Source organism: Janthinobacterium sp. BHSEK (assembly GCF_056174685.1).
The window spans coordinates 1-57,671 of record NZ_JBWBYV010000091.1 but is presented as its reverse complement, the minus strand read 5'-3'; the positions used below and the strand labels follow the sequence as shown (position 1 = coordinate 57,671).

Here is a 57,671-nt window from a genome sequence, read left to right as displayed (position 1 = left end):
CGATGGCACGGGGCCCAGGCTGGCCTTCTCGATGCGCAGCGGCGCCTCGCGTCCGGCCGCCGGGTCGGCGAACGGATTGAGGTGCAGCTTGCGGAAGAACACGCCGATCACGCTGTCGGCCTGCACTGCGTCCTCGCGGGCGATCGTCACCTGGCGCAGCACGGGATCGTCGCTGCGCAGGCTTTTCACGTTGGTGAACGGGCCGTAGGCATAGGCGATGGTCAGCTGCTGCGGCGTGCCGTCGGCGGCCGCGCCCAGGGCCGTCAGGGTGGCAGCATCGAGGCGCACGGCCAGGCCGTCGTTCTGCACCTGGGCGGCGATGGCGGGGCGCACGTCGGCCAGGTGCGCTTCGGCGCCGCGGAACAGCAAGCCGGCCGCCAGCAGCGAGACGACGATGCCGCCCGTGCCCAGCATCAGCAGGAACTTGCGGCCCTTGCGGTCCACCAGCAGCACGGCCACCACCGTCATCACGGCGTTCAGCACCTTCAGCAACACGTCCGCCATGTTGGCCGAGGCGCCCGACAGGCCCGCCTGGTTCAAGATATTGACGACATAGGCGAGGATGGAATTGATGCCCGTCGCCTGCGTGCAGGCGAGGATCAGGCAAGCCAGCAGGAAGGGCAGCACGTAGCGGCGGCTCAAGAGCGGGTCTTTTGCCCTGGCGTTGCCGCTGGCCTTGGCCGCGTTCTCGGGCGTATCGAGCATGTCGCGCAGTTCCAGGTCGGCGGCGGCGGCCAGGCGCGTGCGCAGCAGCGACTGGCGCGCCTGTTCGACGCGGCCGCGGCGCGCCAGCCAGCGCGGCGATTCGGCCAGCAGCAGGGCGCCGACGGTAAACACGAGGCCCGGCGTCAGGCAGACCCAGAAGATGCTGCGCCAGGCGTGGTCCTTGGCCGCGAAGATGGCGGCGATGCGGCCCGCTTCCGGCAACGCTTGCGCCGCTTGCGTGGCCGTTTCCACCGTCTGCGCCTGCAGCAGGCCGATCAGGGCGGCCGCCACCAGGCCGATGGTCAGCAGCAGCTGGAACAGGGCGGCGCCGCGTCCACGCTGCTGCGCGGGCAGGCATTCGGCCAGGTACAGGGGCACGACGACGCCGATCAAGCCGCCGCTGATGCCTTGCAGCAGGCGGCCCAGCAGCAGCGGCGTGTAGCCGTCGGCCAGGGCGATCAGCGGGATGCTGGCGCTGAACAGGGCGCCGGCCAGGAACATCACCCAGCGCCGGCCCAGGATATCGGCCAGGGCGCCGGCGAACAGCGACGAGAGGACCGAGCCCAGGAGCACGGCGGCGACGATAAAGCTTAGCTGCTGGGCCGTCAGTTTCCACGCCACCGAGGCCGTCGATTCCAGGTAGGGCAGGGCGCCGGCGATGATGCCGATGTCTATGCCGTACAGCAATCCCCCCATGCCGGCAATAAATAGCAGGTAGCGCATGGCCCACACGGGGGCCTTGTGTGACGTGTCGTGCATGGTAACTCCGGGACGGGGTTGAGGTGGGTTGTGGTGGTCTAAGTAGGTCGCAATAAATTATTGTGATTTCTGACTTCCATAACCGGCGCTCTGCGGTGTTGCCCGCTGCTAGCAGTGCTCGCACTGCGTCGCAGCTGGCGCCTTGCAGAGCATCCGGTTCTGTTCGTCATAACTTCACAATAATTTCCCACGACCTACTTAGCGGGTGGAAAGATCGATGGCCGCGCCTTCGACGAAGACGGACACTGGCTGTAGTGCCGAATCGAGGACGACGATATCGGCCCAGGCGCCCGGCGCCAAACGGCCCCGTTCGGATTCGCCCAGATAATCGGCGGGGTACAGCGACAAACGGTTCGAGGCGTCGGCCAGGTCCAGGCCCAGATCGACGAAATTGCGCAGGGCCTGGTCCATGGTCAGCACGCTGCCGGCCAGCGAGCCCGTGGCCAGGCGCACGCAGCCCATGCATTTATAGACGCGCTGCGTGCCCAGGCCGTACTCGCCATCGGGCATGCCGGTGGCCGAGGTGGCGTCCGTCACGCCGTACAGGCGCGGGATGGCGCGCAGGGCCGCGCGCAGGGCGCCCTTGGCCACGTGCTGCAGGTCGGGGATGATTTCCGCGTATTCCGCGTGCGCCAGCGCCGCGCCCACCATGCCGGGGTCGTAATGCGTCATGCCCGTCATGCCGTTGTACAGGTGGGTGAAGCCGGAGACGCCGGCTTGCAGCGCGGCCACGCCTTCGTCATACGTGCCGGCGCTGTGGCCGATCTGCACGCGGATGCCCATGGCCGCCAGTTGCGGGATCAGTTCCAGGTGGCCGGGGATTTCCGGCGCCATGGTCAAGACCTTGATGGGGGCGATGGCGTGAAAGCGCTGCACCAGCGCCAGGCTCGCCTGCACCACGTCGGGCGGCTGCGCGCCCAGGCGGTGCAGGTTCAAAAACGGTCCTTCCAGGTGCACGCCCAGCATGCGCGCGCCGTTGGCGGGGCGTTCGGCGATGACGCCGGCCAGGCCTTGCAGGGCGCGCACGATCGATGGCTCTTTCGCCGTCAGGGTGGTGCCCAGCAGGGCGGTGGTGCCGTGGCGCGCATGCACCTGCGCCACGGTGGCGCCCGCGTTTGCGCCTTCCATGATGTCGACGCCGGCCGCGCCGTGCACGTGCAGGTCGATAAAGCCGGGCAGGATGGTCAGCGCGCTGTCGGCGGCAGGGTCTTCCTGTATCTGGACGATACGCTGGTCAAAAGTGATGGTGCCCGTGATCCAGCCAGATGGGGTAAGGATTCTGCCGCTCAGCATGTGTTATTCCGCTATAAAAAGTTCGATGCCCAGCTTGTGCAGCCCTTCGCGGTATTCCTGGCTGATGCTGGCATCGGTGATGACGGTATCGACGCGGTCCAGCTGCACGATGCGGTGCAGGCTGACGCGGCCGAACTTGGAGGCGTCCGTGAGGACGATGATTTTCTTGGCCCGTTCCACCATCTTGTGGTTCAGGCTCGCTTCCGCTTCGTGGTGGGTGGTCACGCCGAACTGCAGGTCGAAGCCGTCCACGCCCAGGAACAGCTTGTCGAAGCTGTAGGCCTGCAGACAGGTCTCGGCCTGGCTGCCCTGGATCGACAGCGACTGCTTGCGCAGCAGGCCGCCCGTGAGGATCAGGTCCACGCCGGGCGCGTCGGCCAGTTCCCAGGCGATGTTCAGGCCATTCGTCGCCACCGTCACGCCCGTCGCATCGCGCAGATGGCGCGCCAGCGAGATGGTGGTGGTGCCCGAGTCGATGATGATGTTGTCGCCCGGTTCCACCAGCCGCGCCGCATACGCGCCGATGCGTTCCTTCTGCTCGTGGTTGATGGCGTCCTTCTGGCGTATCGTGTGCTCGGGCGGCGGCGTGCGCGTCAGCGTCGCGCCGCCGTGGCTGCGCGTGGCCATGCCTTGCGCTTCCAGCGCATTCAAGTCGCTGCGGATGGTGACCGCGGACACGCCGAGCTTTTCCACCAGATCGGTCACTTGCACCGAGCCCTGCTGGGCAAGCATTTGGAGGATGGATTCACGGCGTTGGCTGGTATTTCGCATGGTGGCGGGCTCAGTAAAAAATGAAAATACCGAGCTTAACAGATTGCCTCTTCGGCAATGACGGCCACTGCCGCATTGCGGTTGCAGGCGCGCGCATATTGCGCCAGCAAGCTGCCGATCTTGTGCTCGATCAGGGCCGGCGCCTGCGCTTGCAGGCTGCCCTGCACCACCGCCAGATACTGTTCCGGCAAATGCTGGCTCAGCAGCGGCAGCGGAATCGCCACGGCATCGAGGTTGGCCAGCAGCTTGCCGACAGCGGCCGCCACTTCCGGCTCGCCCCAGTAATAGCGGCAACGGTCGCTCAAGCCGTAGCGGCGCATCAGCCGCTGTTCTTCCGGCGTGCCCAGGTAATGCTTGATCCAGTTCTTCGGCTTGGCCAGCATCACATCGTCGAGCACCTGCATCAGCTGCGAGGTGGCGTGCGCCGGCAACAGTTCTTCCTCGATCTGGCACAGCGCGAACAGCGCTTCGCGCAGGGCGAAGGTGGCGGCCGGGCCCACTTTCAGGATGGCGAAATGGTCGCGCACCATGGCGTGCAGGGCGGATTCGCGCTGGTAGTCGGTCGAGTGGGCTTCGAACACGAGGCCGGGCTGCTCGGCGACAAAGGCCGACAGCTCGGCGGCGGCATCCGCATCGTAGTGCTGGATGCTGCTCTGGTCGAAATCGACGCCCGGCTGCACCACCATGGCGATCACGCGGCGCCACGCGCCATGCAGCTCGTTCTCCATGAAGGCGCGGCGGTGCACGTCGAGGGTGCGGCGCGCCGCTTGCGGGCTGGTGACGGCGCCGGCCTGCGCCAAGGACGCTTCGCCGCCGGGAATCGGCACTTCCGTGCCGATCACGTAGACGGGCGGCGCGAAGCCGGCCGCGGCGGCCGCCGCTTCGGCGACGATGCACAGGCGCGCCGAACGGGCGGCCACGGTTTCATCGTCGAGCAGCAAGGGGTCGTCGGCACAGCGCATGCTGCAATCGAGGTGGATTTTATGGAAGCCGGCCGACGCATACGCGGCGATCAGCGTTTCGGCGTGGTCCATGGCGGTGGCCGCATCGAGGTGCTGCCAGGCGTTCGGACCCAGGTGGTCGCCGCCCAGCACCAGGCGGCTGGCGGGGAAGCCCTGTTCCCGGGCCATTGCCAGCATGGTGTCGCGGAAAACGTTTGGTGTCATGCCCGTGTAGCCGCCGAACTGGTCGACCTGGTTCGATGTCGCTTCGACCAGCAGCACGGTGTCGTACTCGCTGGCCACGCGCATGGCGGCGCGCAGCACGCTCGGGTGGCTGCAGCAGACGGCGTACAGGCCCACGCGCTCGCCGCGGCGGTGCGCCTTGATCACTTGCTGGATGGGCGACAGGGTAAAACTCGGGTTTTCCGCTTGCTTCATCATGTTGACGCCTTTATATGTTGTCGTATCAAAAGGGCCGCGCCGCGCGCGCCGCCGGCGTCGCCAAAGCGGGGCGGCAGGATGGGCGGCACGTGCACGCCGGGGAACAGGTGGCGCTTCACGGCGGCCGGCAGCTTGTCGTACAGGTGCGGCAATTTGGACAGGCCGCCGCCGAGCACGATGACGTGCGGGTCGTAGGCCAGCACCAGGCCGGCCAGGGCGTGGCCCAGCAAGTCGAGGTGCACGGCCACCGTGCGTTCGGCCACGGCGTCGCCCATGTTGGCGCGGGCCACGATGGCCAGCGGTTCGGCGCCGTCGCCGCCAAAGTGCGCATGGAGTTTGCTCATGGCGGGGCCGGAAACGTAGCGCTCCAGGCAGCCCGCCTTGCCGCACGGGCAGGAATAGTCGATCAGGCCATGCTGCGCCAGCAGGGTGGCGGGCAGGCTCCAGTGGCCCCATTCGCCGGCCACGCCGTTAAAGCCGCGCAGCAGCTGGCCGCCCACGCAATAGCCGCCGCCGGCGCCCGTGCCGAGGATGGCGCCGAACATGCTGGCGGCATGGTCGGCCGCGCCGCCCTGCGCCTCGGACAGGGCGAAACACTGGCAGTCGTTGCCGATGGCGACAGGGCGCTGCAAGGCTTGCTGCAGGGTTTGCGCCACCAGGCGGCCGTTCAGGGCCGGCACGTTGGAGCTGAGCTGGCGCCCGCTGGCGCTGTCGATCACGCCGGGCAAGCCGATGCCGACGGGCGCCGTCGTGCCCAGGGCCGCGTCGCCGCGCGCCACCAGGCCGACGATCGCTTGCACGAAGGCGGCAAAATCGTCGCCCGGCGTGGCCACGCGCTCGCGGAATACCTCGCTCAGCGCGCCGTCGCGGTCGGCAAACGCGACCAGCTCCATCTTGCTGCCGCCGATGTCGATGCCGTGAAAGCCCTGGATGGAATTAGAATTGGTCATGGCCATAGATGGTGACGCCCTGCACGACACGGTTGACGATGCCGCCGGCGAATGGATTGTCGGGGCGCAGTTGCAGCAGCGCGGACTGGTGCAGCGCATATTGCTGCGCCATCAGCAGCCACAGCGGCGCCAGCCAGGCGTCGGGCCAGGCCGCTAAGTCGGCAGATAAGTCGGCCGCCAAGTTGGCAGATAAGTCGCCGCCGATGCCCACCGTCAGGCAGCGCTGCGCCACGCTGTCGCGCTGCAGTTCTTTCAGTAGATCGTCTTCATACTGGCGCGCCAGGGGCTTGCTGCTGCGCAGCAGGATCACCAGCGACTCCGTGGTGACGGCCGATTTCGGGCCGTGGCGGAAACCCAGCGGGGTATTTGCCATCGCCATCACGCGGCCGCCCGTCAACTCCAGGATTTTCAATGCCGCTTCCTTGGCCAGCGCTTCCAGCGGGCCGCTGCCCAGGTAGACCACGCGCTGCACCGGTGCCGAGCCCAGCTCCGCCACGGGCGCCGACCAGTCGCGCAGGGCGTCTTCGCCCAGCTGCGCCAGGGTCTCGAGGCGCGCCACGTCGACGTCCTTGCCCAGCACCGACAGGGCCGCCAGCAGCATGCTGCTAAAGCTGCTGGTCATGGCGAAGCCGCGGTCGCAGCTGCCTTCCGGCATCAGCAGGTTATAGGTATGGTCGTCGTTGGCGCCCTGGCGCGCCAGCTTGCCGTCCGCGTTGCAGGTGATGTTCAGGAAGCGCGCGCCGGGCACGACCTGGCGCAGCAGTTCCACGGCCGCCAGGCTTTCCGGGCTGTCGCCGCTGCGGGCAAACGACACGAGCAAGGTGGGTGCATCCGCTTCCAGGTACAGCTCATGGTGCGTCAGCAGGGTGGTGGTGGCGATGGCGCGGATCTGCGCGGGCCAGGCGGCGTTCAGGGTGTCGACGACGATTTCGCCCACATAGGCCGAGCTGCCGGCGCCCGTCAGGATCACGCGCTGCAGGGGATTGGACAGCGCATCGCCCAGGAAGGCGGCCAGGCCGGCTTGCTCCTTGCGCAAAATGCCGGCCAGCGCGCGCCAGATGGCGGGCTGGTGGGCGATTTCCTCGGCCGTGTGCAGGCCGCCGATGTCGCGCCAGGTTTGAATGTCACGCTGAAGAAGGGTAGTCATGAGAGGTCAGTAAAGTGTTTGTTGGAGAAAGCATAAATACTAAATTTCGAAAAGTCAAATACGAAAGTAAAACGAAAGTAAATTGTTGTGCGGCTTGCGAAATAATGGCGTCGTATGGGTGTTTTCCTGGACCGCATTCGTGTTGCGGTGCCGCATGAAACCCAGTCCTGCCGCCGCCTGTCGCTGAAATGCGACGATAACGAAAGTATGTTTTGTGACATTTTGGTGAAACGTAAGAAAAACGCGCCAATCCTGGGCATTTTATTAATAAATTGCCGCTTTAACTTTCTTTTTGTTGACGATATTTATTTTTCTTCTTAAAGTAATTTCATTGAATCAATTCTGAAAGCCAGCAGATGAAACCTCTCCCGCTTCCCCGTCGCGCCCTTGCCGCCTGCGTCCTCGCCGCCCTCGCCACCCTGGCTGCCCCCGGCCTGCAGGCCGCGCCTATCGGCAATCTGACAAGCTTGAGTGCGGTGCGTGCTGCCGACGTGGCCAAGGGCGAGGCGCTGGGCTGGGATGTGCGCAGCGACACGGGCATGCAGCTGCGTATCAGCCTGCCGCAGGCGGACGTGCTGCGCATCCAGGCGGGCGGCAAGGGCGGCTTGACGGGACCCGGCGACAAGGCCGCGCCCATCGTCGTGGGCCAGCCTGTCGCGCAGGTGGCGTATGAGATCGATGAACAGCCGGAGCATATCGTGATCCGCACCGAAGCCCTGAGTCTGCGCATCGACCGCAAACCCTTGCGTTTTACCTTGTACCGCAAGGGCGACGCCGTGCCGCTGTGGCGCGAAGTGCAGCCGCTGTCGCTCGACGACAAGCAGGGCGTGCAGGTGCTGTCGAGCTTGCCGGGCGAGCGTTACTTCGGCGGCGGGCAGCAGAATGGCCGCTTCGAATTCAAGGGTAAGCAGGTGCCCGTGTCGTATTCGGGCGGCTGGGAAGAGGGCGACCGGCCGAATCCCGCGCCATTCCTCATGAGTTCACGGGGCTGGGGCATGCTGCGCAATACCTGGTCCGACGGCAATTACGATTTGCGCGACAAGGAACAGATCTCGCTGCAGCACGCGGAAGGGCGCTTCGATGCGTATTTCTTCGTCGGCAAGGACTTGCGCGACGTCGTCGCCCGCTACACGGACTTGACGGGCCGCGCGCGCATGCTGCCCCGCTGGGCGCTCGAATACGGCGATGCCGATTGCTACAACGATGGCGACAACGTGAAAAAGCCCGGCTCCGTGCCGAAAGGCTGGAGCGACGGCCCCACGGGCAAGACGCCGGACGTGGTGGAAAACGTGGCGCGCCAGTACCGAGACCACGACATGCCGGGCGGCTGGATTTTGCCCAACGACGGCTATGGCTGCGGCTACACGAACTTGCCGGAAACGGTGAAGGGCCTGGCCGGCTATGGCTTCCGCACGGGCCTGTGGACGGAAAACGGCGTCGACAAGATCGCCTGGGAAGTGGGGCAGGCGGGCAGCCGCGTGCAAAAGCTGGACGTGGCGTGGACGGGCAAGGGATATCAATTTGCCATGGATGCGAACAAGTCCGCCTATGACGGCATCCTGAACAACTCCGACAGCCGCCCGTTTTTATGGACGGTGATGGGCTGGGCCGGCATCCAGCGCTACGCCGTGGCGTGGACGGGCGACCAGAGCGCCAGCTGGGACTACATCCGCTGGCACATTCCGACCCTGATCGGCTCAGGTCTTTCCGGCCAGGCGTATGCCTCGGGCGACGTCGACGCCATCTTCGGCGGCAGCCCGGAAACCTATCTGCGCGATTTGCAGTGGAAAAGCTTTACGCCCGTCCTGATGGGCATGTCCGGCTGGGCCGCGGCCGAGCGCAAGCATCCGTGGTGGTTCGAGCAGCCGTACCGCGACATCAACCGCCGCTATCTGAAGCTCAAGATGCGTTTGACGCCGTACATGTACACGCTGGTGCGCGAAGCGGAGCAATCGGGCGCGCCGCTGGTGCGGGGCCTGATGTGGGATTATCCGCAAGACCCGGCCGCCTACACGGAAGCGTATAAGTATCAATTCCTGCTGGGCCGCGACGTGCTGGTGGCGCCCGTCTACCGCAGCCAGGCCGTCAGCGGCGGCTGGCGCAAGGGCATCCATCTGCCGCAGGGTACGTGGTATGACTACTGGGATGGCCGCCAGGCCACGGCGGACGCGAAAGGGCGCGACCTCGATCTCCAGGTCACCCTGGACAAGCTGCCCGTGTTCGTGCGCGCCGGCGCCATCCTGCCCATGTATCCGGAAATGCTGTACGACGGCCAGAAGCCGAAGGACCAGCTGACGCTCGATATCTACCCGCACGGCGATTCCCAGTACACCTTGTATGAAGACGATGGCAACACGCGCCAGTACCAGGGCGGCGCCTTCAGCCAGCAAATCATCCGCATGCGCCAGACGGGCGCCGACGTGCAGGTCGACATCGGTGCCGTTGAGGGCAAGTACCAGGGCCAGGAAGCGCGCCGCGGCTATGCGCTGCGCATGCTGGCGGGCCAGCGACCGGCAGCCGTCAGGGCGGGCGAACGCCTGCTCGCGGCGTCCGCCGATCGTGCCGCCTACGACAAGGCGGTCGAAGGCTGGTATTTCGACGCGGCAGACAGGCAAGGCACCTTGCACGTGAAAGTGGCGGCGCAGGATATCCGCCAGTCCCTGGCCTTGCAGGTGGCCGGTGCGCAGGCCGTGGCGAGAAGCGATGCCGATTTCCCCGCCGCTCCCGTGCCGGGCCGCGCCTTGCCGGCCGACGCCATGCAGGTGGTGGCGCGTCCGGCGGAAGAAAGCGGCTATCCGCTGGAAAACGCCTTCGACGGCAAGCCCGAGACGTGGTTCCGCACCGTGCGCAGCCCGTCCGTGAAAAGCGGTCCCCATGAATGGGTGATCGGCTTTACGGAACGGCGCCTGGTCGATGGTATCGAACTGGCGCCGCGCAACGACCAGCACTGGAAGCATGGCCAGGTGCGGGATTACGAAATCTACGTCGGCGACAACAACGGCGACTGGGGCGCGGCGCTGCAGCGGGGCACCCTCAAGCTGGAACAGGGCGTGCAGACGATCAATTTCCCCGCCACGGCAGGGCGTTTGCTGCGCTTCCGCGTCATGAGCACGCAAAATCCGGAAGGCGACGGCGCGGCGTCCACCGACCCGATGGTGACGGCGGCGCAGGCCGGGCCGGTGGCACGCGCGTTCGACGCGGCGCTGGCGACCGACGTGGCGCCCGTGACCTTGTCCGAATTCCGCGTGCTCGAACACCGCGTGGCCGAAGGAGAAGAGGTGCAGCGCTATCTGTCGGACCTGGCGCTGCCGAAGACTGTCGCGAAAGACCGGCCGGCCGGCAAGGCCGCCGAGATGCGCATGAACGGGCTGTGGTTCCGCAAGGGCCTCGGCGTGGGACCTGCCAGCCGCATCGACTTGCAGCTGACGGGCAACTGGAATCTGCTGCGCGCCGACCTGGGCGTGGACGATAGCTGCCGCAGCGCGGGCGGCTTGCAATTCCAGGTCTGGAGCGGTGAGCGGCTGCTGTACGACAGCGGCCTGGTCACGGCTCCCGGGGTGGTCAAGCCCGAAATCGACGTGCGCGGCCTGAGCCAGCTCAGTTTGCGCACCCTGGGCGCGCGCGGCGCCCACCCGGCCCAGGTCTGCGGCAACTGGGCCAACGCCGTACTGACCGGCACGCAAGGCGCGACGGTCAAGCCGCGCTAACTACTTCAATCATTTCACTAACAACGAGCCCCTCTTCGGACCGGGGAGGGGCTCTTGCAACCTGACGAAAACAAATCACTTATAAAAGGGAGATGGGAATGCACTTGAAAAAACTGATGGCCGCGATGGTGGCGGTAGGATTGGGCTCAACCGCGCTGGCATCAACGGCGCTGGCAGCGGAGGAGGAAAAACTGGCGCGCGTCGAAGTGACGGGTTCCAGCCTGAAGCGCATCAACGCGGAAACGGCGTCGCCCGTGCAGGTGATCAACGCCAAGCAGATCGAAAACATGGGCGCGCTCACCTTGCTGCAGGTGCTCGACAACCTGCCTGCCGCCCGTCCTGCGCAGCAGGATTTCCGTTCGATGTTCACCGGCTCCGATGGCGGCTCGCAGGCGAACTTGCGCGGCATGGGCGCGCAGGGCACGCTGGTGCTGTTGAATGGCCGCCGCCTGTCGTTCTACGGCGCCCCGGCCGGCTTCCAGACCATGTTCGTCAATATCGACGCCATTCCCGCCGCCGCCATCGAGCGCATGGAGATTTTGACGGATGGCGCGTCGGCCGTGTATGGCTCCGATGCCGTCGCCGGCGTCATCAACGTGATCACCAAGAAGTCGTATCAGGGCCTGGAGGCGCGCGCCAACGGCGAGTTTTCGCCCAGCGTGAAAGCGTACGGCGAACGCCAGGCCAGCGTGCTGTATGGCGTGGGCGACCTGGCCAGCGACGGCTACAACATCTACGGTTCCGTCAACGTCTACCAGCGCGACCGCATCGCGCTGGCCGACACCTGGCAGAAGCGTCCCTCGTATTTCTATGTGAACAATCCCAATTTCATCCCGAACATGCGCGTGGGCGTGGGCAGCGAACCGGGCGTGATGAATCCGGGGACCTTCTTTGTCTTCGACAAGGCCAACAACAATGCCCGCACGCAGCGCGCCGCGCCCGGCTGCAGCACCAGCATCACCGAAGCGTCGGGCACGCGCTGCGTGTGGAATGCGCTGCCCAACCAGCTTGACACGGGCCCCACCTCGGAGCGCGCCACGGCCTACCTGAGCGGCCGGCTGAAACTGGGCAACGACATGGAAGCGTTCGCGGAAGGCGCGTTCACCCACATCAAGATGCGCGGCGAGAATGGCCCGTCCAGCTTCAACAGCGGCAGCACGAACAACTGGTTCGCGCGCAACACGGGCAATACCCTGAACACCTTCGCCACGCCTTTCCTGAGTCCGAACAACGTCTACCTGAAGGGCAAGCTCGATGCCGATATGCTGGCCAAGATGGGCGGCGCGGCCGGCTTGAACTACCTGCTGCAGGATGCGCAGGGCCACTTCGGCCAGAAAAACGTCGATGAAAACTACCGCGCGCTCGTCGGCCTGCGCGGCGGCATCGGCGGCGGCTGGGATTTTGAAACGGCGCTCAGCGTGGCTGGCAGCCATTCCACCCTGTTCCAGACGGCGAACCTGAATATCAATGGCTTCAAGCAGGCGTTCGGCCCGTTCACGAAAGATCCCGTCAGCGGCCGCACGTATATCTCGGACAATCCCGCCTACAAGTTCGGCGAAATCAGCGAAGCCAACGCGGCGCTGCTGCGCGCCGCCTATCCGACCTTCGCCATCGAATCCTGGACCAAATTGATGACGTGGGACGCGAAGCTGGAAGGTACTTTGTTCAAGCTGGGCGAGCGCGAAGTGCGCGCCGCCGTGGGCACCAACGTCATGCGCGAGAGCTTTCTCACGCCCGGCAACGCGGATGCGGCCAATGGCCTGATCACGCAGCAGGGCGGTTCCTGGTTCGATGGCAAACGCACCATCGCGGCCGTGTTTGGCGAAGTGGTGGTGCCGCTCAGCGACACCCTGGAAGTCAATGCGGCCGCGCGCCTGGACAAATACCCGCATTTCTCGGCCAACCTGGCGCCCAAGCTGGGCGTGATCTGGCGCGCGCGGCCGGACCTGATGCTGCGCGGGACGTATTCGGAAGGTTTCCGCGCGCCCAACCTGGCGGAAGCGGGCTCGGGCGGTGTCTTTGCGCAGGTGGGCGGCATCCGCGATACGGTGCGCTGCGACGAGACGAATGCCATGGCGCGCGCCCTGATGAAGTCCAAGGTGGCGACGGATGCGGACCTGGGCAAGAGCCTGCTCAATTCGAACTGCTCGACGACGGTGGGCGGCCTGACGCCGCCGAACCAGAACCTGCGTCCGGAAAAGGCCAAGATTTCCACCGTGGGCCTGGTGCTGCAACCGGCCAAGGACGTGAGCATCTCCATCGATTACTGGTTCATCAACCGCCGCGACGAAATCGTACGCCAGGATTTCAACGAGCTGTTTACGGAACTGGTGGACAAATACGGCCCGACCCTGGCCGGCGCGCCTAACGCCATCCGCAACGACCTGACGGACACGGACCGGGGCAATATGGCGGCGGTGGCGGCCATGTGCGCCAATCCCGCCAACGCGGGCGTGTGCGCGGGCGGCGTGCCGAAGTATTCCGTGGGCAACCTGGGCGGCTTGATCAACTCGTATTCGAACCGCGGCCGCACCCTGATGGATGGCGTGGACATCGACGCGCGCACGCGCTTTGCGCTGGGCGACTGGGGCAAGCTGAGTACCGGCATCGCCGCCACCATCCGCAAACGCGACACCCACGACAGCGAAGACGGCAGCGACATCAAGGGCAATACCGTCGGCTACTACGATTCGCCGCGCTACCGCGCCACCGTCAACGCCGACTGGAGCTACCGCGACTTCGTCAGCAGCGTCTTCATCAACTATTCGGGCAAGACGCGCTGGGCGTATGGTCCATGGGACAAGGACAACACGCCGGAAAACTGCACCGCCGCCTCGGTGGCGCTGCCGGCCGGCCAGTGCAAGGGCGCGCCGTCGTACACGACGGTCAACCTGGCCTTCAGCTGGAAGCCGATCAAGCACCTGGACATCGGCCTGAACGTGAAGAACGCGTTCAACAAGCAGCCGTACTACGACCCGAACGGCTGGGAAGGCTACAACCATAGCCAGGACCTGTTCGGCCGCCAGTTTGCCCTGTCGGCCAGCTACAAGTTCTTTTAACAGCTGATGCCGCCCCGGTCTGCCAGCGGACCGGGGTATGGTCATAAAAAGAAAAAACAATATTCCGAAATGCACAATACGAAAGATAAACGTAAGCGAAAGATGATTGTCCTGTCTTCTTTCGCCTTGTTCTCCCGGATTATCGGACGGATTCTCCGCTGTCTGTCACCTGCCCGCATGCGCGTGTATCTGTCACACCACGATAACGAAAGTTATCTGCCGCGCCGCTGATTGAATCGAAAGAAAAAACGCCTTTATTTGCTCGGTTTAGCAATAAATTTGCGTTGCAACTTTCTTTTTGTTGACGATACTTATTTTTCTTTTTAAAGTAATCCCAAGAAAACGAAAATCAGCCGAAACGGACTGGTTTCCCGGAAGGGACGGCTGCCTGGCTCTCCCTTCCGACGCTCACCATAAGAATTGCATCCCCCGGCTTCGCCCTGGAGCGGGGAGGGCGCGTATAACCCTCGATATAGACGGAGAGACACATGCATACCACCCGACTCAAATTGCGCGACATCAGCCGCGCCGCCGCGATCGTGATCGCCCTGGCGGCCGGCGTGCCAGGCCAGGCCTGGGCACAGTCGAACGCCACCAGCACCATTTTCGGCGAAGTGAGCGCGCCCGCCGGCGCCACCGTGGTGCTGGAAAACCTGGCGACGGGCGTGCAGCGCACGCTGACGCCGGATACGTCGGGCCGCTATGTGGCCAACTCCATGCCGCCGGGCCGCTATGCGGTGCGCGTGCTGCGCGCCGGGTCGGTGGAAGCGTCGCAGGAAGTCGAAGCCCTGATCGGCGCGGGCGCCGAAGCGAACTTCGGTCCGGCCAGCACGGCCGGCCCCGTGGGCCAGGAGCAGACCGTCGTGGTGAAGGCGTCGCGCAATCCGATCGACGTGTCGAACACCAACAATGGCGTGATCTTCACCGCCAAGGAACTCAAAGCGCTGCCGGTCGGCAATGACGTGGCCTCCATCGTGCAGCTGACGCCGGGCGTGTCGCGCGGCACCAACAGCGTGTACGGCAATGCGCCGTCGATCGGCGGCTCGGGCCAGTCGGAAAACGCGTTCTATGTCAACGGTTTCCCCATCACCAACATCCTGACCCAGGTGGGCGCGTCGGAACTGCCGTTTGGCGCGATCTCGAACCTGCAGGTGCTGTCGGGCGGCTACGGTTCCGAGTTTGGCCGTTCCACGGGCGGCGTGATCAACATCACCACCAAGAGCGGCGGCAACAAGGTCGAATTCGGCGGCAAGGTCTCCATCATTCCCCGTTCGCTGAAAGGCGAGCCGGAAAACACGTATTACCCGAACACGGGCGCCAATCCCAAGACGGACGGCAATCTGCTGTACTGGAACCGCGACAACGGCAGCACCAGCAAGGTGGTGGGCCTGTACGGCAGCGGTCCGCTGATCAAGAACAAGCTGTTCGCCTTCGTGGCGCTGGAGCAGACGCGCACCGACAGCCAGGCCGTCGCCGCCACCGCCGACTCGGGCACGGCCCTGGCGCGCGGCTGGAGCACCAGCCAGAGCAAGGTGGACCGCATGACGGCCAAGCTCGATTTCAACCTGACGGACGACCATCACTTCGAATATACCAAGCTGTATGACCGCACGAAGACGGACAGCCAGGCGTATGGCTACAGCTACGCCACGCATGCGAGCAACGGCGTACAGGCAGGCAAGGGCGAGACGACGGTCAACTGCTGCGGCTCGTCGGCCGCGCCGGGCGCCAACATCGACATCTTCAAGTACACGGGCTACCTGACGGACAACCTGACCGTGACGGCCATGATGGGCGAATCGCGCACCTCGCACACGCGCACGCCGAACGGCTACAATCCGCTGCTGGCGCAAACGTCGTCGAACGCATCGACCCAGGTGCCGGGCCTGAGCTATGCCAATCCGCAGACGGTGACGGGCACCCTGGTCGACCCGTCGTCGGAAGACCGCCAGAAAGCCAAGCGACTCGATCTCGAATACAAGCTGGGCAAGCATTCGCTGCGCGGCGGCATCGACCGCATCGACGTGGAATCGAAGGTGGGCCTGAGCCTGGCCGGCGGCTACCGCTGGAGCTATCAGCGCGCGACCGATCCGAACCGCCCGATCAACGGCGCGTTTGAGACGCCGGCCCAGGGCGGCGGCTACGGCGCGCAGGGCTACTACGTCAGCAAGGACTTGAACGCCAACCTGGCGCGCCCCACCAGCGTGCAATCGGCGCAATACATCCAGGATCACTACCAGGTCACGGAGCGGGTGTTGCTGGACCTGGGCCTGCGCCGCGAACAGTTCACCAACTACAGCACCGACGGCGTAGCCTTCATCTCGCAGCGCAACATGATCGCCCCGCGCGTGGGCGCCACCTGGGATTACCTGGGCGACGGCACCCTGAAATTCTTCGCCAACGGCGGCCGCTACCACCTGCCGGTGCCGTCGAATTTGTCGAGCAACATGGCCAGCCCCTTCCTGGCCACCAGCGAGATGTACACCTACACTGGCGTCGATCCCGTCACGGGCGCGCCGACGGGCCTGCATGCGATCAGCAAGCCGTATTCGGCCAACAATGCGTATGGCCAGAGCCGCGATGCGCGCGAAGTGACGGCCATCGGCTTGAAGCCGCTGTCGCAGGATGAATTCTCGCTCGGTTTCGAACGCGCCCTGAGCAAGAGGCTGGTGGTGGGCGCCAGCGTCCTGTACCGCAAGCTGAACGACACCAACGATGACGTCTGCGACGCGCGCCCGCTGCAAGCCTGGGCCACGCGCAACAGCGTCGACACGAGCAACTGGGGCGGCTTCCAGTGCGCCATCATCAACCCGGGCCGCGACAACAGCCTGATGGTGGACTTCGACGACGGCAAGGGCTTGCGCCGCGTGGACATTTCGGCGGCCGAGTGGGGCAATCCGCTGCCATCGCGCACCTACCGTGCCCTGAACCTGTTCGTCGAGCACCCGTACACGAACGGCTGGTACGGCAAGCTGACCTACACCCTGTCTGCGCTGAAGGGCAATATGGAAGGCCAGACGGACAGCATCGGCGGCGGCGACGTGGGTCTGACGGTCAGCGACGACCACAAGGAACTGATGTACAACGCCTATGGCTACCTGCCGGGCGACCACCGCCATGCGTTCAAGGCCTACGGTTTCATGCAGGTGATCCCGGACGTGACGGTCGGCGCCAACCTGTCGCTGACCTCGGGCGCGCCGCGCAACTGCATCGGCGCGCTGCCCGACAACCTGAAGTTCGAGAACGACTACGGCGATTCCTACTTCTATTGCAATGGCAAGCCGGCGCCGCGCGGCAGCCAGGGCCGCCTGCCGTGGCAAGCCCAGCTGGACATGAATCTGGCCTATACTCCCAGCGCCGTCAAGGGCCTGAGCCTGAAAGTGGACGTGTTCAATGTGTTCAACAGCCAGACCGTGACCCGCTATAACGAAACGCGCGAAGACCATGGCGCCATCGCCCGCAGCTATCTGCAGGTGGCGGGCCGCACGGCGCCGCGTTCCGTGCGCTTCACGGCGGAATACACCTATTAAATTGCAACCGGCCCGCCGTGCGGCGGGCCAGCGACGATCATTACCAATGGAAGCGAGAAGAGACCAATGACGACACAATTCAATCGACGCAATTTCCTGTCCGCCAGCGCCGCGCTGGCCGGTGGCGCCATGGCCGGCAGCGCCTTGCTGCCTGGCGAGGCCAATGCCGCACCTGCCGCCGGCCGCGACAAGGTCCGCCTGGGCCTGATCGGCACGGGCATGCGCGGCCAGGTGCTGCTGGCCGAACTGGTGCGCCGCGACGACGTGGAGGTGGTGGCCCTGTGCGATATCGAACCGATCATGCTGAAGCACGCGCTGGGTCAGGTGGCCAAAGCCGGCAAGCCGCGTCCGCGCACGTATGGCGAAGACCGCGACCAGAAAGCCTACAAGCGCATGCTGGACGCGGGCGGCCTCGATGGCGTGATCATCGCCACGCCGTGGGAATTCCACGCGCCGATGGCGATCGCCGCCATGCAGGCGAAGATCGCCGTCGGCTGCGAAGTGGTGGCCGGCATCACCCTGCAAGACCACTGGGACGTCTTGAATACCCAGCTGAAAACGGGCACGCCGTACATGTTGCTGGAAAACGTGTGCTACCGCCGCGACGTGATGGCGGCGCTGCAGATGGTGCGCTCGGGCCTGTTCGGCGAACTGCTGCACCTGCAGGGCGGCTACCAGCATGATTTGCGCGCCGTCAAATTCAACAGCGGCAATCCGGCCAAGCCGTACGGCGGCGGCGTGGAATTCGGAGAGAAGGGCTGGTCGGAAGCCCATTGGCGCACGCAGCACTCGGTCGAGCGCAACGGCGAACTGTATCCGAGCCATGGCATCGGCCCCTGCGCCATGTACACCAACATCAACCGCGGCAACCGTTTTACGCGCATCAACGCCTTCGCCACCAAGGCGCGCGGCTTGCACGACTACATCGTCAAGCAGCCGGGCGGCGCGCAGCATGCGAACGCCAAGGTGAAATTCAAGCTGGGCGACGTGGTCACCACCACCCTGGCGTGCGAGAACGGCGAAACCATCATCCTGCAGCACGATACGAGCCTGCCGCGCCCGTATTCGCTGGGCTTCCGCGTGCAAGGCACGGACGGCCTGTGGATGGACCTGAACAATGCCATCCATATCGAGGGCGTCAGCAAGCCGCACCAGTGGGACGACTTCAAGGCTTACCAGGACAAGTATGAACACCCCGTCTGGCGCAAGTACGCGGCGCAAGCCGAGGGCGCGGGCCACGGCGGCATGGACTTCTTCGTCATCCACGCCTTTGTCGAAGCATTGAAGGCCAACGCACCGATGCCGATCGATATCTACGATGCCGTCACCTGGAGCGCCATCACGCCGCTGTCCGAGCAGTCGATCGCCGCCAACTTCCAGACCCTGGACTTCCCGGACTTCACGGGCGGGCAGTGGAAGTCGCGCAAGCCGATCTTCGCCCTCGACGGCAAGTACTAAGCACCATCCGCCCGCTACCGCGCCTGCCGCCGTAGCGGGTTTTTTCTTTCCCCATCCGTTTTTCAACCGCGGCGCAGGCGCGCAGGCCCTTGCTCGTCCGCCGCAAGCCGTACCACACCAGGAGACGTTGATGAAACACAGAAGTTCATTGCTCTTTGCATTCCTTCCCGCCATGCCGATGCTGCTGGCGGCCTGCGGCGGCGCCACCGCCACCGGCACGGGCGGCACCGCCTTGCTGGCCGCCAGCGTGGCCGCGCCGGCCACGTCCGCCACCGTGGAACTGGCCGGCAACGCCTTCATCACCAGCGGCGACAAAGGCGCCGTCATCAACGAGCGTGGCCTGTCCGGCTGGAGCAATCCCGATGCCGTCGCCAGCACCTACTTCCGCGTGGCCGGGGCGGGCCCGGTGCAGGTGGCGCTCGACGCCAGCCTGGCCGATGGCGGCAACAGCACCATCCGCGTGAAGATCAACGGCGCGCCGTTCGACGTCAAGCTGGCCGGCAAAGAACGCAAGACCTATGCCGTGGGCACGGTGAACGTGGCGGCGGCCGGCTATGTGAAGGTGGACTTGCAGGGACTGTCGCGCGTGAAGGACACGTTTGGCGACGTTGCGGCGTTGAAGGTGACGTCGAACGCCGCGCTCAATTACGCGAACGACCCGGCCAATTACTACTGGTCGCGGCGCGGCCCGTCCGTGCACATGGGCTACACGGTGCCCGCCAATACCGAGTATTTCTATAACGAGATGACCATTCCCCAGGGTCAGGACGCCATCGGCTCCTACTTCATGGCCAACGGCTTTGGCCAGGGCTACATGGGCATCCAGGTGAAATCGCCGAGCGAGCGCTGGATACTGTTCTCCGTGTGGGATGCCGACAATGGCGCGAAAACCACCCTGGTCAGCAAGGGCGCCGGCGTGGTCGATAATGCGTTCGGCGGCGAGGGCACGGGCGGCCAGACCTATCTGTCGTACAACTGGGCGGCCGGCACGACGTACCGCTTCATCACGCGCGCGCGGCTCGACGGCAATGGCGGCAGCGATTACTCGGCCTGGTTCTTTGCTCCGGAAACGGGCAAGTGGCGCTACATCGCCACCTGGAAGCGGCCGGCGATTTCCACGTATTTGACGGGCGTACATTCCTTCCTCGAGAATTTCATCGATACCCTGGGCTACACGGAACGCCGCGTCCAGTTCGGCAACCAGTGGGCGAGGAACGTTGCCGGCACCTGGTCGGAAGTGACGGCGGGGAGGTTCACCGGCGACGCCACGGCCACCAATGCGCAGCGCATGGATTACGCGGGCGGGCTGGAAAACGGCAAATTCTACCTGCATAACGGCGGCTTTTTTGCCGATGTCGTGAAGACCAGCCAGAACTTCACGCGTCCGGCGACAGGCCAGGCGCCCGCCGTCGACGTAAGCACCTTGCCGATGCAATAGGCCTTGCTGCTTAGCCCGGCCGCTTGCCCGCCATCGCTTCGATGCCGCGATAGTAGGCGAGCGGCCGGCCTATCGTCACGCCCATCAACGCCGCCGCCTGGATGATGTCGTCTGTATCGCGCCGGTACACCACCAGCGCATCCATTTCGTCGCTGCCGCTGCCGTCGATCTGGATCAGCTCATAGCCGCCTTCGTCCACGGCGCGCTGCGCCAGTTCCGTATCGAGCCACTCGAAATAGGGCAGCGCGCTGCCGCGCCCTGCCTGGAGCAGTGCGCAAGGGAAGTCGGGGAAGTCGTCGAACATGTCCTGTATCTGTTCGTGCAGCTCATCGAGCTTGTCGCTCGACGCCATATAGCCGCCCAGGTGCGAGAGGATCGCGACCGCGTAGGCTTGCGCATCGCTGTCGATCCACTCGTCGCGTGGCGCGGAGGGCGCGGCGGTGATGGCGACGACGGCCTCGTCGAGTTCCTCTCCTTCCAGGTCACCGCAGCTCAGTTTGGTCAGCAATTCGGATAGCAGCATGTTCGCCTTTCAATGGGGGATGCATGGCCAGGGTGGCCGGCTTGTTGATGATGTTGCCGATACTATCATTGCCGCCTAGCCGGGCGCGTTCTGCAGAATTTGCAATGCGGGCTACGCCACCGGATACGATCGACAAGGAAATTTGGAAAGAAGCGCGATAAACAAGCCTTTGCAGGGCGCTTGCGCCGCGGTACGGCATGGAGATAGAATGCGAATCATTATTATTTGCGAATCAGGGAGGTGCGACGTGTCGGCTGCCCAACCCGGCGCTCACCAGGAGGTGGGCAGCCTGTATCACGAACACCACCGGTGGCTGCAAGGCTGGCTGCGGCACAAGCTGGGCAACGCCTTTGACGCGGCCGACGTGGCGCACGACACCTTCATGCGCCTGCTCAATCGCGACGAAGCCATCGCCGCGCGCGAGCCTCGCGCCTTTTTGACGACGGTTGCCAAGGGCGTGCTGGGCAATCTGTACCGCCGCCGCGACCTGGAGGCGGCCTACCTGGAAACGCTGGCCAGCCTGCCGGCGCAGCACGCGCCCGATCCCGAGGCGCAGGCGATCCTGCTCGAAGCCCTGTTCGACATCGACCGCCGCCTGGACGGCCTGGCGCCTGCCGTGCGCCGCGCGTTCCTGCTGTCGCAGCTCGATGGCATGCCGCAGGCGGCCATTGCGCTGGAACTGAATGTCTCGCTGGCCACCGTGCAGCGCTACCTGGTCAAAGCCATGCACCAGTGTTTCTTTGCCCATCCGGCATCGTGATGGGCGCCTTGACGCCGGAAGCGGCCAGCCTGCAAGCGGTGGAATGGCTGGTGCGCCTGCAGGCCGGCGACGCCACGCCGGAAGAGGAGCAGGCCTGGCGCGCCTGGCGCGAATGCGACCCGGAACACGAGCAAGCCTGGCAGCATGTGGAAGGCTGCATGGCGCGCATGCGCGCCTTGCCCGCGCCGCTGGCGCACGGCACGCTGGCGCGCAAGCCGGTCCATGCGCAGGCGAATGCGGCGCGGCGCCAGTCGTTGAAATTCCTCGCGCTGCTGGCCGTGGGCGGCGGCGCCTGGCTGGCGGGCGGCGATGAGCAGGCGCGCTTCTGGCTCGCCGACTACCGCACGGACACGGGAGAATTACGCCACGTCGTGCTGGACGACGGCACGCGCATCGCGCTCAATACGGCATCCAGCATCGACGTGCGCTATGACGCGGGCCAGCGCCTGGTGACGGTAGTCAAAGGCGAGATCATGGTCAGCACGGCGCGCGATCCGGCCGGCCGGCCATTTTTCGTGCAAACGGCGCAAGGCCGCTTGCAACCGGTGGGCACGCGCTTTGCCGTGCGCGTGGAAGGAGACCGCACGCAGCTGGGGGTGTTCGCCGGTGCCGTCGACATTCAACTGGAACAGGCGCCCGATGCGGCGCGCAGGCTGCAGGCGGGCCAGCAAACCAGCTTTACGGCGGCGCAGATCGGCGCCGTGCAAGCTTTGCCGGCCGGCGCGGATGCCTGGACGGCCGGCATGCTGGTGGCGCACGACATGCCGCTGGCGGAGTTTGTCGGCGAACTGGCCCGCTACCGCCCTGGGCGCCTGGCCTGCGATCCGGCCATCGCCCATTTGCGCGTGTCGGGCATCTACCCGCTGGCCGACACCACGCAAGTGCTCGACATGCTGACGCGCACCTTGCCCGTCGACGTGCGCCAGACCACGCGTTTCTGGGTGAGCGTGGTGCCGCATCGGCAGCATGCATAAATATTTTCTGAAAAGTGAGGGGTTTGCGATTTTCGCGTGACATAGCCAGTGAACCCTTCATTCACTTTCAGGAAAACAGTCCGCATGCCCAGCACAACCTTTATTCACGTTTCTTCCGCTTCCCGTACCTGCCGCCGCAGCGTGGCGGCGCTGGCTGTCAGCCAGGCCCTGTGGCTGCTCGCCGCCAGCGGCGCTTCCATCTTGGCTCCTTCGGCCCAGGCCGCGAATGCGGCGCGCATCGAGCTGGCGATACCTGCCGGCTCCCTGGAACAGGTGCTGGTGCGTTTCGGTCAGGAGACGGGCACCATGATTTCCTACCAGGCCGCCACCTTGGCGGGCAAGCGCAGCGCCGGCCTGGCGGGCAGCTACAGCGTGGCCGAAGCGCTGGGCGCCATCGTCGCCGGCTCGGGCTTGCGCGCCGTGCCGCAGGCCAACGGCGGTTATGTGCTCGACGCGGCAGCGGCCGAGGGCGGCCAGACCATGCCCGAGATGAAGGTCAGCGCCCGCGCCGATGTGAACGGCGCGACGGAAGGCAGCGGCGCCTACACGACGCAGAGCATGCGCTCGGCCACGCGCCTGGGCTTGTCCGTGCGCGAAACGCCGCAAGCCGTCAGCGTGGTGACGCGCCAGCAGATGGATGACCAGAACCTGCAGACCGTGGAAGAGGTGCTGCAAAACGCGGCTGGCATCGCCATCAACCGCTACGACAGCGACCGCACTTCGTTCTTCGCGCGTGGCTTTTCCATCGCCAGCTACCAGTACGATGGCATTCCGACCACGGTCGACAATGCGTTCAATGTGGGCGACAGCACGCTGGACATGACGGCCTACGACCGGGTCGAGATCGTACGCGGCGCCACGGGCCTGCTGACGGGCGCGGGCGAACCGTCGGCTACCATCAACCTGGTGCGCAAGCGCGCGTCGTCGACGCAGCTGGCCGGCGCGGCGGCCCTGAGCCTGGGTTCCTGGCGGAATGCGCGCGCCAGTGCGGACCTGTCCACACCCCTGAGTGCCGATGGCAAGGTGCGCGGCCGCGTCGTGGCCAGCTACCAGGACAGCGAATCGTATGTGAATCTGTATCATGGCAAGAAGGCCATGGCCTACGCCACCGTGGAGGCGGATCTGGCGCCCGGCAGCGTGCTGATCGCCGGCTATGAATACCAGGACAACCGCCCGCGCGGCGGCATGTATGGCGGCCTGCCGCTGTGGTACGCGGATGGCGAACGGGCCACCTTGTCCCGCTCCGCCACCACGGCCACCACCTGGAGCCGATGGTTCAGCACCAGCCAGACTGCCTTCCTGCGCCTGGAGCAGGAACTGGGCAAGGGCTGGAACCTGACGGCCATGCTGAATCACGGCTGGGGCAATTACTCGGCGGCCGAGCTCTTCGCCAATACCTGGCCGGACAAGGCCACGGGCCAGGGCGTGACGGGCTACGCCGGCTTTTACTCGGGCACGCGTCGCCAGGACAGCGTCGACGCCTATGTACAGGGGCCGCTGCAGCTGCTGGGCCGCAAGCACGACCTGGCGTTCGGCGTCTCGGGCAGCAACCAGTTCGCCAGCAATCCCGGCATTGCCGGCGGCAGCGTCGACTACGGCAATTTCCATCCGTGGCAGGGCGTGACGCCGGAGCCGGACTGGAACGACCCGAATTTCTCGCGCTGGAAGCTGCTCGACACGGTGCAGCAGCGCGGCATCTACGGCACGGCGCGCTTTTCGCTGGCCGATCCCTTGAAGCTGATCGTCGGCGCACGCTACAGCCGCTACAAGGCTGACCACGTCGACGACTGGGGCGGCGGCTATGCGTATGCCAAGCATGCCGTCACGCCGTATGCTGGCCTGGTATGGGATATCGATGCGCAGCATGCGCTGTACACCAGCTACAGCAAGATCTTCAAGCCGCAGGGCTACCAGGACCGGTTTGGCCGCTACCTCGACCCCGTGCAGGGCAAGAATGTGGAAGCGGGCGTGAAGGGCGAGTATTTCGGCGGCAAGCTCAATGCGGCGCTGGCCGTGTTCCGTATCGCGCAAGATGGGCTGGCGCAGGAAGACACGGGCCATTTTGTCGGCAACTCCCTGACGCAGGCGTACTACGCGGCAGCGGGCACCACCAGCAAGGGCGTGGAACTGGACGTGTCGGGCGAACTGGCGCAGGGCTGGAACGTCTCGGCCAGCGTGTCGCACGCGGCGGCCGAGGACAACACGGGCGCGCGCCTGAACAGCTATGTGCCGCAGACCCTGGCGCGCGTGTTTTCCACGTACCAGCTGCCAGGCGGCTGGCGCGCCTTGTCCGTGGGCGGCGGCGTGAACTGGCAGAGCGGCGCCTACCGCGACGCCACGGGACCGAATGGCACGGAGCGCGTGGAGCAGGGCGGCTATGCCGTGGCCAGCCTGATGGCGAAATACGCGCTGTCGCGCCAGCTGTCCTTGCAGGCGAATGTCAACAACCTGTTCGACAAGCATTACTACAGCCAGCTTGGCATGTATAACCAGGGCTACTGGGGCGCGCCGCGCAACGCCAGCGTCACCCTGCGCTACCTCTTCTGATGCGCTTGCCTGGTGCTACAGCGGCCAGGCCTGCTTGGTGACGGCCACGGCGACGATGTAGGCGAAGACCAGCACGGCGAGCGCGAAGGCGGCGCCGCGCACGGCCGGCGTCTTGCCTCGCTTCAGGGCGATGGTGCCCAGCACGATGTAGGCCACCAGCGCGCACAGCTTGGCGGCCAGCCAAGGCTGGCTGCCTGGCGATTGGCCGCTCCACACGGCGAGGGCGATGGCGCTGGCCAGCAGGGCCGTGTCGATCAGGTGCGGCAGGATTTTCACCCAGCGCTGCTGCAAGGCGGGCGAGGCGCGCAGCATCCAGGCGCCGCGCAAGAGGAACAGCGCGCCGCTGGCGGCGGCGCAGCCCATGTGGAAATGCTTGAGGCTCAGATAATCCATGCGTGATGTTGTACGGTGATTGACGGTGGCGCCAGCATAGCCGCCTTTGGCATCCTGCGCCATACGCCGTCGGGATGAGACGGGCCTAAGGCAGGAATTTGACGTAGACGAGTTCCGGATCGCCCTCGTCGAGATGGTCGATCCGGCCGCTGCGCACGAAACCCGCGCCGGCGAACAGCCCTTGCGCGGCGGTGTTGGACTGGTTCGTCGACGTGAACAGTTTGGCCGTCGTGCACGCGTCCGCGGCGGCGGCCAGCAGGCGCCGTCCCACGCCGCAGCGCTGGTGCGCGGGCGAGACCACCACCAGCGAGACAAAATCGTGGCCGAAGAAGTCGCCGTGCGTGAGGACATAGCCGGCCACCTGGCCGGCCCGGATGGCCACCTGGCAGTGGCCCATGCCGACAGCGGCGCGTACTGCCTCGCCGCGCTCCGGGTGCGCCTGGGCATAGGCGTCGCAAGCCAGCATGGCCGCCACATCGCCAGCCTGGGCCGCGCGGGTGATGATGTCGTCTGTTTCGTGCCTGTTCTGCATGCCGCTCCTTTTCTCCAGGCGCCGAGTGTGCCAAAAATGCGCCGGTTTGTAAAACACCCGCCATCCAGGCTAGGCGCGCACCCCGCCATCTAGTCACTTTTGCCGATGCGGCTATCCAGATTGCCTTCCCGGAATCACCCTGTGGCCGATAGTGCCTTTCGCCGCTGCCACGTAAGCTGGTCGGGACGGCTGGCCAGACGGCCAGTGCATTCATGGAGAAACATCGTGGCTACCCTAGATGGCACTAAGAACAACAGTAGTAACAAGGCAGTCGAACCGGGCATGCGGCGCAAGCAGGCGTCCGTATTGATCAGCAGTACCTTTGCATTTACCATCTGCTTTGCAGTCTGGATGATGTTTGCCGTACTGGGCATCCCCATCAAGACCAGCCTGGGTTTGACTGAAACGCAATTCGGCCTGCTGGCCGCCATGCCCGTGCTGACGGGCTCCCTCGTGCGGGTGCCATTGGGCATCTGGACGGACAAATACGGCGGACGCCGCGTCTTCTTCTGGCTGATGCTGGCCAGCGTGGTGCCGATCTACCTGATCTCCTACGCCACCGCCTACTGGCATTTCCTCGTGCTGGGCATGTTCGTGGGCCTGGCGGGCGGCTCGTTTTCCGTCGGCACGCCGTACGTGGCGCGCTGGTACGAGAAGGAGCGCCGCGGCCTGGCGATGGGCATCTTCGGCGCCGGTAACTCCGGTTCCGCGCTGACCAAGTTCGTCGCGCCCGGCATCGTCGCCGCCTTCGGCTGGCAGATGCTGCCCAAGGTGTATGCGGTGGCCATGCTGGCCACGGCCATCATCTTCTGGCTGTTTTCGTACACGGACAAATCGCACCTGGCGCCATCGGGCGAAAGTTTTTCGGCGCAGATGAAGGTGCTGAAGGATCCGCGCGTGTGGCGCTACTGCCAGTACTACTCTGTGGTGTTCGGCGGCTACGTGGCGCTGGCCCTGTGGATGACGAAGTACTACGTGGCCGAATATGGCTTTGACTTGAAGCACGCGGCGCTGCTGGCCGCCTGCTTCTCGCTGCCGGGCGGCGTGCTGCGCGCGGTGGGCGGCTGGATCTCCGACAAATACGGTGCGGCGAAAGTCACCTGGGCCGTGATGTGGGTGTGCTGGGTGTGCTTCTTCCTGCTGTCGTATCCGCAAACGCAGATGGTGATCGAGACCGTCACGGGGCCGCTGGCCTTCCATATCGGTCTGTCGCCGCTGTGGTTCACCGTGCTGCTGTTCATCGTCGGCATCGCCATGGCTGTCGGCAAGGCATCCGTCTTCAAGTTCATCGGCGATGATTTTTCCGACAACATTGGCGCCGTCTCGGGCGTGGTGGGTCTGGCCGGCGGCCTGGGCGGCTTCATCCTGCCCGTGATGTTCGGCGCCCTGGTGGACTTCACGGGCGTGCGTTCGAGCTCCTTCATGCTCCTGTACGGCACCGTCTGCGTTTCCCTCGTCTGGATGCATTTCTCGTTCAAGCCGCTGCGCGCGGCACCAACTACTCAACCTGCAGGAGTACAAGCATGAGCCGCTATATGATCAATACCTGGGAGCCGGAAACACCGAGCTTCTGGCAAAGCACGGGCAAGGCCACGGCCGCGCGCAATCTGTGGATCTCGATTCCCGCGCTGCTGCTGGCGTTCGCCGTGTGGATGGTGTGGAGCGTGGTGGTGGTCAACCTGCCCAACATCGGTTTTACCTACAGTAACAACCAGCTGTTCTGGCTGACGGCCTTGCCGGGCCTGTCCGGCGCCACCTTGCGCATCTTTTACTCGTTCATGGTACCGATCTTCGGCGGCCGCCGCTGGACGGCCATTTCCACGGGTTCGCTGCTGATTCCCGCCATCGGCATCGGCCTGGCCGTGCAGGACGTGAACACCGGTTATCCGACCATGCTGATCCTGGCGCTGCTGTGCGGTTTCGGCGGCGGCAATTTCGCCTCGTCGATGGCCAACATCAGCTTTTTCTATCCGAAGGCCAGCAAGGGCTTCGCGCTGGGCATGAATGCGGGCCTGGGCAACCTGGGCGTATCGGTGGTGCAGTTCGTCGTGCCGCTGGTGATCACCTTCGCCGTCTTCGGCGCCTGGGGCGGCGATTCGCTCACCTGGGTCAAGAATGGCGTGAGCAAGGAGATGTGGCTGCAAAACGCGGGCTTCATCTGGGTGCCGTTCATCGCGCTGTCCACCTTGCTGGCCTGGTTCGGCATGAATGACCTGGCATCGGCCAAGGCCTCGTTTTCCGAACAGGCCGTGATCTTCAAGCGCAAGCACAACTGGCTCATGTGCTGGCTGTATACGGGCACCTTCGGCTCCTTCATCGGTTACTCGGCCGCGTTTCCGCTGCTGATCAAGATCCAGTTCCCCGACGTCAACCCGCTCGATTACGCCTTCCTGGGACCGTTGGTCGGCGCCCTGGCGCGTGTCGCCGGCGGCGTGATTTCCGACAAACTGGGCGGCGCCCGCGTTACCCTGTGGTCGTTCCTCTTGATGATAGGCGCCGTGCTGGGCGTGCTGTACTTCATGCCGCAAGCGGGCGGAAGTGTGCACACTGCGGGCAGCTTCAACGGCTTCTTCTGGATGTTCATGCTGCTGTTCGCCGGCACGGGCATCGGCAATGCGTCGACCTTCCGCATGATCCCCGTGATCTTCCTGACGGAGCACCAGCGCGCGGCGGCCGGCAAGGGCAAGGCGGCGCAGGAGCAGGCCATCGTCGACGCCAACAAGGAAGGCGCGGCCGTCCTGGGCTTCACCTCGGCCGTGGCTGCGTATGGCGCCTTCTTCATCCCGAAAAGCTATGGCACCTCGATTGCGCTGACGGGCAGCCCCGACGCGGCCCTGTGGTGCTTCATCGGCTTTTATGTCAGCTGCATCGCGATCACCTGGTGGTGCTATGCGCGCAAGAATGCGCCGATGCCTTGCTAAAGTTGGAATGTCTGGCAAGTCGTTCTTGCCAGACGTTGAGGAAATGAGAGTATGTCATGGAAGAACTGGAAAAATTCGTCAACGGCTTCAGCCTGTTTCAGCAGCAGTATTTCAGCGAGCCGCAAACCTTGTACGACAGCCTGCGCGACGGGCAGCGGCCTTCGACCTTGCTGATCGGCTGCTGCGATTCGCGCGTCGACCCCATGCTGCTGACGGGCAGCGACCCGGGCGACATGTTCGTCGTGCGCAATATCGCCAACCTGGTGCCGCCGTGCACGCCCGACGCGCCGCCCGGCGTCAGTTCGGCCATCGAGTTCGCCGTCTGCAAGCTGGAAGTGGCCAGGGTCATCGTGCTGGGCCATGCGCGCTGCGGCGGCATCCGCGCGCTGCTGGAACCGCAGCCGCGCGCGGAAGGCCAGGAAACGGACTTCGTGGGACAGTGGATGCGCATCGCCGAACCGGTGGCGCAAAGGGTGCGGCGTGACCTGGCGCACCGCTCATCGGAGGAACAGCACCATGCGTGCGAACTGGCCAGCATCCTGCAGTCGCTGGACAACCTGCTCACCTACCCGTGGCTCAAGCGCCGGGTGGAGCAGGGCGTATTGAAACTGCATGGCTGGTATTTCGACATCGACAGCGGGGCGCTGATGGCCTATTCGGCGCGCCAGCAGCAGTTTTTGCCGCTCGTCTGTCCGATAGAGCGGGCGCGCCATCTGCATGAGCGCCCTTGGCCGGATGCGGCCAGGTAATCCGAAACGTGGCGCCAACAATGTGTCGGATTACGCTACGCTAATCCGACCTTGTGGTAGGTCGGAATAGCCCGCAGGGCGTAATCCGACAACTCCCCTCAGCTAAAACGCAATAAATCCCCGCTGCGGTCAAACGCCAGCAGGCTGTCGATGCGGCCTTGCTCGATCGCCGTCACCATGGCGCGCAGGGGCGCTTCGCATTCCTGCGCGGCTGGCGGCTGGCCCTCGCGACCCGCCAGTCCCGCCACGAAGACCACGTCCCAGTGCGTCTGCATCTGTTTCGACTCCTCCTTCAATGTCTCGAAGCTGCCCAGTTCCTCGGGCAGCTTGTCGGCGCACATCACGGGCGTGAGGGACTTGCCCTGGCCGCCAGGCTGGGCCTGCGCCTGGGTAAAGGTGAACAGCAGGCGTTGCGGCTGCTCCTGGTTGCGGGCGCTGTGCAGCAGGCTGGCGTAATCGGTAATCGACATGATGCTCTTTCTCTGTGTTGAACGATGACGACAGGTATACCGCAGCACGGTCGCGGCGCCCATAGGCAATAGTGACTATCCGGGTGACTACGCGCCTATGCATTCCTGGTGCCGGAAACCGACTTCTTGCCAATACCGCCGGGCACGGCGCGTCGATAGACTGTTTGTATCGACGCGTGGGCCATCCGGCTTGCAGCGTTTTTATGACCTGGCGCCGCTCCGGCGGCGCAATGTGGAGGTAGCATGAGTCACTTTCTGGACCGTCTTAAATTTTTTAGCAAGCCCGCCGAGCCGTTCTCGAACGGCCATGGCACCGTGGTCGACGAAGACCGCACCTGGGAAAACGCCTACCGCCAGCGCTGGCAGCACGACAAGATCGTGCGTTCCACGCATGGCGTGAACTGTACCGGCTCGTGCAGCTGGAAGGTGTACGTCAAGAATGGCCTGATCACCTGGGAAACCCAGCAAACCGATTACCCGCGCACGCGCCCCGACCTGCCCAACCACGAACCGCGCGGCTGCCCGCGCGGCGCCAGCTATTCCTGGTACGTGTATTCGGCCCAGCGCGTGAAATACCCGATGGTGCGCGGCCGCCTGATGGAAATGTGGCGCGAAGCGCGCAAGACCATGGACCCCGTCACGGCCTGGGACTGGATCAGCCAGGACCCCGTGCGCTCGCAGCAATACAAATCCATCCGCGGCCTGGGCGGCTTCGTGCGCGCCACGTGGGAAGAATCGAATGAAATCATCGCCGCCGCGAACGCGCTGACGATCAAGAAATACGGCCCGGACCGCATCGTCGGCTTCTCGCCGATTCCCGCCATGTCCATGGTCAGCTACGCCTCCGGCACGCGCTACCTGTCGCTGATCGGCGGCGTGGCCCTGAGCTTCTACGACTGGTACTGCGACTTGCCGCCGGCCAGCCCGCAAGTGTGGGGCGAGCAGACGGACGTGCCGGAATCGGCCGACTGGTATAACTCGACCTATCTGATGGTGTGGGGCTCGAACGTGCCGATGACGCGCACGCCGGACGCCCACTTCTACACGGAAGTGCGCTACAAGGGCACGAAAACCGTGGCCATCTCGCCCGATTACGGCGAAATGGTGAAGTTCGGCGACATCTGGCTGGCGCCGAAACAGGGCACGGACGCCGCGCTGGCGCTGGCCATGGGCCACGTCATCCTCAAGGAATTCCACTCGGAAGGGCAGAGCGCCTACTTCCGCGACTATGCGCGCCAGTACACGGACTTCCCCATGCTGGTGCTGCTCAAGGAGCATAACGGCACTCTGGTGCCCGATTACTTCCTGCGCGCTTCGCACCTGGACAACAACCTCGACGAAACCAACAATCCGGAATGGAAAACCCTCGTCATCGACGAAACCACGGGTGCGATCACGGCGCCGGCCGGCTCCATCGGCTTCCGCTGGGGCGAGTCGGGCAAGTGGAACCTGGAACAGAAGGCGGGCGGCAGCGGCGCGCCCATCGTGCCGATGCTCTCCATGATCAACGACAGCGACGCCGTCACGGAAGTGGGTTTTGCCTACTTCGGCGGCAAGGACGCGTCCGACATGCTGCTGCGCAAGGTACCGGTGAAAACCATCCGCCTGGCCGACGGCACCACGGGCCTCGTCACCACGGTGTTCGACCTGACCCTGGCCAACTACGGCATCGACCGTGGCCTGGGCGGCGAAAACGTGGCGGAAAGCTATGACGACGACGTGCCGTACACCCCCGCGTGGCAGGAAAAGCACACGGGCGTGAAACGCGCCGACGTCATCACCGTGGCGCGCCAGTTCGCGGAAAACGCGGACCAGACGCGCGGCAAGAGCATGGTCATCGTGGGCGCCGGCCTGAATCACTGGTACCACATGGACATGACGTATCGGGGCATCATCAACATGCTGATGATGTGCGGCTGTATCGGCCAGTCGGGCGGCGGCTGGGCCCATTACGTGGGCCAGGAAAAGCTGCGTCCGCAAACGGGCTGGACGCCTTTGGCCTTCGCCCAGGACTGGGTGCGCCCGATGCGCCAGATGAACGGCACCTCGTTCTTCTATGCCCACACGAGCCAGTGGCGCCACGAGAAGCTGGAGACGGGCGACATCGCCTCGCCATCGGCGGCCAGCGGCACGGGCGACCTGACCCTGCTCGACTACAACGCCAAGGCCGAGCGCATGGGCTGGTTGCCATCGGCGCCGCAGCTGCAGACCAATCCGCTGGAAGTGGCCAGGGCCGCCAAGGCGGCAGGGCAGGCGCCGGCCGCGTATGCGCTCGACCAGATCAAGGCGGGCCAGCTGCAGTTTTCGTGCGACGATCCGGACAACCCGGCCAACTTCCCGCGCAATATGTTTGTCTGGCGCTCGAACATCCTGGGCAGCTCGGGCAAGGGCCACGAATACTTCCTGAAATACCTGCTGGGCACGCAAAACGGCTTGCTCAGCGACGAAGACGACTGCATCACGCCGAAGCAGGTGAAAGTGCGCCCGGCCGCCGAAGGCAAGCTCGATCTGCTGGTGGTGCTGGACTTCCGCATGTCGACCACCTGCCTGTACGGCGACGTGGTGCTGCCGACGGCCACCTGGTACGAAAAGGACGATCTGAATACCTCGGACATGCATCCGTTCATCCATCCGCTGTCCGAAGCCGTGCAGCCCCTGTGGCAATCGAAGTCGGACTGGGAAATCTACAAGGGGCTGGCCGAGAAATTCTCGGAAATCGGCGGCGAACTGCTGGGCACCCAGCAAGACATCATCCTCACGCCGCTGATGCACGACACGCCGGGCGAACTGGGCCAGCCCTTCGATCCCAAGGATTGGCGCGCCGGCGAATGCGATGCGATTCCCGGCAAGACCATGCCGAACATGACGGTGGTCGAGCGCAATTACCGCGACGTCTACAAGAAGTTCACCTCGATCGGACCGCTGCTGGAAACCATCGGCAATGGCGGCAAGGGCATTTCCTGGAAGACGGGCCATGAAGTCGAGGTCCTGCGCGGCATCAACCGCACGGTGCTCGATGAAGGCGTGTCGAAGGGCCAGCCGCGCCTCGATACGGCCATCGATGCGGCCGAGATGATCCTGTCGCTGGCGCCGGAAACGAATGGCCACGTGGCCGTCAAGGCCTGGGCCGCGCTGTCCGCCATCACGGGACGCGAGCACACGCATCTGGCGCTGCCGCGCGAGCATGACAGCATCCGCTTCCGCGACGTGCAGGCGCAGCCGCGCAAGATCATTTCCTCGCCCACCTGGTCGGGCCTGGAAAGCGAGGAAGTTAGCTACACGGCCGGCTATACCAACGTGCATGAACTGATTCCATGGCGCACCCTGACGGGCCGCCAGCAGTTCTACCAGGATCACCTGTGGATGCGCGACTTCGGCGAGGGACTGTGCGTGTACAAGCCGGCCATCAACACGAAGACGACGGAAGCGCTGCTGGGCACCAAGCCGAACGGCAACAAGGAACTGGCGCTGAACTTTTTGACGCCGCACCAGAAATGGGGCATCCACTCCACGTATTCGGACAACCTGCGCATGCTGACCCTGTCGCGCGGCGGACCGCACGTGTGGCTGTCGGAGACCGACGCGCAAGCTGCCGGCATCGTCGACAACGACTGGATCGAGGTCTTCAACGTGAACGGCACCCTGACGGCGCGCGCCATCGTCAGCCAGCGCATCCCGGCCGGCATGACGATGATGTACCACGCCCAGGAAAAGATCATCAACGTGCCCGGCGCGGAGATGACGGGCAAGCGGGGCGGCATCCATAACTCGGTGACGCGCGCCGTGCCCAAGCCGACGCACATGATCGGCGGCTACGCCCAGCTGGCCTACGGCTTCAATTACTACGGCACGGTGGGCTCCAACCGCGATGAATTCGTATTGGTGCGCAAGATGAACAAGGTCGACTGGCTCGAAGGGCCATTGGAAACAGAAGACGGGAGCATGGTATGAAAATCAGAGCGCAAATCGGCATGGTGCTGAACCTGGACAAGTGCATCGGCTGCCACACCTGTTCCGTCACCTGCAAGAACGTGTGGACCAGCCGCGACGGCGTCGAGTACGCATGGTTCAACAACGTGGAAACCAAGCCCGGCATCGGCTATCCGAAGCAGTGGGAAAACCAGGACAAGTGGAATGGCGGCTGGCGCCGCACGGACGCTGGCAAGATCGAGCCGCGCCAGGGCAGCCGCTTGAAGATCCTGGCCAATATCTTCGCCAATCCGAACCTGCCCGCCATCGACGAGTACTACGAGCCGTTCACCTACGACTACGAGCACCTGCAAAGCGCGCCGCTGTCGCAGACGCCGCCGACTGCCCGTCCGATCTCCGTGCTGACGGGGAAAAAGATGGAAAAAATCGAGTGGGGTCCGAACTGGGAAGATGACCTGGGTGGCGAGTTTGCCCAGCGCAGCAAGGACAAGCTGTTCGACAACATGCAGAAGGAGATGTACGGCACCTTCGAAAACACCTTCATGATGTATCTGCCGCGTCTGTGTGAGCATTGCCTCAACCCGACGTGCGTGGCGTCTTGCCCGTCCGGCTCCGTGTACAAGCGCGAAGACGACGGCATCGTGCTGATCGACCAGGACAAGTGCCGCGGCTGGCGCATGTGCATCTCCGGTTGCCCGTACAAGAAGATTTACTACAATTGGTCGTCCGGCAAGGCGGAGAAGTGCACCTTCTGCTTCCCCCGCATCGAGGCCGGCCAGCCTACCGTGTGCTCGGAAACGTGCGTGGGCCGCATCCGCTACCTGGGCGTGCTGCTGTACGACGCCGACAAGATCGAGGCTGCCGCCTCCGTGCCGCAGGAGCAGGACCTGTACCAGGCGCAATTGGACCTGTTCCTCGATCCGCACGATCCGGCCATCATCGCCGAGGCGCGCCGCCAGGGCATCCCGGACCTTTGGCTGGAAGCGGCCGTCAAGTCGCCCGTCTACAAGATGGCCGTCGAGTGGAAGGTGGCGTTCCCGCTGCATCCCGAATACCGCACCTTGCCGATGGTGTGGTACGTGCCGCCCCTGTCGCCGATCCAGGCGGCCGCCGAATCGGGCAAGCTGGGCGTGAACGGCATGCTGCCGGACACCCAAAGCCTGCGCATTCCCGTGCAGTACCTGGCCAATTTGCTGACGGCCGGCGACCAGCCTCCCATCGTCACGGCGCTGGACCGCATGCTGGCCATGCGTGCCTACATGCGCAGCAAGACGGTCGAGAAGGTGGAGAACCTCACGGTGCTGAAACAGGTGGGATTGACCCAGGCGCAGGTGGAGGACATGTACCACATCATGGCCATCGCCAATTACGAAGACCGCTTCGTCATCCCCAGCAGCCACAAGGAAATGGCCGAGGACAGCTTCAACGAGAAGGGTTCGTGCGGCTTCAGCTTCGGCAACGGCTGCTCGGACGGCAGCAGCGAGCCGACCTTGTTCGGCAAGAAAAAGCACGGTTCGGCCATCTTCATGCAGATGCCGAAGTCGCGCAAAACGGCGCCAGGCGCTTAAGGAGCTGATATGGAACACGCTATGCATCACTACCAAGTCCTCTCGCGCCTGCTGCTGTACCCGGAGCCCGAGCTGATCGCGCACCTGCCGCAACTCGAGGCCGCGCTGGCGGCCGTGCCGCAGCAGCACGCGCTGTTGCTGCCCTTGCTGGCGCACCTGGAAAGCAGCAGCCTGATCGACCTGCAGCAGCAGTACGTGGCCACCTTCGACCGCAATCCCTCGCACTCGCTGCACCTGTTCGAGCATATCCACGGCGAATCGCGCGACCGGGGCCAGGCCATGGTCGACCTGATGGAGGAATACAAGCGCCACGGCCTGCAAATGGTGGGCGACGACTTGCCCGACTTCGTGCCCCTGTTCCTGGAGTTTTTGGCGCAGCTCGACGAGGCAGTCTCGGCGCCGCTGCTGGGCGACGCCGTCCACGTGCTGGCCCACATCGGCCGCAAGCTGACGGCCAACGGCAGCCCGTATGCGCCCGTCTTCACAGTGCTCGAACGCCTGAGCCCCGTGGCGGCCGAAATGCTGGCCGAACCGCCGGTGCGCGACATGGATGAAGCGCTGGAAACCTTCGGTCCCGGTGCGGACGGCGTCGAGCCGCTGCTGCGCCAAAGTATGGGCCAAGGTCTGGGCCAGGTCGCGGGCGGCATCCATCCCGTGCATTTTCACCCGCAGCCGCGGCGCGCCGCCTAACTGGCCCACTGCGCCCGCATGAGGAGAGTACATCATGAGTAATTATTTGCATCAATTTGTGTATGGCATCTATCCATACATCGCGCTGGCCATCTTTTTCCTGGGCAGCCTGATCCGTTTCGACCGCGAGCAATACACGTGGAAATCCGATTCCAGCCAGCTGCTGCACCGCGGCAGCCTGCGCCTGGGCAATATCCTGTTCCACATCGGCATCATCGGCCTGCTGTTCGGCCATGCGGCCGGCTTGCTGACCCCCGTCTGGGTGTGGGATACCTTGGGCGTGTCGCATAGCCTGAAGCAGGGCGTGGCCATGGCGGCCGGCGGCGTGATGGGCGGCCTGTGCCTGGCCGGCATCCTGATCCTGCTGACGCGCCGCTTCGGCAATGCACGGCTGCGCGCCGTCACCACGGCCGGCGACAAGCTGGTGATGCTGTGGATCTTGCTGACCTTGCTGCTGGGCCTGTCGTCTATCTTTGTGTCGGCTTCGCATATGGATGGCCACATGATGGTCTTGCTGATGAACTGGGCGCAGCACATCGTCACCTTCCGCGGCGACGCCGCCAGCTTCATCGTCGATGCGCCGCTGGTGTTCAAGCTGCACCTGTTCATGGGCATGTCGCTGTTCGTCATCTTCCCGTTCACCCGCCTGGTGCATGTGTGGAGCGGCTTTGGCGCTGTTGCTTACCTTGGCCGCGCCTATCAACTGGTGCGCCGCCGTTAAGAAAGGAGTCATATCATGGGAATCTCCGTCAATGGCATCGACATCGACGATGCCGACATCGCGCAGGAATTGCCGCATCACGACGGTGCCGGCAATCCGCTGAAACAGGCCGTGCATGAACTGGTGCTGCGCCGGCTGCTGCTGGGCGAGGCCGGACGCCTCGGCGTGCAGGGCGGCAGCGATGACGACCGCATCGAGGCGCTGTTCGCGCAGGAAGTGCGCGTGCCGCCCGCCGACGATGCGGCTTGCCGCACCTTTTATGCGCAACGCCCGCAGCTGTTTCGCAGCGGCGCGCTGGTCGAGGCGCGCCACATCCTGTTTCAGGTGACACCGGAGGCGCCTTTGGAGCTGCTGCGCACGACGGCGCAAGCCGTGCTCGATGCCCTGAAACTGGCGCCCGAGCGCTTCGCCGAACTGGCGGCGCAGTACTCGAACTGCCCGTCCGGCGCCTTGGGCGGGAGCCTGGGCCAGCTGTCGCCGGGCCAGAGCGTGCCGGAATTCGACGCCCTGGTGTTCCGCCTGGAAGAGGGCGCGCTGGCCGGCCACTTGCTGGAAACGCGCTTCGGCTACCACATCGTGCAGGTGCAGCGCCGGGTCGAAGGCCAGGCCATCGCCTACGAAGCCGTGCAGGCGCAAATCGCCGACCGGCTGGCGCGGGCGGCGTGGCAGCGCGCCGTGCACCAGTATCTGCACTTGCTGGTGGGGCGCGCGGACATCGCCGGCATCGAGCTGGAAGGCACAGCCAGTCCGCTGGTTCAGTAAGTAGAAATGCGTAGCTAAAAAGGCGTAGGCCGCTAGGCCTTCTGGGGCACAGCCAGATCGTGCCCCAGCCTTTACAATCAAGGAAGAAACAGGAGTAGCGTCATGGGTAGCGTCAAGTTGCAGGACCGTTTTGGCCGTTCGATCGATTATGTGCGGCTGTCCGTCACCGACCGCTGCGATTTGCGCTGCGGTTATTGCATGCCCAAGGGTTTTCGCGGCTTCGAGGAGCCGAAGGACTGGCTGACGTTCGACGAGATCGAGCGCCTGCTGGGCATTTTTGTGCGTCTCGGCACGCGCCGCGTGCGCCTGACGGGCGGCGAGCCCCTGTTGCGGCGCAACCTGCCACAGCTGGCGCAAAGGCTGTCCGCGCTGCCCGGTCTGGACGATCTGTCGCTGTCGACCAACGCCACCCAGTTGGGCAAGCATGCCGCGGCCTTGCGCGCGGCGGGCGTGGACCGCATCAACGTCAGCCTCGATTCGCTCGACCGCGCCTGCATGCAGCAGATCACGGGGCGCGACAGCCTGCAGCCGATTCTCGATGGCCTGATGGCGGGCAAGGCGGCCGGTTTCGATCCGATCAAGATCAATATGGTGGCCATGCGGGGCGTCAATGACGGCCAGATCGAGGCCATGGCGGCGTTTTGCATCGAGCAGCAGTTCATCCTGCGCCTGATCGAAGCCATGCCGATGGGCAGCACGGGCCGCAATGCCAGCTACATGCCGCTGGGCCCCGTGCGCGAACGCCTGGCGGCCCGCTTTGGCCTGGTGCCGCAGGCGATGGAACTGGGTGGCGGGCCGGCGCGCTACATGGCGACCCCCGACGGACGCTCGAGCATCGGCTTCATCACGCCCATGTCGCAGCATTTTTGCGCCACCTGCAACCGCGTGCGCCTGTCCGTCGATGGTACCCTGTACCTGTGCCTGGGCCAGGAAGAAAAATTCGCGTTTGGCCCCATGCTGCGCGGCGGGGCCACGGATGCGCAGATCGAAGCGGCGATCCGCGCCGCCATCGAACTCAAGCCGCAGCAGCATGATTTCAATACGCAGCCCGATAAAATCATCCGGTTCATGGCACAGACGGGCGGCTGAGGCAGTTTGCATTCACATTCAAGGGCGGTATGAAATTCAAGGCGATGTTTTCCTCCTGGCAGAAGCTGTCGACCAAGATCGTCGGCGCGCTGCTGCTCATGTTGGTGCTGGCCCTGAGCGCCATCGGCTGCACCCTGTTCCTGTCGTGGCAGCTCGAAGGCAGTTCGGCCGCCATCAACGAGACGGGCCGGCTGCGCATGCAGACTTACCGCCTGACCCTGCTGCTTGCCAGCGACGCCCGCGAACAGGCGCGCCAGCAGGTGCTGCTGATCGACGAGACCCTGGCCAAGATCGGCCACGGCGACCCGCAGCGCCCCTTGTTCCTGCCTCCCAGCACGGCCATCAAATCCGAATTCGAGCGCATCGGCACCGCCTGGCGCGGCGCCTTGCGCCCGGCCGCGCTGGCCGCCGATTCCGCCGCGCGTGCGCGCCAGTTCGAGCATGACGCCGACACCTTTGTGGGCCAGGTCGATCAATTGGTGCGCCTGATCGAGCACGATAGCGAGCAGCGCACCTTCTGGCTGCGCGGCTCGCAGCTGATCCTCGTCGGCATGGCCGTCATCGGCACGGTCAGCATGATTTACCTGATGTTCATGCTGATCATCGAGCCGGTGACGCGGCTGCGCCTGGGTATGCAGCGCATGAAGGAACGCGATTTCAGCGTGCGCCTGGCCGTCGAAAGCAATGACGAATTCGGCCAGCTGGCCAGCGGCTTCAACCAGATGGCCGACCGCCTGCAGGCGCTGTACGGCAATCTGGAAGAGGGCGTGCGCAGCAAGACGGCCACGCTCGAATACCGCAACCGCGAACTGGCGCTGCTGTACGAAAGCGCGGCCTTTTTGCAGCGCCCGCAACCGCTGGAAGACATCTGCGGCGGCTTCATGCAGCGCATCGTCGATTATTTCGAGGCCGACGGCTCCACCGTGCGCGTGCTCGACGCCGAGCGGGGCAACCTGCACATGGTGGTGCATACGGGCCTGTCCGAAGAACTGGTGGCGTCCGAGCATTGCCTGAAGGTGGGCGACTGCCTGTGCGGCACGGCCGTCGAGATGAAGGTGGCGAAGGTGCACGACATGCGCCGCATCGACAAGGCGCACGAGCTGCGCTGCCACCGCGAGGGTTTTGCCACCGTTTCCGTCTTCCACATCCATGCGCACGAACAGCACCTGGGCTTTTTCAACCTGCATTTCCGCCATGCGCGCGTGTTTTCCGCGCGCGAGCTTGCCTTGCTGGAAACCCTGGGCCAGCTGCTGGGCATCGCGCTGGAAAACCTGCGCCTGGCCGCGCGCGAGCGCGAAATGGCTATTTCCGAAGAGCGCAACCTGGTGGCGCAGGGCCTGCACGACAGCATCGCGCAAAGCCTCAACTTCCTCAACCTGCAGGTGCAGATGCTCGACGACTCCGTGCGCAACGCGCGCTTCGACGAGGTGGCGGGCATCGTGCCGGCCCTGCACGCGGGCGTGAAGGAAAGCTACGAGGACGTGCGCGAACTGCTGGCCAATTTCCGCAGCCGCCTGATGGAAGATGACCTGATCGGCTCCCTGCGCGCGGCGCTCGACAAATTCCGCCGCCAGACGGGCATCGATGCCGAGCTGCTGGCCGACGTCGACGGCGCGCCATTCCCCCGCGAGCAGCAATTGCAGTTATTATTCATCGTGCAGGAAGCGCTGTCGAACATCCGCAAGCACGCGCAGGCCAGCCACGTCGAGGTGCGCCTCGCCGATCATCAGGATTTTACGCTGACGATCAGCGACAATGGCGTCGGCTTCGACGCTGCCGCCGTGCTGGAAAAGGGCGACAGCCATGTCGGCATCCACATCATGCGCGAGCGCGCGCAGCGCATCGAGGCCACGTTCGACGTGCATGCCTGTCCCGGCGGCGGCACGACCGTCGAACTGCATCTGTCGCGCGAGCAGCGCCGCGCCGCCTAAGCCACTATCAGAAAGTATAAAAAATGGAGACTCCCGATAAACCGATCACCGTCATGCTGGTGGACGACCACGCGCTGTTCCGCAGCGGCATACGCTCGCTGCTGCAGCGCCACACGGAATTTTCCGTCGTGGGCGAGGCCGCCGACGGCGTGGAAGGCATCAAGCGCGCCATCCAGCTGCAGCCCGACGTGGTGCTGCTGGACCTGAACATGGCCGGCATGTCCGGCGTGGAAGCGCTGCAGCTGATGCAGCACGACTGCCCCGACACGGCCATCGTCATGCTGACCGTGTCGGAAGACGCCGAAGACCTGGCCACGGCCCTGCGCGCGGGCGCCTGCGGCTATCTGATCAAGAATATCGACGCCGACTACCTGGTGCGCGCCATCCGCCGCGCGGCGGCCGGCGAAGTCGTCATCGCCGAAGCCATGACGGGCAAGCTGGTGGCGCAGCTGCAGGCGGGCACGCGGCGCGAGGAGCCCGTGTCGGAGCTGGACAAGCTCACGCCCCGTGAAAAGGAAATCATCGACTGCCTGTCGCGCGGCGAGAGCAACAAGGGCATCGCGCGCACCCTGGACCTGGCCGAAAGCACGGTCAAGATCCACGTGCAGAACGTGCTGAAAAAACTCAACCTCACGAGCCGCGTGCAGGCGGCCGTGTACGCGGTCGAGCACCGCCAGGGGAAGTAGCCCGATTTGGGGTCTGACCCGCCGGGCCGGACCCCATGGCTATTATCTCTAGTCCTTTATGCCGATGGCGGCATCTGCGCTTTTAAAGTAGTATATTGAATATATCTTTAAAGGCGACTCCATCATGGCCATCACCCCGATCAGCGAACCTTCTTCCTCTCCCGCCGCCTCCGGCGCGGCGCCCTGGCAATCCGGCCACGCCGTCTGGCAACTGGGTTTCCGCCCGTTCTACCTGCTGGCGGCCGTGTTTGCGGCCGTCGCCATACCCCTGTGGCTGGCCAGCTATGCGGGCTGGCTGACGGGCGGTCTGCACGTGGGACTGGGCTGGCACATGCACGAGATGGTGTTCGGCTTCGCCGTGGCCGTCGTCGTGGGTTTCCTGTACACGGCGGGGCGCAACTGGACGGGCTTGCCGACGCCGCACGGCGCGCCGCTGATGGCGCTGGTGGCGTTGTGGCTGGCGGGGCGCGTGGCCATGCTGTGCGGCCCCGGCCTGCTGGCGGCGCTGGTCGAGTGGCTGTTCCTGCCGCTGGCCGCCTGGCCCCTGTACCGCGTGCTGCGCCGCTCGGGCAATACGCGCAACCTGTTCCTCGTCGGTCTGCTGGCCTTGCTGGCGCTGGCCAACGGCCTGTTTCACGCGGCCGTGCTGGGCGCTCTGCCGCTGTCGCTGTTTGTGCCGGTGCAGGCGGCCATCTTCATCATTGTGCTGATCGAATCGGTGATCGGCGCGCGCGTCATTCCCATGTTTACCCGCAATGGCGCGCCGGGCAGCACGCCGGTGGCCAGTCCGCAGCGCGCGCTGGTCGCCGTGGCCTGCATGGCGGCCGCCGCGATCGCGTGGCTGGCCGGCGCGCCGGCCTGGCTGACGGCGCCGCTGGCGTTGTGTGCTGCCGGCGTGTCGCTGGCCAATCTGCTGGCGTGGCAGCCGCAGCGCACGGTGCGCGTGCCGCTGCTGTGGATATTGCACCTGTCGTATGCGTGGATCGGCATCGGCTTCGCGCTGCTGGCGGCCGCCAGCCTGGGCCTGCTGCCGGCCAGCGCCGCCTTGCACGCGCTGACGGTGGGCTCGATGGCGGGCCTGATCATCGGCATGATGACGCGCACCACGCTGGGCCACACGGGCCGTGCGCTCAAGGGCGGCAGGGCGGAAGCGGCGATGTATTGGCTGATCCAGCTGGGCGCGCTGGCGCGCCTGCTGGCCGCCGTCGGTCCCGCCGCGCTGGCCATGCCGCTGCTGCTGGCCGCCGGCGCGTGCTGGTCGCTGGCCTTTGGCCTGTATGCGTGCGTGTATGCGCCGTATCTGTGGCGCGCCAGGGTGGATGGCCGCGAAGGCTAGGCGGGTATCAGAACGGGCGCCAGGCCAGCAGTTTTCTGATTTCCGGCGTCCAGTAGGACAGCGATTCGCCCACGACGAATAGCAGCAGGCCCAGCATCAAGGCTCTCAGCAGCACATCCCTGCACCAGATCATGGCGTCTCCTGAATTTTCATACTGGCAAGTCTATCATTCGCATGCGCTGCCATGTTGCGTTTCTGGCACGGCTGCCTGGCCGGGCGCCGGCGCCTGTGCCGTGTATGCGGCGGCGGCATCGATGGCGTGCGCCAGCGCCTGTTCCAGTGCATCGAGCGCGGCTGACGCATCGTCGCCCCCGTGCAGCAGTTGTTCGGCTTGCTGTGCGGCTTGCAGCGTGGCGGGCAGGGCCAGGCTGCCCGCCACGCCGGCCAGCTTGTGCGCCAGCGCGGCGGCGTCGCCGCGTGCATCGGCCGCCAGCAGCGCGCGCATGGCGCTCACCGTGTTGCGGTAGGTGTTGCCGAAGTGCGACAGGTGCTGGCGGTAGGGCGCCTCGCCGAGCCACTGCGCCATCCCTTGCTTCAGGTCGATAACGGAGGCCGCTCCGCCCGCCCGCAGGGGCGGAGCGGCTGCGGCCATGACCGTCGGCAAGGCCGGCAGCCCTTGCGCATGGCGCCGGTGCGCGCGCGCGATCAGGACGATGGTCTGCGGCACGTCGAACGGTTTGCTGATGAAATGGTTCACGCCCGCTTCCAGTGCCGCCGCGCGCTGGGTCTGGAACGCACCGGCCGTCAGGGCCACCACGGGCAAGTCCTGGAACTGCGGCAGCTGGCGCAGCGCGCGCGTGGCCTGCAAGCCATCCATCACAGGCATCTGCACATCCATCAGCACGATGTCGACGTCGGCCGGGTGGGCCAGCAGCCAGTCCAGCGCCTGCTGGCCATCGCAGGCGAACGAGGGCAGGGCGCCCTGGTCGCACAGGATATGCTTGACCACGTCGCGATTGATCTCGCTGTCGTCGACCACCAGCACGCGCACGCCGGCCAGCACGCGTTCGCCCAGCGCCGCGTGGCCCGCGTCCAGGCCGGCCGCTTCGGCGCGCCGCTGGCGCGCTTCCATCGTCGCGTTGTACAGGCTGGAGGCCGTCACCGGTTCGTTGAGGATGGCATCGGCCGGATTGGCCGGGTCCGTATGGCGGCGCGCTGGCGCCGTCGCCGGCGCGCCGCTGGCCGCCAGGATGACGATGGGGCAGTCCTGCGGCGGCAGGTGCTCGCGCAGCGCGCGCGCCGTGGCTTGCCCGTCCAGGTCCGGCATGCGCGCGGCCAGCACGATGACGCCGGGCCGCGCATCCCCGGCGCAGGCCAGCGCATGTTCGAGTGCCGCCTGGCCGCCGGACACAGCATGCACGCTCCAGCCCAGGCCCCGCGCCACGGCGGCCACGGCGGCGCGCGTGTCGGCCTTGCCATCGGCCAGCAGGACGCGCAAGCCCTGCATGTCGGGCGAGGACGGGGCGCTGGCGGGCAGCAGTTGCAGCGGCACCGTGAAGCTGAATGCGCTGCCCTGGCCCAGACCGCTTGTCAGGCGCAGCGCGCCGCCCATCAGGCGCACCAGCTGGCGGCAGATGGTCAGGCCCAGGCCCGTGCCGCCGAAGCGGCGCGTGGTGGAGGTGTCGGCCTGGGCGAAGGCGGAAAAGATCGCTTCCTGCACCTCGGGCGCGATGCCGATGCCCGTGTCGCGCACGCAAAAGCACAGCACCGCGGCGTCGCCGTCGCGGCTTTCCAGCGCGCTCGTCAGCTCGACCGTGCCCTGCGCGGTGAACTTGATGGCATTGCTGGTCAGGTTGACCAGCACCTGTTCCAGCCGCAGCGCGTCGCCCATCACGTGGTCGACGCCATCGGGCAGCGGCCCGATGCGCACTTCGATCGGCTTGTCATGCGCGGCCACGCCCATGCTGGCGGCGATTTTTTCGATCACCTCGGCCAGGCGGAACGGCGCCCGTTCGATGGTCATGTGGCCCGCCTCGATTTTCGACACGTCGAGCACGTCGTTGATGATGCCCAGCAGGGACTGGCCGGCGGCGCGGATCTTGCGCGCCATGAGCAGCGCTTCGCCTTCGAGGCCATCGCGTTCCAGCAGCCAGGCCATGCCGAGGATGGCGTTGAGGGGCGAGCGGATTTCATGGCTCATGTTGGCGAGGAATTCCGCCTTGCTGCGGTTGGCCGATTCGGCCGCGTCGCGCGCCAGCAGCATGGCTTCTTCGGCCTGCTTTTGCGCGGAAATATCCTGAGCAAAGATCAGGGTCGCCGGTCCATCCTTGAGCACCACGCGCGTGGTGGTCTTGAACATGGGCACGGGCAGGCCCTGCTTGCCCAGGCCGACGGCCTCGAACACCTGTTCGGCGGGCGAGTCCGCCTCGATCAGTGCTTCATTGGCGGCCAGCGCCGCCTGCGATTGCGCGGAGATCATGGCCGACCAGGGCAGGCCGTTCAGATTGTCATCCGCCGTGTAGCCGTGCAGCCTGCGGTAGCGGGGATTCGAGTAGATGAAGCGGCCGTGGCGCAGGATGGCGATGGCCACGGGGGCGTCTTCGATCAGGGTGCGAAAGCGCGTTTCGCTGTCGGACACGGCTTGCATGGCCTGGCGCTCCCTTTCCTGTTCCGTATGCCAGGCAGCCTGCTGGCGGCGCCGCCGATGGCTCCAGAACAGCAGGCTGGCCGCGGCCAGCGCCAGTATGGCAAAGGCGAGAACGTAGCCCAGCGCCTGGCGCCGCAGCGGGGCGGCGATGGCCGCCTCTTCGCGGCTCAGGCCGATGAAGAGGGCGCGGTCCATGTGCAGGGCCGGCGGGGCGATGGTCGCCATGGCCATGATGCGGGGGGCGGCGCCGCCGGCAATTTCGACGCCGCTCAGGACACCCGCCTGATAGCCGCTGTCGCGAAAGCGCCGCAGGAAGCCGCCGGGGACGTCCATATCGGCGCCGTTGGCATTCCTGGCGGGATAGTTCAGGAATTGCCGGCCGTCGCCATGCAGCACCACGGCCCAGACGTCGGGGGCGTACATGGCGGTGCGGAACTTGGCCGTGAAGTATTCGGGGGCGAAGGTGGCCACCACCACGCCGGCAAAGCGGCCTTGTTTGTCCTGCACCATGCGCGACGCCGTGATGACCAGGTCGCCCTTGAAGGAATGGAAGGGCGCCGAGACGTACAGCATGCGCGCATCGGGGGCGTCGCGCGCCGTCTGGAAGTAGCCGCGGCGCGAAAAATCCTGGTCCGCCAGTTCCGGGATGTTGGTGGCGACCGGCTTGCCGTCTGTGTCGATGACCAGCATGGTGCGCACGCCCGGCATGGCGTCAACCAGCGCGGCCAGGCGCCGCGGCAGCGCCTGGCCCGCGTCGGGTGCGGCGCCGGCGGCGAGATAGTCTCGGATCACGCCGCCGAGCACAAGGTTGGTCGCTTCCAGGTCGACTTCGATGTTTTTTGCCAGCAGCGCCGTCAGCACGCTCAGGCGCTCGCGTTCGGCCGCGTCATGCCGCGCGGCCTCGGCCAGATGCGCGTAGGCGAGGGCGGCAGCCACGATGAGCAGCCCGAGGAGCAAGAACAGCCATTCGATCCATTGTCTGCGCACCGCCGCCGCATCTGTGTGATAGGTCATGTGGCGATGCTATACCCGATATGGATGGAGAACAACTTTTGTGCACAACTATGCATGTGATAGTGTGGTCAATTTGTCCCCAAGGGACAGCGGAAGGTGCAGGCGGAAGACGGCACCCTGGCCCGGCACGGATGCCACGCCGATGCTGCCGCCCATCAGCACGACAAGCTGGCGCGCGATGGCCAGGCCCATGCCGGCGCCGTCATGGGCGCGGCTTGGCGAATCGTCCGCCTGCGAGAATTTGTCGAAGATGAGGCCCTGCTGCGCCGGCGCGATGCCGATGCCCGTATCGCGCACCTCGATCCGCAGTTCCGCGCCGCTGTGCATGACGTGCACGTCGACCCGCCCCGCGGCCGTGTAGCGGATGGCATTGTCGAGCAGGATATCGAGCACGCGCACCAGGCGGACGCGGTCGCAATCGATGCTGGGCGGCGTGGCGGGCGCCACTTGCGCGGCCAGCTGCAGGCCCTTGTGCGCCGCGCGCGGCCGGTGCGGCGCCAGCGCCAGTTCCAGCAGCTGGTCGAGTGGCGCGGCGCTGGACTCCAGCCGTACCTGGTCATGCTCGAGCGCGCTCAATTCCATCGCCGCCTCGACCATGGCCAGCAACTGGCGGCCGCTGTCGTGTATCGTTTGCGCGTAGGCGGTCTGTTCCGGCTCGCGCAGCTGTTCCTGCAGCAGCTCGGAAAAACCGAGGATGCCGTTGAGGGGCGTGCGCAATTCATGCGACATGTTCGACAGGAAGCGCGACTTGGCCTCGCTGGCGGCGATGGCCCTGGCGCAGCTGTCGACCAGGCGGCCGATCAGCAGCACCAGCGCGGCCCACGACAGCACGATCAGCGCGCTCGTGATGGCCGCCATCAGCAGCGCCTGGTCGCGGCGCGAGACGTAGTCGGCCAATACCGTGTCGCGGTCCAGCCCGACGAGCATGTAGAGCGGGTAGCCGGCCAGTTTTTCGAACGCATAAAAGCGCAGGGCGCCGTCGACGGGACTGCGTTCGATGAAGCTGCCCCGCGTTTTACCTTGCATTAAAGAAAATACCTTGCTGCCGCCGATATCCTGGCCGATGGTGTTGACGGTGCCGACCCTGCGCGCGCGCACCACGCCGTCGCTGCCGACGAGCTCGGTGGAGCTGTTGTCGCCCAGATCGACTTCGTCGTACAGGCGGGTAAAGTAATACGGGTCCATCGAGACCACCACCACGCCCTTGTAGCGGCCATCGGCATGGTTGATGCGGCGCGTCATCTGGATCGACCATTTTTTCGATACGCGCCCCAGTACCGGCTTGCTGATATACAGTTCGCCGCTGTCGCGCCGCATGTGCACGCGGACGTGTTCGCGGTCGGCCAGGTTGGTCGGCTGGAAGGGCCGGCTCGACAGGACCGTGTCGCCCTGTTCGTCGACGATGCTGAACAGGTTGTACAGGGGGCCGGGATTGAGGCCTTGCTGCAGATCCGCCACGATATCGAGGCGGCTGCCCAGCGCCTGGTAGCGGCTGCGCAAGTACGTGGCCGCCTGGTCTGCCGCTTCGATCGTGCGGATCGCATGCTCGTCGAAGACGCGCGCCATGCTGCGCGCATCGCGCCCGGCGCTGGCGATGGCGGCGTCGCGGGCGTGCCGCAATTGCAGCACGGTGATGCCCCACAGCCCCGCCAGCAGGATGGCCATAAAGAGCGACAGCAGGGTGCGCGTATCCCAACGCTCCCAGCGTTCCCAGGCCATGGCCTTCCAGTGTCTGTGCTGCCGCATGCCGCCTCCGCAAGGTCCGTCGGTTCTTCCAGTTGTGCCGTTGTGCGAGGATGCCCGGCGTCACTGGCGCGTCGATTTATCAATTATATCGAATATAATTGATTTTATCGAATAAAATGATTTTTGCGGAGAAAGTGTTGTATTGTGCGCGGGCCGGGCGGCTCGCTAGCGTATCGCCGCCTGGCGCGTCAGCCAGCGGTCGACCATTGCGCGCAGCTGGGCGGCCGTAAACGGCTTGGGCAGATAATCGTCCATGCCGGCCGCCATGCAGCGCTGCCGGTCGTCCTCGGTGACGCCGGCCGTGAGGGCGATGACGGGCAGGCGCGGCGCGCCGCTGGCCGCTTCGCGGGCGCGCAGGGCCTGGCACGCCTGGTAGCCGTCCATGACGGGCATCATGCAATCCATCAGGACCAGGTCGTAGGGCTGTGCGGCCAGCGCTTGCAGGCCCAGCGCGCCGTTCTCCGCCGTGTCGATGCTGTAGCCGCGCGCACTCAGCTGCAGGCACACCAGCTGGCGGTTCAGCGCCGTGTCCTCGACCAGCAGGATGCGCGCGCCCCCTTCCGGGGCCGTTGCGGGCGGGGCGGCCGGTTCCGATGGCGGCGCCAGTTCTGGCTCTGGTTCTGGTTCCGGCTCCGGTGCCTGGACCGCCTGGCAGGGCAGGCGCACGGTGAAGCGGGAACCGGCGCCGGGCATGCTGCTGCAGAAAATCTCGCCGCCCAGCAGCGCCACCAGGTGCTTGCAGATGGTCAGGCCCAGCCCCGTGCCGCCATAGGCGCCGCTGATGCTGTCGTCGGCCTGGCAAAACGGTTCGAAGATGCGGCCCAGCTGCTGCGCCGTCATGCCGATGCCCTGGTCGCTGACCATGGCGACGAGGCAGGCGCTGGCGCCGTCCGGCGTGGCCGGCTCCAGGTGCAGGCGCACGCTCACCGTGCCGGCGGGCGTAAACTTGATGGCATTGCTGAGCAGGTTGCCGAGGATTTGCGCGAGGCGCGTGCGGTCCGAGCAAATCAGCGGCGGCACGCTGCTGCCGATTTCGCTGACCAGGCACAGCTGCTTCCCGTCCGCCTGCGGGCGGTGCAGCGCCAGTACGTCATCGAGCAGCTGGCGCGGATCGAAGTCGCGCAGCTCGATGCCCATCTGGCCCGCCTCGACCTTGGACAGGTCGAGGATATCGTTCAGGATGCGCATCAGGTGCTGCACGCCATCGCCGATGCGCTGCGCATGCTGCCGCTGCGGCGCATCGGGCGCGGTGTCCCGCAGCAGTTCGGCCATGCCGGCGATGCCAGCCATCGGCGTGCGGATTTCGTGGCTCATGACGGCCAGGAAGCGCGACTTGGCGGCATTCGCCGCTTCCGCGCGCGTTTGCAGCGCCAGCGCCATGGCCGCGTCGCGCTCCTGGCGCCGCAGCAGGGCCATGATCAGCGCGATGGCCGCGGCCAGCACGAGCAGGCTGACCACGGCCGCGCCGCCCATGGTGCGCAGCATGCGCCGCCAGCCCGCCAGGTAGACTTCGTCCGTCACGGTCACGTTGATGGCCAGCGGATAGTCGCGCACCAGCCGTACGCCGGCCAGGCGGTCGACCGTGCGTCCCCGGTCGGCCGCGCGCGGCGTATCCACCTGCAGCACGCCATCGGTCTTGCCCTGTTCCAGCAGGCGGTAGGTGCTGCCCGTCAGGTTGCGCTTGCCCATCATCTCGGGCACGGCCGGCCAGCGGGCCAGCAGCGTGTAGTCGTTGCGGTACAGGGAAAAGGCCGTGTGTTCGCCGATGCTGGTGCTCTGGAAGAATTTGCTGAAGAAGTCGCATGACAGGCCGACCAGCACCACGCCCAGGAAGCGGCCGTCCGGCCCGCTGATGCGCCGGCTGATATAGAAGGTCCAGGCGCCGTTGCCCTTGTTTTGCACGGGTGCGCTGACGTGCATGCCGCCGTCCGGGTGGCGCCGGTGATACTCGAAGTAGTCGCGCTCGCCGAGGCGGATGGACGGCGCGGGAAAGGCGCGGCTGAAGGCCAGCACGCTGGCGTCGCTGCCGACGATGGACACCACGTCCACTTGCGGCACGCCGCCGATCTTGTGCCGCAGCGTCTGGTGCATGGCCGGGGTGCCGACGGCGGCGGCCAGCGCTGGCGCGTCCGCGGGGGCACCGATCTCGTTGCTGACGCCGTCGAGCACCAGACGGGCGGCCGTGATGCTCTGCGCCGTGTTTTCCGCCAGCAGCAGCGACAGGTTGGACAGGTCCTGTTTCCAGTCATCGACGGCTTCGCGGTACAGCAGCACGCCGGAGACGGCGATGCGCAGCGCCAGCAGGCCCACCAGCACCAGGCCGACGACGGCAGCCGTCGTGCGCGGCCGGTAGCGGTGCACCAGGCGCAGGGCGGCCTGGCGCGCGTTCATGCCTGCGCGCCCGTGTATTCAAGCATGCTGCGGCGAACCTCCTGCTCCACCGCGCCGAGCAGCGCCGCCGTCTCATCGAGCCAGTCCGCTGCCGCCACGCCCTGGTGGCGCACCAGCCGCTCGAGTTCCGCCAGGCGCGCCACCAGGGCGCCGGCGCCCAGCAGGGCCACGGTGCCGCGCAAGGTATGGCAGCTATGCACGATGGCTTGCGCCGCGCCGCCGCGCACGGCCTGCTCGACGCGCGCAAACATGGCCGGCGACGTGTCGAGGTAGGTCTGGGACAGGGCGCGGAACATGTCCAGGTCCTGGCCGGTGGCCTGGAACAGCACGGCGGGATCGATGTGGCGATAGGCTGGCATGGCGGCTCCGTGGCGAGGGGAAAGCGGTGGCGCGAAGGTGACGCGCTAGGCGGCCAGGCTGTTGCGCCGCGCATGGCCGGCGCAGCAGGCGCGCAGATAGCCGCGCAGCTCGTCGTAATTGACGGGCTTGGCAAAGAAGACGACGCCGGGCGGCACGCCGCCCCGTTCTTCCAGTTCCTCCGGCGTCAGGCTCGACAGCATGGCGATGTGCATGTCCGCCAGCAGCGGGTCGGCCAGGATGGTGCGGATCACTTCGTAGCCGTCGATGCCTTCCATGACGATGTCGGCCAGCAGGATGTCGGGCTGGTCGCGGGCGATTTCCATCAGCGCCTGGTAGCCGTTCTCGCAAAAGCGCAAGTCCGCCTGCAAGCCCCATGAGCCGATCTGCTTTTCATACAGCGCGCGCTCGATCGGATTGTCTTCGATCACGAGGATGGAGGGCGGGCGCCCCGATGGGGCGGGGCGGCTGGCGCGTGCAGCGCGCTGATCCTGGCCCGGCTGGCCGGGATTGCCCTTGTAGGCTTCGACGGCCGCGAGGGGAATGCGCCGGTGGCCGCCCTTGGTCTTCCAGGCTTCGATCACGCCCGCCTCGACCAGTTGCTGCACCGATGTCACCGAGATGCCGAGGATCTCGGCGGCCTTTTGGGTAGTGCAAACGTCTGCAGTGTGCATGATGGGCTTTATGGTCGCATATGAAGTTGAAGGGAATGATACGCAATCGCGCTCAAAAAATCAATTTCAACGAATTAGATGAATTCACTAAAATCCTGGCGTGCGCGCGCGGCAGGGGACAAGTTGGGCCTGCGGTTCCAGGATCTCGCGCCACTCGCTCCACTCGGCGTTGCTGTGGCGCAGCAGGGTTTCCATGCGCTCCCCGTCCAGGCCCAGCACCCGCGCGGCGGCCAGGGCCGGCCCGCGCGGTCCCGCGCCGTTGCGCAATATCAGGTCGGCGAAGCCGCTGGCCAGCTTCAGCAGCCAGGCCAGGTCCGTCATGCGCCCGGCCCGCCCGAAGCCGGGCGGCGCGGCATGGCAGCGCACGGCGTCGCACAGGATGTCCGGCATGCCCCAGCCCCGCATGAGGATGGCCGACAGCGCCAGCTGGTGGTGGCCGAAGCGCTGCGACTCCGTGCACAGCAGCCGGGCCGTGGCGCCATTGCCGTGCTGCTCCAGCAGTTCTTCATATTCCCGCGGCTGCAAGGTGGCCAGGGCCAGCTGGCCGCAGTTGGCCAGCAAGCCGCAGCTGTACAGTTCATCGGCCGGCGCCAGCTGCAGCGCGTCGCCGGCCACGCGGGCCGCGCACGCCATGGCCAGCGAGTGCGACCAGAAGCGCTGCGCGTCGAAGTGCGCGCACGTGGGCGCGGGCAGGGCGGGTGCCGCGAACGCCTGGCGCAGGGCGGGCAAGCCGATGGCCGCCAGCATCGTGGCGTTGACGGCCGCATGCATGCGCTCGCCCGGCGGCACGCCCGCATTCGCCAGGCCGATGACCTTGCCCGTCAGGGCGGGATCGCAGCCCAGTTGTTCCGCCAGCTCGTCGAGCGGCAGCTGCCGCTGGCACAAGGTGGCCAGCCACTGGCTGCGCCAGGCGGGCGAAGGCAGGATGGTGCCGCCGAGCAGGCGCGCCAGGTCGATGTGCGCGCTCATGGCCGGCTCCCGACGCTGCCGCGCGCATCTGCCTGCGCCGCGCCCGCCGTTTGCAGGGCCGTGACCGCCTGCGACAGCGCATCGAGCGCCATCAGCAGTTCCGCATGCAGGCGGCGCAGCGCGCCCGTATCGTTGGAAAAGCCCGCATGCACGGCCTGGCGCGCCAGCGCCTGCAAGGGGAGCAGGCCCATGGACTGGCTGCCGTCGAGGATTTCCTGCGCCAGCACGCGCGCCGGGGCGGCCCGCTCGCAGCGCAACGCATGGGCGATGCCTGCCAGGCGGTCGCGCGTCTCGGCCACGAACAGCGCCAGAATTTCGCCCTGCAGGCGCCGGTCGCAGCCGAACATGGCGTCCAGGCGGGCCGCGTCGAACGGCGGCGTTTCCTGCGCCTTGGCTGGCGGCGGTGCGCTGTCAGCCGCTTTGGCTGGCGGTGCCGTTTTGCGCATCTGCAGCAGCGCATGCAGATCGGCCGGCGCCGCGCGGCCGGCCCGGCGCCAGCGGGTGCGGCGCCAGAGCAGGGCGGCCAGCAGCAAGGCCAGGCCGGCAAGGGCCAGCGCCGGGCGCATCAGCGACAGGTCTTCGCAGCGAAGGAAGGGGTGGATGGCGAGGAAGGTGTTCATGACAGTGCTCCAATGCTATCTAGGCAAGTGATCCTGCGTAATGGCGGACCTAAAAGACGTCCCAGTCGCCCGCATCGGCGGCGGCCGGCGCCGTGGCTCTGGCCTGGCCTGCGGGCCGCGTGGCGACCAGCTTGAGCGCCGCCTTGTGCTGTGCGGGCCGCCGGGTGGCAGGCGCTTGCGGTGCCGCGCCGGCCTGGCCTGGCGCCAGCCTGAAGGCGCCTACCACCCCAGCCAGCCTGGCCGCCTGCTCCTGCAGCGACTGCGATGCCGCCGCCGCTTCTTCGACCAGGGCCGCATTCTGCTGCGTGACTTCATCCATCTGCGTGACGGCGCGGTTGATTTCCTCGATGCCCGTGCTTTGCTCCGCGCTGGCGGCCGAGATTTCGCTGACGATGTCGGTCACGCCGCGTACGGTGTCGACCACTTCCGTCATGGCGGCGCCGGCCTGCTGCACCAGCTTGCCGCCTTGTTCGACCTGTTCCACGGAGTTGCCGATGAGTACCTTGATTTCCTTGGCGGCGGCGGCCGAACGGTGGGCCAGGTTGCGCACTTCCGTGGCCACGACGGCGAAGCCGCGCCCCTGTTCCCCGGCGCGCGCCGCTTCCACGGCCGCATTCAGGGCCAGGATATTCGTCTGGAAGGCGATGCCGTCGATGACGCCGATGATGTCGGCGATCTTGTTGGACGAGCCGTCGATCGCTTCCATGGTGCGTATCACGTCGTCCATCACCTGGCCGCCACGTTGTGCCTTGTCCGAGGCGCTGACGGCCATTTGCTTGGCCTGGCGGGCATTGTCCGAGTTTTGCCGCACGGTGGCCGTTAGTTCTTCCATGGCCGAGGCGGTTTCTTCCAGCGAGCCGGCCTGCTGTTCCGTGCGCGCCGACAGGTCCAGGTTGCCGGCCGCGATTTCGGCCGAGGCCGTGCCGATGCTGTCCGTGCCCGCACGCACTTCGGCCACGATGCGCACCAGGCTTGCGCTCATGTCCGCCATGGCTAGCATCAGCTGGCCCACCTCGTCGTTCGACGTGGCGTTCACTTGCACGCTGAGGTCACCGCCCGCGATGCTGCGGGCCACGCCGATGGCGCCGGCCAGCGAGGCGGCGATACGCCGCGCCAGCAGCAGACCCATGCCGGCCACCAGCGCCGTCACGGCCAGGGCCAGGCCGATGGAAATCCAGCGCGCGCTGGCCGCGGCGGCGGCGCCGTCGGCGGCACCCCTGGCGGCCAGGTTTTCGTTGTAGCGGTGGTGGGCGGCCAGGGCGTCGACCAGTTCCTTGATGATGGGCTGATTTTCCATCAGCAAGTCGCGTGCCGCGTCCAGTTCGCCCGCCTTCGACAGCGCCAGCACCTTGTCGCGCACCGTGTCGTAGCGCGCCAGCACGGCACGCTCCGCGGTCAGCAGCGCGCGGTCCTGCTCATCGGTGATATCGTCTTTTTCATACTGGTCGAGCGCCTTGCCGACCGCCGCGCGCGCCTGCTTGATGCCCGCTTCCAGGGCATCGCGCCTGGCGGCATCCTTGCTGGCCATGTGCTGCCAGACGGCCGTGCGCATCTGCGCGAACGGCACGAAAGCCTGGTTCAGGGTCAGCAGGCTGGGCACCGTGTTGACGGTGGCATAGCTGGCCGCCGCGTACACGCGGTCCATCTGGTAGATGCCAAAGCCCGCCAGGGCGGCCAGTCCCACGACGACGGAAAGGATCAAGGCGTACAGCCGTTTAGCGATGGTCATGATGGGCGCCGCTCCAATGAAGTGAAATTCAAGAAAATGGTTGTTTTCGATGTTTTTTTCCATTCTACGATAAAAATCTGTTTTATTCGAGTAATTTGTTGTTAATTTATTTTATTCAATGATTTTCATCAAAATCGTACTGTTGTGCCTGTCTGGACCGCCAGCCCGTGTATAAAAAGCCACACGGCGCGCGGCGCGCGTTCTCGCGTGTGGCACGCTTTGCCGATTGGTGAAAAAATGGGATTTGCTTGATCGCCATCAAATACGGTGCGCAGGCGCGTGCCGCCGACTGACTCTTGTAAAGGAGCATCATGACTGCCTCTGCCCGGCCTGGACCCTTGTTAGTATTCACCGCAGTCATCTTCATCCTGCTTGGACTGGCGCTCGTTGGCGGCGGCGCCTGGCTCGTCAGCCTTGGCGGTTCCTGGTATTACGTGGTGGCCGGCATCGGCATGCTCGTCGCGGGCGCGCTCGTGTGGAAGGGGCGGCGCAGCGCCCAGCTTTTCCTGGCCCTGCTGCTGTTCGGCACCCTGATCTGGTCCGTCATCGAAGTGAAGTTCGACTGGTGGCAATTGCTGCCGCGCCTCGATATCTGGTTCGCCGCCGCCGTCTGGCTGCTGCTGCCGTTTGTCGACCGCCGCCTCGACCCGCCATTGACGGCCGGCGCAAAACCGCGCGACGCGGGCAAGAGCGCCCTGACGGCGGCCGTGGTGCTGACGGCCGCCGTGGGTATCTTTTCCCTGTTCCAGGACTATTACACTTTGCATGGCGAAGTGCCGGCCGAGAACATGGCGGCGGCGCCGCAGGGCGATTTCGCGCCGGGCGTGGCGCCCAACGACTGGGCCGCGTATGGCCGCTCCGGCTATGGCGACCGCTATGCGCCGGCCGCGCAGATCACGCCGGCCAACGCCGCGCAGCTGAAACAGGCGTGGGTCTACCACACGGGTGACTTCAAGGGGCCGAACGATCCGGGCGAGATCGCCAACGAAGTCACGCCCCTGAAGGTCAACGGCATGCTGTACCTGTGCACGCCGCATAACATCGTCATCGCGCTCGATCCGGACACGGGCAAGGAGCTCTGGCGCCACGATCCGAAGATCAACCGCGACGCGTCGAGCTACCAGCACATGATCTGCCGCGGCGTGGCGTATTGGGACGTCAATGCGGGCCGCGCCAAGGGCGACCCTGCGCCCGAGGCGGCCGGCATGGAGTGCCCGCGCCGCATCTTCGCGCCCACCATGGATGCGACCCTGATCGCCGTCAATGCCGATACGGGCGAAGCGTGCAAGAGCTTTGGTGAAAATGGCGTGATCGGCCTGTACCACGGCATGGGCATGAAGAAGCGCGGTTTTCTGATGCCGACGTCGCCGCCGGCCGTGGCGCAGAACGTGGTGGTGATGGCCGCCAGCGTGACCGACAACTTTTCCACGGAAGAGCCATCGGGCGTGATCCGCGGCTACGATCCCGTCACGGGCAAGCTGATGTGGAACTGGGATGCCTCGAACCCCGACGACACGGCGCCGATCGCCGATGGCAAGACCTATACGAACAACTCGCCCAATTCCTGGGGCGTCTCCAGCGTGGATGAAAAGCTGGGCATGGTGTACATCCCGATGGGCAATGAAACGCCCGACACGTGGGGCGGCAACCGCAACCCGCATGGCGAGAAATACAACAGCGCCATCGTCGCGCTGGACCTGGCCACCGGCAAGGTGCGCTGGGTCTACCAGACCGTGCACCACGATATCTGGGACATGGATATCGGCGGCCAGCCCACCCTGGTCGACATCGACACGCCGAAAGGCAAAGTCCCATCGGTCGTCGCCACGACGAAACGGGGCGACATCTACGTGATCGACCGGCGCGACGGCAGCCTGGTCGTGCCGGCGCCGGAAAAACCCGTGCCGACGGCCAACGCGGCCCCTGGCGACAAGCTGTCGCCCACGCAGCCGTTCTCGGCCCTGACGTTCCTGCCCGAGAAGCACATCAGCGAGACGGATATGTGGGGCACGACGCCGTTCGACCAGCTCGCGTGCCGCATCATCTTCCGCCAGCACCGCTATGAAGGGCCGTTTACGCCGCAAACGGTGGCCGAAGGCAAGATCAAGGGCGCCATCATCTCGCCGGGCCCGCTGGGCATCTTCGAATGGGGCGGGGCGGCCGTCGATCCCGTGCGCCAGTTGCTGCTGGTGAATCCCGACTACATGGGCTTTCTGGAGCGCCTGGTGCCGCGCGCGCAAGCCAATGCGAAGGGCGGCACGGGTTCGGAGATGGGCTTGCAGCCGCAGACGGGTGTGCCGTTTGCCGTGGAAATCAAGCCCTTCCTGTCGCCGCTGGGCTTCCCGTGCCAGGCGCCGCCGTGGGGTTATATCGCCGCCGTCGATTTGCGCACCATGAAAAAAGTGTGGATGCACAAGAACGGCACCACGCGCGACAGCGCGCCCGTGCCCATCGCCTTGCCGCTGGGCGTGCCCAGCCTGGGCGGCATCAGCACGACGGGCGGCGGCGTGGCTTTCCTCAGCAGCACGCTCGACTACTACATCCGCGGCTACGACGTGCGCAACGGCAAGACCGTATGGAAAGCCCGCCTGCCGGCCGGCGGCCAGGCCACGCCGATGAGCTATGTCTCCGACAAGACGGGCAAGCAGTATGTCGTCGTCATGGCCGGCGGTCATGGCTCCTTGGGCACGAAGATGGGCGACAGCCTGGTGGCGTTTGCCTTGCCGGACGAGGCGGTGAAGGAGGCGGGGAAAGCGAAGTAAGAGGATAAGTAAGTGAAGCGCATCGGCGGCATGGACTGGCC

41 protein-coding genes (1 of these 41 running past the window's edge) are annotated in these 57,671 nt (G+C 65.7%); 22 read left to right on the top strand and 19 right to left on the bottom strand.

Features of this window, described 5'->3' with window-relative positions; translation table 11 throughout:
- The 6 genes from AC0V2Y_RS25290 to AC0V2Y_RS25265 all read right to left on the bottom strand — a co-directional run.
- On the bottom strand, positions 1–1,464 hold the 5' portion of the coding sequence (locus AC0V2Y_RS25290; RefSeq protein WP_475414837.1) for an MFS transporter. Its footprint begins 330 nt before the window's first position; 1,464 of the gene's 1,794 nt are visible here — the first part of the coding sequence; the start codon lies at positions 1,462–1,464; its stop codon lies beyond the left edge, outside the window.
- A gap of 198 nt (positions 1,465–1,662) precedes the next feature.
- On the bottom strand, positions 1,663–2,757 hold the full coding sequence (locus AC0V2Y_RS25285) for an N-acetylglucosamine-6-phosphate deacetylase (RefSeq protein ID WP_475414838.1): 1,095 nt from the start codon (positions 2,755–2,757) through the stop codon (positions 1,663–1,665).
- A gap of 3 nt (positions 2,758–2,760) precedes the next feature.
- Positions 2,761–3,528, bottom strand: a complete 768-nt coding sequence (locus AC0V2Y_RS25280; protein WP_070223655.1) for a DeoR family transcriptional regulator — start codon at positions 3,526–3,528, stop codon at positions 2,761–2,763.
- Positions 3,529–3,563: 35 nt separating this feature from the next.
- On the bottom strand, positions 3,564–4,907 hold the full coding sequence (locus AC0V2Y_RS25275) for a D-tagatose-bisphosphate aldolase, class II, non-catalytic subunit (RefSeq protein ID WP_475414870.1): 1,344 nt from the start codon (positions 4,905–4,907) through the stop codon (positions 3,564–3,566).
- A complete protein-coding gene (locus tag AC0V2Y_RS25270) occupies positions 4,907–5,860 on the bottom strand; it encodes an ROK family protein (protein ID WP_475414839.1) in 954 nt (317 codons plus the stop codon). Before AC0V2Y_RS25270 ends, AC0V2Y_RS25275 begins: the two co-directional genes overlap by 1 nt.
- On the bottom strand, positions 5,847–7,007 hold the full coding sequence (locus AC0V2Y_RS25265) for an AgaS family sugar isomerase (RefSeq protein WP_475414840.1): 1,161 nt from the start codon (positions 7,005–7,007) through the stop codon (positions 5,847–5,849). Before AC0V2Y_RS25265 ends, AC0V2Y_RS25270 begins: the two co-directional genes overlap by 14 nt.
- A 114-nt stretch (positions 7,008–7,121) precedes the next feature.
- Here AC0V2Y_RS25265 and AC0V2Y_RS25260 point away from each other — a divergent pair, with 114 nt between their 5' ends.
- The 6 genes from AC0V2Y_RS25260 (at position 7,122) to AC0V2Y_RS25235 (ending at position 20,199) form a co-directional block, all read left to right on the top strand.
- Positions 7,122–7,328, top strand: a complete 207-nt coding sequence (locus AC0V2Y_RS25260; protein ID WP_475414841.1) for a hypothetical protein — start codon at positions 7,122–7,124, stop codon at positions 7,326–7,328.
- 35 nt (positions 7,329–7,363) lie between these two features.
- A complete protein-coding gene (locus tag AC0V2Y_RS25255) occupies positions 7,364–10,714 on the top strand; it encodes a TIM-barrel domain-containing protein (protein WP_475414842.1) in 3,351 nt (1,116 codons plus the stop codon).
- 98 nt (positions 10,715–10,812) lie between these two features.
- Positions 10,813–13,773 carry a TonB-dependent receptor plug domain-containing protein gene (locus AC0V2Y_RS25250; protein WP_475414843.1) on the top strand — a complete coding sequence of 987 codons (2,961 nt, stop codon included), beginning with the start codon at positions 10,813–10,815 and terminating at the stop codon, positions 13,771–13,773.
- 488 nt (positions 13,774–14,261) lie between these two features.
- Positions 14,262–17,303, top strand: a complete 3,042-nt coding sequence (locus AC0V2Y_RS25245) for a TonB-dependent receptor (RefSeq protein ID WP_475414844.1) — start codon at positions 14,262–14,264, stop codon at positions 17,301–17,303.
- 66 nt (positions 17,304–17,369) lie between these two features.
- Positions 17,370–18,761, top strand: a complete 1,392-nt coding sequence (locus AC0V2Y_RS25240) for a Gfo/Idh/MocA family protein (RefSeq protein ID WP_475414845.1) — start codon at positions 17,370–17,372, stop codon at positions 18,759–18,761.
- Between the two features lie 130 nt (positions 18,762–18,891).
- The gene (locus AC0V2Y_RS25235) at positions 18,892–20,199 is read left to right on the top strand and encodes a DUF3472 domain-containing protein (RefSeq protein WP_475414846.1); all 1,308 of its coding nucleotides are present in this window, start codon (positions 18,892–18,894) and stop codon (positions 20,197–20,199) included.
- Positions 20,200–20,209: 10 nt separating this feature from the next.
- Here AC0V2Y_RS25235 and AC0V2Y_RS25230 read toward each other — a convergent pair whose 3' ends face one another.
- The gene (locus AC0V2Y_RS25230) at positions 20,210–20,722 is read right to left on the bottom strand and encodes a hypothetical protein (protein WP_475414847.1); all 513 of its coding nucleotides are present in this window, start codon (positions 20,720–20,722) and stop codon (positions 20,210–20,212) included.
- A gap of 247 nt (positions 20,723–20,969) precedes the next feature.
- On the opposite strand from AC0V2Y_RS25230, the gene AC0V2Y_RS25225 reads away from it, so the two are divergent.
- The 3 genes from AC0V2Y_RS25225 to AC0V2Y_RS25215 all read left to right on the top strand — a co-directional run bounded on the left by AC0V2Y_RS25225 (position 20,970) and on the right by AC0V2Y_RS25215 (position 25,003).
- Positions 20,970–21,482, top strand: coding sequence for a sigma-70 family RNA polymerase sigma factor (locus AC0V2Y_RS25225; RefSeq protein WP_070223639.1), 513 nt, complete (start codon positions 20,970–20,972; stop codon positions 21,480–21,482).
- On the top strand, positions 21,482–22,456 hold the full coding sequence (locus AC0V2Y_RS25220) for a FecR domain-containing protein (protein WP_475414848.1): 975 nt from the start codon (positions 21,482–21,484) through the stop codon (positions 22,454–22,456). The genes AC0V2Y_RS25225 and AC0V2Y_RS25220 overlap by 1 nt, the downstream gene beginning before the upstream one ends.
- A gap of 84 nt (positions 22,457–22,540) precedes the next feature.
- On the top strand, positions 22,541–25,003 hold the full coding sequence (locus AC0V2Y_RS25215; RefSeq protein WP_475414849.1) for a TonB-dependent siderophore receptor: 2,463 nt from the start codon (positions 22,541–22,543) through the stop codon (positions 25,001–25,003).
- A gap of 15 nt (positions 25,004–25,018) precedes the next feature.
- Here AC0V2Y_RS25215 and AC0V2Y_RS25210 read toward each other — a convergent pair whose 3' ends face one another.
- Together AC0V2Y_RS25210 and AC0V2Y_RS25205 are read right to left on the bottom strand one after the other, a co-directional pair.
- Positions 25,019–25,396, bottom strand: a complete 378-nt coding sequence (locus AC0V2Y_RS25210; protein ID WP_475414850.1) for a SirB2 family protein — start codon at positions 25,394–25,396, stop codon at positions 25,019–25,021.
- Positions 25,397–25,481: 85 nt separating this feature from the next.
- Positions 25,482–25,928, bottom strand: a complete 447-nt coding sequence (locus tag AC0V2Y_RS25205) for a GNAT family N-acetyltransferase (RefSeq protein WP_475414851.1) — start codon at positions 25,926–25,928, stop codon at positions 25,482–25,484.
- 282 nt (positions 25,929–26,210) lie between these two features.
- On the opposite strand from AC0V2Y_RS25205, the gene AC0V2Y_RS25200 reads away from it, so the two are divergent.
- The 3 genes from AC0V2Y_RS25200 to AC0V2Y_RS25190 are packed head-to-tail and all read left to right on the top strand — an operon-like array spanning position 26,211 to position 29,598.
- Complete coding sequence (locus AC0V2Y_RS25200; protein ID WP_475414871.1) at positions 26,211–27,455, top strand: MFS transporter; 1,245 nt, start codon at positions 26,211–26,213, stop codon at positions 27,453–27,455.
- Positions 27,452–28,849: a NarK family nitrate/nitrite MFS transporter gene (locus AC0V2Y_RS25195; RefSeq protein WP_070223628.1), complete on the top strand. Its 1,398-nt coding sequence runs from the start codon at positions 27,452–27,454 to the stop codon at positions 28,847–28,849. Before AC0V2Y_RS25200 ends, AC0V2Y_RS25195 begins: the two co-directional genes overlap by 4 nt.
- Positions 28,850–28,905: 56 nt before the next feature.
- Complete coding sequence (locus AC0V2Y_RS25190; protein ID WP_230506045.1) at positions 28,906–29,598, top strand: carbonic anhydrase; 693 nt, start codon at positions 28,906–28,908, stop codon at positions 29,596–29,598.
- A 98-nt stretch (positions 29,599–29,696) separates the two neighbouring features.
- Here the strand turns inward: AC0V2Y_RS25190 and AC0V2Y_RS25185 are convergent, their stop codons facing one another.
- Positions 29,697–30,068 (bottom strand): ribonucleotide reductase subunit alpha, encoded by a 372-nt coding sequence (locus tag AC0V2Y_RS25185; RefSeq protein WP_475414852.1) that lies wholly within the window; start codon positions 30,066–30,068, stop codon positions 29,697–29,699.
- Positions 30,069–30,311: 243 nt separating this feature from the next.
- Here AC0V2Y_RS25185 and AC0V2Y_RS25180 point away from each other — a divergent pair, with 243 nt between their 5' ends.
- The 9 genes from AC0V2Y_RS25180 to AC0V2Y_RS25140 all read left to right on the top strand — a co-directional run bounded on the left by AC0V2Y_RS25180 (position 30,312) and on the right by AC0V2Y_RS25140 (position 42,781).
- Positions 30,312–34,019, top strand: a complete 3,708-nt coding sequence (locus AC0V2Y_RS25180) for a nitrate reductase subunit alpha (protein ID WP_475414853.1) — start codon at positions 30,312–30,314, stop codon at positions 34,017–34,019.
- Positions 34,016–35,566 carry a nitrate reductase subunit beta gene (gene narH, locus AC0V2Y_RS25175; RefSeq protein WP_475414854.1) on the top strand — a complete coding sequence of 517 codons (1,551 nt, stop codon included), beginning with the start codon at positions 34,016–34,018 and terminating at the stop codon, positions 35,564–35,566. Before AC0V2Y_RS25180 ends, narH begins: the two co-directional genes overlap by 4 nt.
- A gap of 21 nt (positions 35,567–35,587) precedes the next feature.
- Entirely contained in the window at positions 35,588–36,256 is a 669-nt protein-coding gene (gene narJ / locus AC0V2Y_RS25170; protein ID WP_475414872.1) for a nitrate reductase molybdenum cofactor assembly chaperone, read from the top strand.
- A gap of 34 nt (positions 36,257–36,290) precedes the next feature.
- Positions 36,291–36,977, top strand: coding sequence for a respiratory nitrate reductase subunit gamma (gene narI, locus AC0V2Y_RS25165; RefSeq protein WP_475414855.1), 687 nt, complete (start codon positions 36,291–36,293; stop codon positions 36,975–36,977).
- A 15-nt stretch (positions 36,978–36,992) separates the two neighbouring features.
- Positions 36,993–37,739, top strand: a complete 747-nt coding sequence (locus AC0V2Y_RS25160) for a peptidylprolyl isomerase (RefSeq protein ID WP_475414856.1) — start codon at positions 36,993–36,995, stop codon at positions 37,737–37,739.
- A gap of 102 nt (positions 37,740–37,841) precedes the next feature.
- Positions 37,842–38,828: a GTP 3',8-cyclase MoaA gene (gene moaA, locus AC0V2Y_RS25155; RefSeq protein WP_475414857.1), complete on the top strand. Its 987-nt coding sequence runs from the start codon at positions 37,842–37,844 to the stop codon at positions 38,826–38,828.
- 44 nt (positions 38,829–38,872) lie between these two features.
- On the top strand, positions 38,873–40,759 hold the full coding sequence (locus tag AC0V2Y_RS25150) for a type IV pili methyl-accepting chemotaxis transducer N-terminal domain-containing protein (RefSeq protein ID WP_475414858.1): 1,887 nt from the start codon (positions 38,873–38,875) through the stop codon (positions 40,757–40,759).
- Positions 40,760–40,782: 23 nt separating this feature from the next.
- The gene (locus AC0V2Y_RS25145) at positions 40,783–41,445 is read left to right on the top strand and encodes a response regulator (RefSeq protein ID WP_086147379.1); all 663 of its coding nucleotides are present in this window, start codon (positions 40,783–40,785) and stop codon (positions 41,443–41,445) included.
- Between the two features lie 124 nt (positions 41,446–41,569).
- Positions 41,570–42,781 carry an NnrS family protein gene (locus tag AC0V2Y_RS25140; RefSeq protein ID WP_475414859.1) on the top strand — a complete coding sequence of 404 codons (1,212 nt, stop codon included), beginning with the start codon at positions 41,570–41,572 and terminating at the stop codon, positions 42,779–42,781.
- 7 nt (positions 42,782–42,788) lie between these two features.
- Here the strand turns inward: AC0V2Y_RS25140 and AC0V2Y_RS25135 are convergent, their stop codons facing one another.
- The 9 genes from AC0V2Y_RS25135 to AC0V2Y_RS25095 form a co-directional block, all read right to left on the bottom strand.
- On the bottom strand, positions 42,789–42,914 hold the full coding sequence (locus tag AC0V2Y_RS25135; RefSeq protein WP_475414860.1) for a hypothetical protein: 126 nt from the start codon (positions 42,912–42,914) through the stop codon (positions 42,789–42,791).
- A gap of 33 nt (positions 42,915–42,947) precedes the next feature.
- Positions 42,948–46,382 carry a response regulator gene (locus AC0V2Y_RS25130; protein WP_475414861.1) on the bottom strand — a complete coding sequence of 1,145 codons (3,435 nt, stop codon included), beginning with the start codon at positions 46,380–46,382 and terminating at the stop codon, positions 42,948–42,950.
- 48 nt (positions 46,383–46,430) lie between these two features.
- Complete coding sequence (locus tag AC0V2Y_RS25125) at positions 46,431–48,128, bottom strand: sensor histidine kinase (protein ID WP_475414862.1); 1,698 nt, start codon at positions 48,126–48,128, stop codon at positions 46,431–46,433.
- 165 nt (positions 48,129–48,293) lie between these two features.
- On the bottom strand, positions 48,294–50,519 hold the full coding sequence (locus AC0V2Y_RS25120; RefSeq protein ID WP_475414863.1) for an ATP-binding protein: 2,226 nt from the start codon (positions 50,517–50,519) through the stop codon (positions 48,294–48,296).
- Positions 50,516–50,878: an Hpt domain-containing protein gene (locus AC0V2Y_RS25115; protein ID WP_475414864.1), complete on the bottom strand. Its 363-nt coding sequence runs from the start codon at positions 50,876–50,878 to the stop codon at positions 50,516–50,518. The genes AC0V2Y_RS25120 and AC0V2Y_RS25115 overlap by 4 nt, the downstream gene beginning before the upstream one ends.
- 45 nt (positions 50,879–50,923) lie before the next feature.
- Positions 50,924–51,550: a response regulator gene (locus AC0V2Y_RS25110; protein WP_475414865.1), complete on the bottom strand. Its 627-nt coding sequence runs from the start codon at positions 51,548–51,550 to the stop codon at positions 50,924–50,926.
- A gap of 87 nt (positions 51,551–51,637) precedes the next feature.
- Positions 51,638–52,519 (bottom strand): HDOD domain-containing protein, encoded by an 882-nt coding sequence (locus AC0V2Y_RS25105; RefSeq protein WP_475414866.1) that lies wholly within the window; start codon positions 52,517–52,519, stop codon positions 51,638–51,640.
- Positions 52,516–53,139, bottom strand: a complete 624-nt coding sequence (locus tag AC0V2Y_RS25100; RefSeq protein WP_475414867.1) for a hypothetical protein — start codon at positions 53,137–53,139, stop codon at positions 52,516–52,518. The genes AC0V2Y_RS25105 and AC0V2Y_RS25100 overlap by 4 nt, the downstream gene beginning before the upstream one ends.
- A 49-nt stretch (positions 53,140–53,188) precedes the next feature.
- A complete protein-coding gene (locus AC0V2Y_RS25095) occupies positions 53,189–54,868 on the bottom strand; it encodes a methyl-accepting chemotaxis protein (RefSeq protein WP_475414868.1) in 1,680 nt (559 codons plus the stop codon).
- A gap of 338 nt (positions 54,869–55,206) precedes the next feature.
- On the opposite strand from AC0V2Y_RS25095, the gene AC0V2Y_RS25090 reads away from it, so the two are divergent.
- Entirely contained in the window at positions 55,207–57,630 is a 2,424-nt protein-coding gene (locus AC0V2Y_RS25090; protein ID WP_475418386.1) for a membrane-bound PQQ-dependent dehydrogenase, glucose/quinate/shikimate family, read from the top strand.
- The last annotated feature ends 41 nt before the right edge of the window (positions 57,631–57,671 follow it).

What these genes read in the sequence shown, in the direction of transcription:
- AC0V2Y_RS25285 (WP_475414838.1), bottom strand. Translation starts at nt 2,757, where the DNA reads ATGCTGAGCGGCAGAATCCTTACCCCATCTGGCTGGATCACGGGCACC.
- AC0V2Y_RS25280 (WP_070223655.1), bottom strand. Translation starts at nt 3,528, where the DNA reads ATGCGAAATACCAGCCAACGCCGTGAATCCATCCTCCAAATGCTTGCC.
- AC0V2Y_RS25275 (WP_475414870.1), bottom strand. Translation starts at nt 4,907, where the DNA reads ATGAAGCAAGCGGAAAACCCGAGTTTTACCCTGTCGCCCATCCAGCAA.
- AC0V2Y_RS25270 (WP_475414839.1), bottom strand. Translation starts at nt 5,860, where the DNA reads ATGACCAATTCTAATTCCATCCAGGGCTTTCACGGCATCGACATCGGC.
- AC0V2Y_RS25265 (WP_475414840.1), bottom strand. Translation starts at nt 7,007, where the DNA reads ATGACTACCCTTCTTCAGCGTGACATTCAAACCTGGCGCGACATCGGC.
- AC0V2Y_RS25260 (WP_475414841.1), top strand. Translation starts at nt 7,122, where the DNA reads ATGGGTGTTTTCCTGGACCGCATTCGTGTTGCGGTGCCGCATGAAACC.
- AC0V2Y_RS25255 (WP_475414842.1), top strand. Translation starts at nt 7,364, where the DNA reads ATGAAACCTCTCCCGCTTCCCCGTCGCGCCCTTGCCGCCTGCGTCCTC.
- AC0V2Y_RS25250 (WP_475414843.1), top strand. Translation starts at nt 10,813, where the DNA reads ATGCACTTGAAAAAACTGATGGCCGCGATGGTGGCGGTAGGATTGGGC.
- AC0V2Y_RS25245 (WP_475414844.1), top strand. Translation starts at nt 14,262, where the DNA reads ATGCATACCACCCGACTCAAATTGCGCGACATCAGCCGCGCCGCCGCG.
- AC0V2Y_RS25240 (WP_475414845.1), top strand. Translation starts at nt 17,370, where the DNA reads ATGACGACACAATTCAATCGACGCAATTTCCTGTCCGCCAGCGCCGCG.
- AC0V2Y_RS25235 (WP_475414846.1), top strand. Translation starts at nt 18,892, where the DNA reads ATGAAACACAGAAGTTCATTGCTCTTTGCATTCCTTCCCGCCATGCCG.
- AC0V2Y_RS25230 (WP_475414847.1), bottom strand. Translation starts at nt 20,722, where the DNA reads ATGCTGCTATCCGAATTGCTGACCAAACTGAGCTGCGGTGACCTGGAA.
- AC0V2Y_RS25220 (WP_475414848.1), top strand. Translation starts at nt 21,482, where the DNA reads ATGGGCGCCTTGACGCCGGAAGCGGCCAGCCTGCAAGCGGTGGAATGG.
- AC0V2Y_RS25215 (WP_475414849.1), top strand. Translation starts at nt 22,541, where the DNA reads ATGCCCAGCACAACCTTTATTCACGTTTCTTCCGCTTCCCGTACCTGC.
- AC0V2Y_RS25210 (WP_475414850.1), bottom strand. Translation starts at nt 25,396, where the DNA reads ATGGATTATCTGAGCCTCAAGCATTTCCACATGGGCTGCGCCGCCGCC.
- AC0V2Y_RS25205 (WP_475414851.1), bottom strand. Translation starts at nt 25,928, where the DNA reads ATGCAGAACAGGCACGAAACAGACGACATCATCACCCGCGCGGCCCAG.
- AC0V2Y_RS25200 (WP_475414871.1), top strand. Translation starts at nt 26,211, where the DNA reads ATGCGGCGCAAGCAGGCGTCCGTATTGATCAGCAGTACCTTTGCATTT.
- AC0V2Y_RS25195 (WP_070223628.1), top strand. Translation starts at nt 27,452, where the DNA reads ATGAGCCGCTATATGATCAATACCTGGGAGCCGGAAACACCGAGCTTC.
- AC0V2Y_RS25190 (WP_230506045.1), top strand. Translation starts at nt 28,906, where the DNA reads ATGGAAGAACTGGAAAAATTCGTCAACGGCTTCAGCCTGTTTCAGCAG.
- AC0V2Y_RS25185 (WP_475414852.1), bottom strand. Translation starts at nt 30,068, where the DNA reads ATGTCGATTACCGATTACGCCAGCCTGCTGCACAGCGCCCGCAACCAG.
- AC0V2Y_RS25180 (WP_475414853.1), top strand. Translation starts at nt 30,312, where the DNA reads ATGAGTCACTTTCTGGACCGTCTTAAATTTTTTAGCAAGCCCGCCGAG.
- narH (WP_475414854.1), top strand. Translation starts at nt 34,016, where the DNA reads ATGAAAATCAGAGCGCAAATCGGCATGGTGCTGAACCTGGACAAGTGC.
- narJ (WP_475414872.1), top strand. Translation starts at nt 35,588, where the DNA reads ATGCATCACTACCAAGTCCTCTCGCGCCTGCTGCTGTACCCGGAGCCC.
- narI (WP_475414855.1), top strand. Translation starts at nt 36,291, where the DNA reads ATGAGTAATTATTTGCATCAATTTGTGTATGGCATCTATCCATACATC.
- AC0V2Y_RS25160 (WP_475414856.1), top strand. Translation starts at nt 36,993, where the DNA reads ATGGGAATCTCCGTCAATGGCATCGACATCGACGATGCCGACATCGCG.
- moaA (WP_475414857.1), top strand. Translation starts at nt 37,842, where the DNA reads ATGGGTAGCGTCAAGTTGCAGGACCGTTTTGGCCGTTCGATCGATTAT.
- AC0V2Y_RS25150 (WP_475414858.1), top strand. Translation starts at nt 38,873, where the DNA reads ATGTTTTCCTCCTGGCAGAAGCTGTCGACCAAGATCGTCGGCGCGCTG.
- AC0V2Y_RS25145 (WP_086147379.1), top strand. Translation starts at nt 40,783, where the DNA reads ATGGAGACTCCCGATAAACCGATCACCGTCATGCTGGTGGACGACCAC.
- AC0V2Y_RS25140 (WP_475414859.1), top strand. Translation starts at nt 41,570, where the DNA reads ATGGCCATCACCCCGATCAGCGAACCTTCTTCCTCTCCCGCCGCCTCC.
- AC0V2Y_RS25135 (WP_475414860.1), bottom strand. Translation starts at nt 42,914, where the DNA reads ATGATCTGGTGCAGGGATGTGCTGCTGAGAGCCTTGATGCTGGGCCTG.
- AC0V2Y_RS25130 (WP_475414861.1), bottom strand. Translation starts at nt 46,382, where the DNA reads ATGACCTATCACACAGATGCGGCGGCGGTGCGCAGACAATGGATCGAA.
- AC0V2Y_RS25125 (WP_475414862.1), bottom strand. Translation starts at nt 48,128, where the DNA reads ATGCGGCAGCACAGACACTGGAAGGCCATGGCCTGGGAACGCTGGGAG.
- AC0V2Y_RS25120 (WP_475414863.1), bottom strand. Translation starts at nt 50,519, where the DNA reads ATGAACGCGCGCCAGGCCGCCCTGCGCCTGGTGCACCGCTACCGGCCG.
- AC0V2Y_RS25115 (WP_475414864.1), bottom strand. Translation starts at nt 50,878, where the DNA reads ATGCCAGCCTATCGCCACATCGATCCCGCCGTGCTGTTCCAGGCCACC.
- AC0V2Y_RS25110 (WP_475414865.1), bottom strand. Translation starts at nt 51,550, where the DNA reads ATGCACACTGCAGACGTTTGCACTACCCAAAAGGCCGCCGAGATCCTC.
- AC0V2Y_RS25105 (WP_475414866.1), bottom strand. Translation starts at nt 52,519, where the DNA reads ATGAGCGCGCACATCGACCTGGCGCGCCTGCTCGGCGGCACCATCCTG.
- AC0V2Y_RS25100 (WP_475414867.1), bottom strand. Translation starts at nt 53,139, where the DNA reads ATGAACACCTTCCTCGCCATCCACCCCTTCCTTCGCTGCGAAGACCTG.
- AC0V2Y_RS25095 (WP_475414868.1), bottom strand. Translation starts at nt 54,868, where the DNA reads ATGACCATCGCTAAACGGCTGTACGCCTTGATCCTTTCCGTCGTCGTG.